The organism is Pseudomonas sp. RT4P38, assembly GCF_054897765.1.
The window spans coordinates 5,147,508-5,203,719 of record NZ_CM142703.1 but is presented as its reverse complement, the minus strand read 5'-3'; the positions used below and the strand labels follow the sequence as shown (position 1 = coordinate 5,203,719).

Here is a 56,212-nt window from a genome sequence, read left to right as displayed (position 1 = left end):
CTACATGCCGTTCATCAAGAACGGTGGCCTGTTTATCCCGACCAACAAGAGCTACAAGTTGGGCGATGAGGTATTCATGCTGCTGAACCTGATGGACGAGCCGGAGAAGATTCCGGTCGCCGGCAAGGTCACCTGGATCACTCCCAAAGGTGCGCAGGGCAACCGGGCCGCAGGAGTCGGCGTGCAATTCAACGACGGCGACAACACTGCGCGCAGTCGAATCGAAACCCATCTGGCCGGAGCCCTGAAGTCCGACCGTCCCACTCATACGATGTAAGTTGCAGCCCTTTTATGCTCGTAGATTCCCATTGCCACCTTGATCGACTCGACCTCACCGCCCACGACGGCTCGCTGGATGCTGCACTGGATGCGGCCCGTCAGCGCGGGGTAGGGCATTTTCTGTGTATCGGCGTCAGCGTCGAGAACGCCGCGGACGTCAAAGCCCTGGCTGAGCGTTATGACGACGTCGACTGTTCGGTCGGCGTGCATCCGCTGGATGTGCAGCCGAATGCCGCGCCGGCGCTGGATTGGCTGTTGCACGAACTCAACCACCCGCGTGTGGTGGCGATTGGTGAAACCGGTCTGGATTATCACTACGAGCCAGAAGCGGCAGAGTTGCAGCAGGCGTCATTTCGACTGCACCTGCAAGCGGCGCAGCAGACCGGCAAGCCGGTGATCATCCACACCCGTGGCGCCCGCGCCGATACGTTGAATCTGCTGCGCGAAGCCGCGCTGCCCCAAGCGGGCGTTCTGCATTGCTTCACCGAAGACTGGGAGATGGCCAAAGCTGCGCTCGACATGGGCTATTACATTTCCTTGTCCGGGATTGTCACTTTCCGCAATGCCGACGCTCTGCGTGACGTGGCCAGTAAAGTGCCGGCTGACCGACTGCTGGTGGAAACCGACTCGCCCTACCTCGCGCCGATTCCTCATCGCGGCAAACCGAACCTGCCACAGTACGTGCGCGACGTAGCGGAATTTCTGGCAATGTTGCGTGGTGAGCCCTACGAGCGTTTTGCCGAGCAAACCACCGAAAACTTCAAGCGGCTTTTTCCGCTGGCGCATGTGAAAGGTTAAATCGCAGGCAAAAAAAACCCGGGTTCTGGGGGGGGAATCCGGGTTAAGACCATTAGGAGTAAAACAAAGGCACGCGGTCCGTTGGTACCTATATCGGCGCGACACTTGGGGGAGATGCCCCGCCGACATTTGAAGTATTGATCAGTATTGCGCCGAGTCCAGTTTACCGGCCACGGTTTTTAAACAAATTTGGAATACGGGCGCTTCGGTTGAGTTCTCATCACTCTGCAAAGCTGCCGGAATTCATCAAGAAACACATATATGGTCGGATGATCCGTGCATTTTTGCGCAAGTTAGGCATAATACGCGGCTTCGAATTTTGACCCCTACAGACCTTTTCTTATGCATAAAGAACCTCGTAAGGTCCGTGAGTTTCGTCGCCGCGAGCAAGAAATTCTCGATACCGCGCTCAAGCTGTTCCTCGATCAAGGTGAAGACAGTGTCACCGTCGAGATGATTGCTGATGCCGTCGGTATCGGCAAAGGCACGATCTACAAGCACTTCAAATCCAAGGCTGAAATCTATCTGCGCCTGATGCTCGATTACGAGCGCGATTTGAACGAGCTGTTGCATTCGGCCGATGTCGACAAGGACAAGGAAGCCCTGTCCCGTGCCTACTTCGAATTCCGCATGCGCGACCCGCAACGCTATCGGTTGTTCGATCGCCTGGAAGAAAAGGTGGTCAAGGGCAATCAGGTTCCGGAGATGGTCGAGGAGCTGCACAAGATCCGCGCCTCGAACTTCGAACGCCTGACTCTGCTGATCAAGGGTCGGATCAGCGAAGGCAAGCTCGAAGACGTGCCGCCATACTTCCATTACTGCGCGTCCTGGGCGCTGGTGCACGGCGCTGTGGCGCTGTATCACTCGCCGTTCTGGAGCAATGTGCTGGAAGATCAGGAAGGCTTCTTCCAGTTCCTGATGGATATCGGCGTGCGCATGGGCAACAAGCGCAAGCGCGATACCGACACCCCGAGCAGCTGAGTCCATACAGTTCGCCTTATCGCGCCATGATATTCACACCATGGCGCAGTACCGCAGGAATATACTCAGGCTTAGGTATTGCCAAAACTTGATTTGTGAGTCAAGTTTTAGCGGTCCGAATATTCTTCCGCCGGAGTGATCCATGATCGTTGACCGTCAAGGCAGGCGTTTTCGCAATTTGCGAATCAGTCTGACTTCAGCCTGTAATTACGCTTGTACCTACTGCGTGCCCAACGGCAAGCGTTTGGTGGCTGCGCAGGATGAATTGTCGGCCGAGGCCATGGCACGTGGTGTGGCGTATCTGATCGAGGCCGCAGGCATCGAGCGTTTGCGCATCACCGGTGGCGAACCGCTGGTCAGCCCCAAACTCGAAACCTTCATGACCGCCGTCGGGCAGATGGGCCTGGCGGACATCAGCCTGACTACCAACGGTCAGCTGCTGGCGAAAAAACTGCCACTGCTGGTGGACGCCGGCATTCGTCGCATTAACGTTTCGCTCGATACCCTGGATGCCAGCGCTTTTCGCAGCATTGCCCGTGGCGGCGATCTGGCGACTGTGCTCGACGGTATGGACCAGGCCAGTGCAGCCGGCCTGAAGATCAAGGTCAATATGGTGCCACTGCGTGGGCAGAACCTCGATCAAGTGATGCCGCTACTCGATTATTGTCTGGAGCGCGGCTATGAGCTTCGCTTCATCGAGCTGATGCGCATGGGTCACCTGGCCAGCGACTCCAATGCTTTCCTGCAGCAGTTCGTGAGCCTTCAGCAGTTGCTGAGCCTAATCGGTGAGCGCCACGAGTATCTTCAGGCCGATGCGCCAGTCGACGCCACAGCCGTGCGCTACGAGATCCCGGGGCAAGGCCACTTCGGTGTGATCGCCAACGAAAGCGTGCCGTTCTGCCGCACTTGCTCGCGGCTGCGTCTGTCGTCCACGGGCTGGCTGCATGGCTGCCTGTCGTCGAGCAACCGCCACTATGTCGGCGATCTGCTGGACAAACCCCGTCATCAAGCGTTGCCCGCCTTGCAACGACTCTTGGTGAAAGCCTTGGGTGATAAACAGGAAGTGGCATTTTCTGGTGGCGCGACCGTGATGAAAATCATCGGCGGTTGATCCTCCCCCATCGCGAGGCGCTGATGTTCCCGAGCTGGCGCGGAAGCTGCATCCCATGGCCATTCGCCGGTTTTCCGTCACCGGCCTCTGGAGGGTAGGATGCGTAGCCTGGTTTTGCTGCTGGCCGTTTTGGCGCTTGGTGGCTGCATGAATGTCAGCGATCTGGCTGAAGGGACTCGCTACCACATGAGCGATGCGGGGCTGCTCGACCATAGCGACAGCCGTCGTGTGAATAACCTGCGCATTCAACCGGACTCTTTCGTCTATATCGCCCAAGGCGCCTTTGTGCCGCCAGGCAGTGCTGTCTACCCACGACCCAACGTGATAGCCGAAGTCGCCTTCGATGGCTTTGTCGAATACTTCCCTATGGTTCGCCGCGCCCGTGCCCCGGAAGGCCTTGATCAAGCCATGGGCGAGGCCCGTGCCGCCGGTGCCCATTACCTGCTCTATACCCGGTTCGCCAGGTCCGACGATCGTATCGGCAACTCGGACGAGTGGCTGGATCAGGAAGCCCTGGATCGCCTCGGTATCGACAGCGGCGTGATTCAGATCATGTTGATCGAGACCAGTACCCAGTATTTGATTGATACTGCACGCATCAAGAGTCGTGGCGGTTTACTGACGTTCCACGACAAAAAGCCAGAAGACCTGATGGGCCCGCCGCTGGAACAATACGCGCGCAGCCTGCTGGGGCTCAGCGACCAGTAATTCAAAAGGAGAACGCCATGAGTGGCCCGCAAAAAGCCAACGATCTGTTGGGGCAAATCCCCAAAACAAAAGGCTTGCCGCCAGTCCACCTGTGGAACCCCGACTTTTGCGGCGACATCGACATGCGTATCGCCCGTGACGGCACCTGGTATTACCTGGGCACGCCGATCGGGCGCAAGCCGATGGTCAAGCTGTTCTCCACCATCATTCGCCGCGATGGTGACGATTACTTCCTCATTACCCCGGTCGAGAAAGTCGGCATCAAGGTCGACGATGCGCCCTTCGTGGCGATTGCCGTGGACGTGGAGGGCGAGGGCGAAGCCCAAGTCTTGCGCTTCACCACCAATGTTGATGAGACCGCCGAGGCCGGCACCGAACACCCCATGCGCGTAGTTATCGACCCGGTAACGCAGGAGCCTGCGCCCTACGTGCATGTGCGCACCAACCTCGAAGCCCTGATCCACCGCAACGTGTTCTACCAACTGGTGGAGCTGGCCGTCACCCGCGAGATCGACGGGCAACGCTGGCTAGGCGTGTGGAGCGGTGGCGAGTTCTTCCCCATCGGGCTTGAGCCGTAACCGGATCAAAATGTGGGGCGGGCTTGCTCGCGAAGGGGTCATAACATTCAACATCTATGCTGACTGTTCTGCCGTCTTCGCGAGCAAGCCCGCTCCCACATTGGATCTCTGCATTATTCTGAAAATAAAATTGACACCCAATCGTATGATGATTAGCGTGGGCACCCATCGCGACCGGCTTTGTGCCGTCCTTGCCTCGAGGTATCCATGTCCAGCAGTTTTCATGCGTCGACGGTCGATTGGCTGGGTTGCTGGATCGCCGCGGGGCAGGTCAAACCGGGTGAGACGCTCAAGGTTGAAGCCGACTTGGGCGAGCAGCTCGGTGTCAGTCGCACCGTTATCCGCGAAGCCATAAAAACCCTGGTCGCCAAAGGCATGCTCGAAGTCGGGCCAAAGGTCGGCACGCGGGTGTTGCCGGTGCGGCGCTGGAACCTCTTCGATCCGCAAGTCGTAGGCTGGCTGTCGCGCAGCGGCTTGCCGGAAAACTTCGTCGACGACTTGCTCGACTTGCGCCGAACCATCGAACCAATGGCCGTGCGGTGGGCTTGCGAGCGCGCTACCGTCGAACAGGTTCAAGCCATCCTCCAGGCGTATAACGCACTGGAGAGGGCCGTGGACAGCGGCGTCGATTACAACCGTGCCGACCAGTTCTTCCACGAGTGCATCCTCGCCGCCAGCCACAATCAATTCATCGAACAAATGGTCCCGGCCCTCGGCGCGCTGCTGGCGGTGTCTTTCGAGGTGTCCGCCGCCGACCCGGACGAACTGCGCCGCACGCTGCCGATTCACAAAGACATGGCCGAGGCCATCGCCGCCCGGGACGCCGCGCGGGGCGTCTGGGCCTGCATGACCCTGATCGATAACGCCGACCTGGCCATCAAGCGCTTCTACCCGCAAGTCATGGCCGACAAGAAGGCTAGCTGACAACAATAAGAAAGCAGGAGGTTTCATGACGTGGACTGCCGTTACCGAACATCGCGCGCAGCTCGGCGAAGGCCCGTTCTGGGACGCGCCGACCCAGGCGCTGTACTGGGTTGATATCGCCGGTCAGCAGGCGCTGCGGCTGATTGGCGCCAACGTGCAGATCTGGCAGATGCCCGAGCACGTGTCTGCCTTCATTCCCTGCGAAAGCGGCGATGCGCTGGTGACGTTGAACAGCGGCGTGTATCGACTCGCTCTGAATTCCCCCGGCCTGGAGCCACGACTGACCTTGCTTTGCGTCGCCGATCCGCAACCCGGTAATCGCGCCAATGAAGCCCGCTGCGATGCTCAGGGCCGGCTCTGGCTCGGCACCATGCAGAACAACATCGGCGAGCAGGGCGAAGACTTGCCCATCGTGCGGCGTTCCGGTGGCCTGTTTCGCATCGATCGCGATGCTCGGGTCACGCCGTTGCTTAGAGGGCTGGGCATCCCTAACACGTTGCTGTGGAGCGAAGACGCAACCACCGTGTATTTTGCCGACAGCCTCGACAGCACGCTCTACCAGCACTTCATCCGCACCGACGGCAACCTCGACCCGGCCCAGGTCTGGTTCGGGCCCCATGAACGCGGCGGCCCTGATGGCTCGGCGATGGATGCCGAGGGTTATATCTGGAACGCGCGTTGGAACGGCAGTTGCCTGCTCAGACTGACCCCAGACGGGCAGGTTGATCGCGTGGTCGAACTGCCGGTCAGCCGCCCCACCAGCTGCGTGTTCGGTGGCGAAGACCTGAAAACCCTCTACATCACCAGTGCCGCGAGCCCGCTCAACCATCCGTTGGACGGCGCGTTGCTGTCGATTCGAGTCGATGTGCCCGGAAAAACCTGTACTCGTTTTGCTGGGTGAATCCCAACATACGGGATGTAAAATTATATATTGAGATTATCTCGCGGTCGGGTTTATAGTCGGCCCCATCAGTGACACGCACTCACACTTAAAAAAACAAAATAGGTGAAGTGATGCAGCGATTTTCTAGAAAGCCTTTTGACCGGACATCGACAGATGCCCGGTTTTTGTCGTGCCTTCGAAAAGGAGTCTTGATCCATGGCTGAACCTCTTTCTTTGCCACCGGTGCCCGAGCCGCCGAAGGGTGAGCGACTGAAAAACAAGGTCGTCCTGCTGACCGGTGCCGCTCAGGGTATCGGCGAAGCGATTGTTGCGACGTTCGCGTCTCAGCAGGCCAAGCTGATCATCAGCGATATCCAGGGTGAGAAAGTCGAAAAGGTCGCGGCCCACTGGTGGGACAAAGGTTTTGATATTCAGGCGATCAAGGCCGACGTATCGCGTCAGCAGGACCTGCACGCCATGGCTAAATTGGCGATCGAGCTTCACGGCCGGATCGACGTGCTGGTCAATTGCGCCGGGGTCAATGTGTTCCGCGATCCGCTGGAAATGACCGAAGAAGACTGGCATCGCTGCTTCGCCATCGACCTGGACGGCGCGTGGTACGGCTGCAAGGCTGTATTGCCGCAGATGATCGAACAGGGCATGGGCAGCATCATCAACATCGCCTCGACCCATTCCACTCACATCATTCCCGGCTGCTTCCCGTACCCGGTGGCCAAACATGGCTTGCTCGGCCTGACCCGAGCCCTGGGCATCGAATATGCGCCGAAGGGCATTCGCGTCAACGCCATCGCGCCGGGCTACATCGAGACCCAACTGAACGTTGATTACTGGAACGGTTTTGCCGACCCGCATGCCGAACGTCAGCGCGCCTTCGATCTGCATCCGCCACGGCGCATCGGGCAGCCGGTCGAAGTGGCCATGACGGCCGTTTTCCTGGCCAGCGATGAAGCGCCGTTCATCAATGCCTCGTGCATCACCATCGATGGTGGTCGCTCGGTCATGTATCACGACTGAAAAACCCGGGTTTGAGGCGCGGAACTACGCCTGAAATCCAATCATCATACGATATGACTATTTTCTGCACCGGCTTTCAAATAACGCTCAAAAAAAATAACAAGGAGTCAGCTTATGAATCGTCGTCGTGGGATCCGTTCCCTGTGCTGTGCCGCTTTGGCGGTCACCGCGGTCAGCCTGAGCAGTTCGTTGCTGGCGGCCGAGGAAGTGAAGATCGGTTTTCTGGTCAAGCAGGCGGAAGAGCCTTGGTTCCAGACCGAATGGGCATTCGCTGAAAAGGCCGGGAAAGAGAAGGGCTTCACCGTCATCAAGATCGCCGTGCCGGACGGTGAAAAAACCCTCTCGGCCATCGACAGCCTCGCCGCCAATGGTGCCAAGGGCTTTGTGATCTGCCCGCCAGACGTATCTCTGGGACCTGCGATCATGGCCAAGGCCAAGCTCAACGGTTTGAAAGTCATCGCCGTCGATGACCGCTTCGTCGATGCCAGCGGCAAGTTCATGGAAGACGTTCCGTACCTCGGCATGGCAGCGTACGAAGTCGGCCAGAAGCAGGGCAACGCCATGGCCACCGAAGCGAAGAAACGCGGCTGGGACTGGAAAGACACTTACGCGGTGATCAACACCTACAACGAACTCGACACCGGCAAGAAGCGCACCGACGGTTCGGTCCAAGCACTGGAAGAAGCCGGACTGCCAAAAGACCACATTCTGTTCTCGGCGCTGAAAACCCTCGACGTACCGGGCAGCATGGACGCCACCAACTCGGCGCTGGTGAAACTGCCAAGCGGCGCGAAAAACCTGATCATCGGCGGCATGAACGACAACACCGTACTGGGCGGCGTGCGCGCCACCGAAAGCGCCGGTTTTGCCGCGGCCAATGTGATCGGCATCGGCATCAACGGCACCGACGCCATCGGCGAATTGAAGAAGGCCAACAGCGGCTTCTTCGGCTCGATGCTGCCGAGCCCGCACATCGAGGGCTACAACACCGCGAGCATGATGTTCGAGTGGGTCACCACCGGCAAAGAACCACCGAAGTACACCGCGATGGACGACGTGACGCTGATCACGCGCGAGAACTTCAAGCAGGAACTGGAAAAAATCGGCCTCTGGAACTGAGGATCGGTTGATTTCATCGGCGGCCCTGGTGACGGGGCTTCCTGATCTGTGTGAAGAGGTGGGTTATGCACGCGCAATCAAAAACACAACAACACAATGCTGGCGGCAGCTTGCGCTTCAACGGGATCGGCAAGACCTTTCCCGGGGTGAAGGCGCTGGATGGCATCAGCTTCGTCGCCCACCCGGGGCAGGTTCACGCCTTGATGGGCGAGAACGGCGCCGGCAAATCCACGCTGCTGAAAATCCTCGGCGGTGCTTACACCCCGAGCAGCGGCGACCTGCAGATCGGCGAGCAGACGAGGGCCTTCAAATCCACCGCCGACAGCATCGGCAGTGGCGTCGCAGTGATCCATCAAGAGTTGCACCTGGTCCCGGAAATGACCGTGGCAGAGAACCTGTTCCTCGGTCATCTGCCGGCCAGTTTCGGCCTGATCAATCGCGGCGCGTTGCGGCAACAGGCATTGACCTGCCTCAAAGGCCTGGCCGATGAAATCGATCCGCAAGAGAAAGTAGGGCGCCTGTCCCTCGGTCAGCGGCAACTGGTGGAAATCGCCAAGGCCTTGTCCCGTGGGGCGCATGTGATCGCGTTTGACGAACCGACCAGTAGCCTGTCGGCACGGGAAATCGATCGTTTGATGGCGATCATCGGTCGCCTGCGGGACGAAGGCAAAGTGGTGCTTTACGTCTCCCATCGCATGGAAGAAGTGTTCCGCATCTGCAACGCGGTGACGGTGTTCAAGGACGGTCGCTACGTGCGCACTTTCGAGGACATGAGCGAACTGACTCACGACCAGCTGGTGACTTGCATGGTCGGTCGCGACATCCAGGACATCTACGATTACCGCCACCGTCAACGTGGCGCGGTGGCGCTCAAGGTCGACGGCCTGCTGGGGCCGGGTTTGCGTGAACCGGTGAGTTTCGAGGTGCACAAAGGCGAGATTCTCGGGTTGTTCGGTTTGGTCGGCGCCGGTCGCACCGAGCTGTTCCGCATGCTCAGTGGCCTTGAGCGCAACACCGCCGGGCGCCTGGAATTGCGCGGCCATGAACTGAAGTTGCGTTCACCCCGCGATGCGATTGCCGCCGGGATTCTGCTGTGCCCCGAGGACCGTAAGAAAGAGGGCATCCTGCCGCTCGCCAGCGTCGCCGAGAACATCAACATCAGCGCCCGCGGCGCCCACTCCACCTTCGGCTGCCTGTTGCGTGGCCTGTGGGAGAAGGACAACGCCGACAAGCAGATCAAAGCACTGAAAGTGAAGACGCCCAACGCGGCGCAGAAAATCATGTACTTGTCCGGCGGCAATCAGCAGAAGGCCATTCTCGGCCGGTGGCTGTCGATGCCGATGAAAGTCCTGTTGCTCGACGAACCGACGCGCGGCATCGACATCGGCGCCAAAGCCGAGATTTACCAGATCATCCACAACCTGGCTTCCAGCGGCATCGCGGTGATTGTGGTGTCCAGCGACCTGATGGAAGTGATGGGTATTTCCGACCGCATCCTGGTGCTCTGCGAAGGCGCAATGCGCGGCGAACTGTCCCGCGAACAGGCCAATGAATCCAACCTGCTGCAACTGGCTTTGCCGCGCCAACGCGCTGACGGCGTGGCGAACTGAGAGGTGACTATGACCATTCAAAACAACGCTTTGCCCACCCAGCGCAAACCTCTGGACCTGCGGCGCTTTCTCGATGACTGGGTGATGCTGTTGGCGGCCGTCGGGATCTTCGTGCTCTGCACCTTGCTGATCGACAACTTCCTTTCGCCGCTGAACATGCGCGGTCTGGGCCTGGCGATCTCCACGACGGGGATTGCCGCTTGCACCATGTTGTATTGCCTGGCGTCCGGGCACTTCGACTTGTCGGTAGGTTCGGTGATTGCTTGCGCCGGCGTGGTCGCCGCGGTGGTGATGCGCGACACCGACAGCGTGTTTCTCGGTGTGGTTGCGGCGCTGTTCATGGGGCTGATTGTCGGGTTGATCAACGGGATCGTGATCGCCAAGCTGCGGGTCAATGCGTTGATTACCACGCTGGCGACCATGCAGATCGTTCGCGGCCTGGCATACATCTTCGCCAACGGCAAAGCGGTAGGCGTGTCGCAAGAGCAGTTTTTCGTCTTCGGTAACGGCCAGTTATTGGGTGTGCCGGTGCCGATTCTGATCACCATTGTTTGCTTCCTGTTTTTCGGCTGGTTGCTGAACTACACCACCTACGGGCGCAACACCATGGCCATTGGCGGTAACCAGGAAGCGGCGCTGTTGGCCGGGGTGAACGTTGACCGGACCAAGATCATCATCTTCGCCGTGCACGGAGTGATTGGGGCGTTGGCCGGGGTGATTCTGGCGTCGCGCATGACCTCCGGTCAGCCGATGATTGGCCAGGGTTTTGAGCTGACGGTGATTTCTGCCTGCGTGTTGGGCGGGGTGTCGTTGAGTGGCGGGATCGGCATGATTCGGCATGTGATTGCCGGGGTGCTGATTCTGGCGATCATTGAGAACGCGATGAACCTGAAGAACATCGATACGTTTTACCAGTATGTGATTCGCGGTTCGATCTTGCTGTTGGCTGTTGTAATTGACCGCCTCAAACAACGCTGACACCCATTACCTGTGGGAGCGAGCTTGCTCGCGATGGCGGAGTGTCAGCCGACATTGATGTTGGATGAGGCGGCCTCATCGCGAGCAAGCTCGCTCCCACAGGGGATCTTTTGATCCGGCCCTTCCGTCATCAGCCATATATATTCCTTGCTCGTCCCAGTCCGTTTCGGTTATCACGTTGTACATGATTAGACAGGTACGATTTGACAAAAAACAACGGGTGGTCGACGAACTCATCCGGCGCATCGAAAGCGGCCTCATGGAGGACGGCCTTCTGTTGCCGGGTGAGCATCAATTGGCTCAAGAATTCAAAGTCAGCCGCGGCACGCTGCGCGAGGCCCTGGCTGAATTGAAACGGCGCAACTACATCGCAACCCAAAGCGGGGTGGGCTCCATCGTCACCTTCGACGGTGTGGTGCTTGATCAGCGTAGCGGCTGGGCCCAGGCCCTGGCCGACAGCGGGGCGCTGATCAATACCGAAGTACTGCGACTGGAGGCGGTCACCCGTCCTGACCTGTTGCCGCGTTTTGGCACCGACCAGTTCATCACCCTCGACCGGCGCCGCCGTTCCAACGAAGGCAAGCTGGTCTCCCTCGAACGCTCATTGATGCCCGCCACCGGAGGCCTGGAAAGCCTGCCGCGGGTCGGCTTGATCGATGATTCCCTGACCATCACCCTGGCCGCCTACGGCTACATCGGCGAACGCGGCGATCAATGGATCGGCGCCGAACCCTTGAACGCCGAAGACGCCGAACTGCTCGGTCGTCCGGTCGGCACGGTTTTCCTCAAAGCTTTGCGCACCACCTACGACCGGAAACACCGCTTCATGGAGCAGGTCGAAAGTTTGCTCGACCCGGTGCACTTTCGCCTGCACCTGCAATTTGGAACCTCGCAATGACCGCGCTCAACCGTGCCTTGGGCGCTTTCTACGGCCTGGCCCTGGGCGATGCGCTGGGCATGCCGACCCAATCCTTGAGCCGTGCCGAGATCAAGGTGCGCTTCGGCGAGATTACTGATCTGGAGGACGCCGGCCCGGATCAACCGATCGCCGCGAACATGCCCAAAGGCTCGATCACCGATGACACCGAACAGGCGATTCTGGTCGGACAATTGTTGGTTGAAGGCGAGGGCCGGATCGAACCGGCGATGCTCGCCCAACGTCTGATCGAATGGGAAGCCGCGATGCAGGCCAAGGGCTCCCAGGATTTGCTCGGCCCTTCGACCAAACGCGCGATCGAAATGATTCTCGCCGGCCATTCGCCGGAAGAGGCGGGGCGCTACGGCACTACCAACGGCGCGGCCATGCGCATCACGCCGGTGGGGCTCGCGGCGGACGTTGCCAACCCTGAGCGTTTCATCAACGCCGTCGTGCAGGCTTGCCAGGTCACCCACAACACCACGTTGGGCATTTCCAGCGCGGCAGCGGTGGCGGCGGTGGTCTCAGCCGGTATCAACGGCATGGACCTGGGCGAGGCTTTGAACCTCGGCCAGCAAATCGCTCAGCAAGCTGAAAGCCACGGTTACTGGGTGGCTGGCGGACGCATCGCCTCGCGCATCAGCTGGGCGCGGACCATCAGTGTCGACAGCGACAAGGCATTGCTGGCGGATTTGATGTACGACGTGATCGGCACTTCGGTGGCTTCGCAGGAATCGGTGGTGGTCTCGTTTGCCCTGGCCCAGCAAGTGGCCATTGGCGAAATGAACGCTTTCGAAGCGCTGTGCATGGCCGCAAGCCTTGGCGGCGACACTGACACCATCGCGGCGATTCTCGGCGCCATGCTCGGGGCCTGCCTGGGCCTTGAGAGTTGGCCGGTGGACATGATCGAAAAAATCAAAGCCGTTAACGATCTGGAGCTGGAGCCTTTGGTAAAAGGGCTTTTAGCTTTGCGTTGACTGGACTGGCGCCATCGCGAGCAAGCTCGCTCCCACAGGTACGGCGTGTACCTTAAGGTTTGCACAATTCCTGTGGGAGCGAGCTTACTCGCGATGGGCGCGCCGCCTATTTCATTTGATAACCCCGCAATGGATCGCACTGACCTGGCCAGGACAGCCAGGATGTCGTTTTGTCTTCCGTCATTGCCCACAACCACAACAAAGGCAACAGGAGCATTTTCACATGAGTTCATCAAACGCCGGGCAAAGCGCCGGGCAACTGGAAACCCGTGGCATCGAGCCCGTGCCGGAAGCGGAGTGCAACGGTCATCCGCTGCAACTGTTCTGGGTCTGGTTTGCCGCCAACATCTCCATCCTCGGCCTGCCGCTGGGCGCGACCCTTGTAGCCTTTCGCGGCTTGGCGATCTGGCAGGCGATCATTGTCGCGATCCTTGGTGCCGCCGGTTCCTTCGCGGTGGTCGGGATCATCTCCATTGCCGGTCGCCGTGGTCGCGCACCGAGCCTGACGTTGTCGCGAGCGATCTTCGGTGTACGCGGCAACATCGGGCCGACCCTGGTTTCGTTGATGTCGCGTCTGGGCTGGGAAACCGTCAACACCACAACCGCAGCCTTCGTGTTGCTGTCGCTGTGCTCGATTCTGTTCGGCTCGCCGGTAGAAGCCAAAAGCGCGCCGCTGCTGACCCTGGTGTTCATCGCGATTTTCGTGTTGCTGACGTTGTCGGTCTCTGGCCTCGGTCACGCCACGTTGCTGGTGATTCAGAAGTGGGCAACTTACGTGTTCGGAGCGCTGAACCTGCTGGTGGGCGGCTTCCTCTGCGCGACCATCGACTGGAGTGCGGTGTTCAACGCAACGCCCGCGCCGTTGAGCGCGATGATCATCGGCGTTGGCACCATGGCCGCTGGCACCGGAATCGGTTGGGCCAACGCGGGTGCCGACATGTCGCGCTATCAGCATCGCAGCGTCAAAGCCGCGCGCCTGGTGGCTTCGGCAGCGTTCGGTGCGGGGATTCCGCTGGTGCTGCTGATCACCCTCGGCGGCCTGCTGTCGGTGGGTAACAATGACTTGGCCTCGGCCACTGACCCGATCATTGCAATCCGCGACATGCTGCCGACCTGGATGGCCGTGCCGTACCTGATCACTGCGTTCGGTGGATTGCTGCTGTCGAACAACCTCTCGGTGTACTCCGCCGGTTTGACCACGTTGACCCTCGGTCTGAAGGTCAAACGCGTCTACGCGGTGGTGGTGGATATCGTCGCGATCTTCGCCGGTTCGATCTATTTCATGCTGATCGCCGACAGCTTCTACGGTCCGTTCATTACCTTCATTTCGCTGCTGGCGGTGCCGATCACGGCGTGGGTCGGGATCTTCGTCGTCGACCTGATTCACCGTCATTACTACAGCCCCCAAGACCTGCTGGACGTCAGCCCGAGCAGCGCTTACTGGTACAACGGCGGTATTGAGTGGCGCGCCTTCGGTGCGTGGGCGGTGGCGATCGTATTGGGCTTCAGCTTCACCACCATCGGCACGACCGAACAAACCCTCTGGTTCCGCGGCTTCCTGTCCGACTCCTGGCTGGGCCATAACGGCCTCGGCTGGATCGTGACGTTCCTGGTGGCCGGCGGGATTTATGGTGTACTCGGCGGGGCCAAGGATCGTCGTGCCGCGATAACCGAGAACGCTCATGCCTAGATTGCTGCACACCGGCCAGGTCATGATCGACCTGGTCATGGCCGTGGATAAACTGCCGCATTCGGGCGGCGATGTACTGGCGCAGTCCGCCAGTTTCGAGGCTGGCGGCGGCTTCAATGTGATGGCTGCCGCCCAGCGCAATGGCTTGCCGGTGGTTTACCTCGGCCGTCATGGCACCGGACGTTTCGGCGACCTGGCCCGCGAGGCGATGAAGGCTGAAGGCATTCGGATCGGCATCACTCACCGCGCCGAACGAGATACGGGATTGTGCGTCGCGTTAACCGAAGCCTCGGCCGAGCGCAGTTTCATTTCCTATATCGGTGCCGAAGGTGAGCTGACTGCCGAGGATCTGGCCAGCGTGCGGGCCGAGGCGGGTGACTATGTCTACGTCAGCGGCTACAGCCTGCTGCATGGCGGCAAAGCCCAGGCGCTGGTGGATTGGGTACTGGATTTGCCGCGAGGAATCAACGTGGTTTTCGATCCGGGTCCGCTGGTGGATTCGCCGGATGAGCCGTTGATGCAAGTCTTGCTGGCACGCATCGATCTGTGGACCAGCAACAGTGCCGAGGCGTTGAAGTTTACCGGTACGTCGGACATTGCCGAGGCCTTGAGCCGGTTGGCCGATCATCTGCCAGCCGACGTCTTGATGGTGGTTCGTGACGGCCCTCAAGGGTGCTGGATCAGCCAGCGTGGAGATCGCCAGCATGTGCCGGGTTTCAAGGTTGAGGCGGTAGATAGCAACGGTGCGGGGGATGCGCATGCCGGGGTATTTTTGGCCGGGTTGGCGCAAGGATTGTCGGCGGTTGAAGCGGCGCGGCGGGCTAATGCGGCGGCTGCGTTGGCGGTCACTCGATGGGGGCCGGCGACTTCGCCTGGGACGGCTGAGGTGGATGCGTTAATCAGCAAGACCTCCGGCGCCTGATCTACCTCCATCGTCGGAACGCCGCCCGGAGCAAGCTCGCTCCCACACTGAATCTGTGAACGACACAAATCCCCTGTGGGAGCGAGCTTGCTCGCGATGGGGCCATAAAATTCACGCTCAATCCTGACCTTACCCGGTCGCAGCCGCGCACGGCTGCGACCTGATTCGTCTTGTTAAACGTCCAGCTTGCGCGCCGCCTCAACCCCTGCGGCACTGAGTTTGATCGGCAGGTTCAACGAGTGCTCACCGGCCTCGTTGCAGATCACATGACCATGCTGGATCAATCCACGATCCTGCAGCGTGGCGAGGGTGCTGGCCACGACTTTCTCCCCCCGGTAATTGTCCAGGACCTCTTTGCCCAAACCACTTGGATGGGCATGCAGCAGTCGGGTCAGGACTTCTTTCTCAAGGTTTTTATCGACGTTCATGGTTACCTCTTCATGGATGTGGATAGGTCCATTTAATTAGAGTCCTTTACTAGAGGTTGGTCCGCCTCCGATTTGGATTGGTGCCTGATGAGCGACGAACGGTCTAGGCCCGCTGCAAGGCTCTGACGGTAACGGCCCGACGCCAGACCAGCCGGCCGACGCTGATCAGCCAGTTCAGCAGGGCCACTGCCAGCACCGTGAACAGCAGCGTCGACATCCCTTGTTCGACGATGATTTTCCCGGCCAGCAGCGGAAAGCCGAACACGCCGATGAAGTAGGACAGGCTGAACAGCAGCAAGGATTGCGCGGTGGTGCCGTTTGGCGCCTCGTTGGCCGCCAGGCCGTTGATCACCGAATAGGTCAACCCGTAACCGACCCCAAGCATCACTGCCGCCAGCACGTAGCTGAACCTGTCGTCGACGACGAAACCGAACATCAGGATCGAGCCCATCATCAAGCCCGACAGCAGGCAAGACGCCCAGAGTGGGTCGCGCTTGACCACGAAGCCGGCGATCAGCATTCGGCTGCTGATCGCTGCGCTCATGAAGCCGAGGAAGAACAGTGAATAGTCGAGTGAACGCGCCGCCGCGTAGCTGGTTTGAAAACTCGACAGACCGCCGAATACGCAACCACCGAGGCCAACCATGATGATCGGGAACGCCGCTCTGGACGACAGCACTTGCGCCGCTGCCCGCCAGGAAATTCGTGACACCGCTGCCGAGTGGGCCGGCGCTTTTTTCAGCTGCGAATCCAACCGCCAGAACAGCAACACGCCGATCAGGCTGGCCAGCGCCGCGAGGTAAAACGCCGCGGTGATCGGATAGCCGAGGGCACTGGCAGCGCGCCCTAACAAGGGATCGCTGCCGATCCCGGTCATCATGCTGCCCGACAGCAGCGCAAAGTATTTCGCACGTTGGGCGGGCGTTACCAGACTCGCCACGATGATCGGCCCCAAGGTGTAGAACACGCCCCAACCCAGCCCCAGCAAGAGTCCGAAAAACAACAGCAGATTGCCGAAACCTGGTGTCAGGGCGAAGCCCAGGCTGGCGGCCACCAGCAGAATGCCAAACAGCGCAATCGAGCGCGCCGCGCCGAGCAAATCGGACAAGTGCCCGGAGACGATCACCGCTGCAAACGTACTGAGCATCGCCGCCGAAATCACACTGCCGGCATCGTGCTCGTTGCCGCCGCGGGAACCGATCAACAACGACAGCAAAAAGGTCGAGCCATAGGACAGCGACAGCAAATAGCTGGCCAGGCAAAACAGGCCGAACAATCTGCTGGAGACTTGGGGTGTTGCACTAGGCATGACGCGGTTCCTTGACCCGATAGAAGAGAGCTTCATCTATCTATCATGCAAGGCGCTGATGTTAGGTCTGAGGTTATCGATTTCAGGGTTAGCGCTAGCCGGAGTAAAGCCTTCACCAGGCCCCACGGATGACGTTTTGATTTCATATGTGACGAGCGCTGCTCGCCGACTTAGTATGGCGTTTTCCACTTTTGACGAAGGCACGTCCATGACGATCGAGATCCGCCCGGCGACCCCGAGCGATGCACCGCAAATCCTCGGGTTCATCACCGAACTGGCCGACTACGAACGTGCCCGCCACGAAGTCATCGCCAGCGTCGCCGACATCGAGCGCAGCCTGTTCAGTGAAGGCGCCACCGCCCACGGCCTGATCTGCCTGCGCGACGGCTCGCCGATCGGCTTCGCGGTGTTCTTCTTCAGCTATTCCACGTGGCTGGGCAGCAACTGCCTGTACCTCGAAGACCTCTACATCACCCCCGAACAACGCGGCGGCGGTGCCGGCAAAACCTTGTTGCGCCATTTGGCAAAAGTCGCCTGCGCCAATGATTGCGGCCGATTTGAGTGGAGCGTGCTGGACTGGAACAAACCGGCGATCGAGTTCTACAAATCCCTGGGGGCTCAGCCGCAGGAAGAGTGGGTTCGGTATCGGATGGATGGGGCGGTGTTGAGGGAGTTTGCCGAGGGCAATTGATCGCACGCGACATCCTTTAAAGATCGCAGCCTTTGGCAGCTTCCACCTCGACGTGTAGAAGCCGCCGAAAGCTGCGATCTTTTTTGTCATAATCTCAATATATGGGACAGTTATTTATATATTGAGATTTTTATGCGTCAGGGTTTATAGTCCAGCTCACTCACTGCCAATAAACAAAACAGGTGAAGCGATGCTGGCGCAATTGATCGCGCTCGATTGGGGGACAACCTCATTACGTGCTTACAAACTCGCCGCAGGTGGCCAGGTGCTCGAACAGCGTTCGCTGTCGTCGGGCATCATGCAGCTGCCCAGGACGCCGCGAATGATTGCGGGTCAGGCATGTACCGACGGTTTTGAACTGGCCTTCGATGAGGCCTGCGGTGACTGGCTCGACGCGCAGCCCGACTTGCCGGTGATTGCTTGCGGCATGGTCGGCAGCGCACAAGGCTGGTGTGAAGCGGCTTACCGCGATACGCCGGCGAACGTTGCCAATCTCGGAACTTCCCTACAAACGGTTCGCAGTCTTCGTGGTGTCGATGTGCACATCGTGCCGGGCGTGATTCAGCGTTCGCGCCTGCCGAACGTGATGCGTGGCGAAGAAACCCAAGTGCTCGGCGTGCTGCAGAATTTACCGGTCGAGGCGGGCGGTGAACTGTTGATCGGCCTGCCGGGCAGTCATTCGAAGTGGGTGGAAGTGGCCGACGGCTGCATCGTGCATTTCGATACCTTCATGACCGGCGAAGTCTTCGCCGTGCTCAGCGAACACAGCATTCTGGGGCGCACCCAGCAAAAGGGCGCGTCCTTCGATGGCCAAGCCTTTGATCGTGGTGTGCAGGTGGCCCTGTCGGCGGATGGCGAGATCGGGCCGTTGTCGACATTGTTCAGTGCCCGCAGCCTCGGGTTGACCGGCGAACTCAGCGCCACCGCCCAACCGGATTACTTGTCCGGCTTGTTGATCGGCCATGAACTGTCAGCGTTGGCGAGTGTTCAGCGACGCCGACGCAACAGCGTTCATCTGCCTTCGATCATCCTCATCGGTAATTCCCAACTCTGTGCCCGCTACAGCCGGGCGCTCGACGCCTGTGGTTTTGCCCGGGTGACCCTGGCCGAACAGGCCACCGAACGCGGCTTGTGGCAGTTGGCGGTTGCCGCCGGACTGATCGTCGCACACCCACCTCGTTAAACCTGACTGGAGGTCTGACATGCTCAAGCAAGCACTGGCGCAAAACGGTCTGATCGCGATCCTGCGTGGCCTGCGCCCGCAAGAAGCGGCCGCCATCGGCGAAGTCCTTTACGCCGCCGGTTTTCGCGTCATCGAAGTGCCGCTCAATTCCCCTGAACCGTACGAAAGTATCCGCATCCTGCGCAGTACCTTGCCCGCCGACTGCCTGATCGGCGCAGGCACGGTGTTGACGCCGGAGCAGGTCGAGCAAGTGAAGGCGGCGGGCGGTCAAGTGATCGTCATGCCGCACAGCGATCCCAAAGTGTTGCGCGCGGCGAAGGCGGCGGGGCTGTTCCTGTCGCCGGGCGTTGCCACTCCGACCGAGGCCTTTGCGGCGCTGGCCGAAGGGGCGGACGTGCTGAAGATATTCCCAGCCGAGCAGATGGGGCCGGCAGTCGTCAAAGCCTGGCTCGCGGTGTTGCCAGCAGGGACGATTCTGGCGCCGGTCGGCGGGATTACGCCGGACAACATGCAGGTGTTTATCGACGCCGGCGTCAAGGGATTCGGACTGGGTTCCGGGTTGTTCAAACCGGGCATGACGCCTGAGGACGTGGCGGTAAACGCCAAGGCCTATGTCGCTGCCTGGAAAGCCCTTCGCTAAGACTTTTTTGGCGCTGCGAGCGCTACATCTATAAGAGCTGCACTTATAAAAAGAGAGCAAAAGATGAAAATCACCAAACTGACCACCTTCATCGTTCCGCCGCGCTGGTGCTTCCTCAAAGTCGAAACCGACGAGGGCGTGACCGGCTGGGGCGAACCCGTGGTCGAAGGCCGCGCGCACACGGTTGCCGCCGCCGTTGAAGAATTGTCCGACTACCTGATCGGCAAAGACCCACGCAACATCGAAGACATCTGGACCGTGCTCTACCGCGGCGGCTTCTACCGGGGTGGCGCGATCCACATGAGCGCGCTGGCCGGTATCGACCAGGCGTTGTGGGACATCAAGGGCAAGGCCCTGGGCGTTTCGGTCAGCGACCTGCTCGGTGGCCAAGTGCGCGACAAGATTCGCGTGTATTCGTGGATTGGCGGCGACCGCCCGGCGGACACCGCTCGTGCGGCGAAAGAAGCGGTCGAGCGTGGTTTCACTGCGGTGAAAATGAACGGCACCGAAGAGCTGCAATTCCTCGATTCCTTCGAGAAAGTCGACCTGGCCCTGGCCAACGTTGCCGCCGTGCGTGATGCGGTAGGCCCGAACGTCGGCATCGGCGTCGACTTCCATGGCCGGGTGCACAAGCCGATGGCCAAGGTGCTGATGAAGGAACTCGACCCGTACAAACTGATGTTCATCGAAGAGCCGGTGCTTAGCGAAAACTACGAAGCATTGAAGGAACTGGCGCCGCTGACCAGCACCCCGATTGCCCTCGGAGAGCGCTTGTTCTCGCGCTGGGATTTCAAGCGCGTGCTCAGCGAAGGTTACGTCGACATCATCCAGCCGGACGCGTCCCACGCTGGCGGCATCACTGAAACCCGCAAGATCGCCAACATGGCCGAAGCCTATGACGTGGCGCTGGCGCTGCATTGCCCGTTGGGCCCGATTGCCCTGGCGGCGTGCCTGCAACTGGACGCGGTTTGCTACAACGCGTTCATCCAGGAGCAGAGCCTGGGCATCCATTACAACGAGAGCAACGACCTGCTGGATTACGTGAAAGATCCGCGGGTGTTCGACTACGACAAAGGCTTCGTGAAAATCCCGAACGGCCCGGGTCTGGGCATCGAGATCAATGAGGAATACGTGATCGAACGCGCCGCCGTCGGCCACCGCTGGCGCAACCCGATCTGGCGCCATGCCGATGGCAGTTTTGCCGAGTGGTGAGTTCTCCCTGGCTGCATTCCCACGCGGAGCGTGGGAACGATCACGACCTCAATAAACATAAGAAGAGGCATTCCCCATGCAACCGCAAACCCTTACCGGGCAGGCGTCGTTGGTGACGCCCAGTCGCAAGCGTTTTTTCATCATGGTCCTGCTGTTCATCACCGTAGTGATCAACTACCTGGACCGCAGCAACCTGTCCATCGCCGCCCCGGCACTGACCAGCGAACTGGGCATCGACCCGATCCACGTCGGGCTAATTTTCTCGGCATTCGGCTGGACCTACGCCGCCATGCAAATCCCCGGCGGCTGGCTGGTGGATCGCGTCCCGCCGCGGATTCTCTATAGCGTCGCGCTGCTGTTATGGTCGATCGCCACCGTCATGCTCGGCTTCGCGGCCAGCTTCATCGCACTGTTCGTGTTGCGTATGGCGGTCGGCGCACTGGAAGCACCGGCGTACCCGATCAACAGCCGTGTGGTCACCACTTGGTTTCCCGAGCGCGAGCGCGCTACGGCGATTGGTTTCTACACGTCCGGGCAATTCGTCGGTCTGGCGTTCCTGACGCCGGTATTGGCCTGGCTGCAGCATCACTATGGTTGGCACATGGTGTTTGTCAGCACCGGTGCGGTGGGCATTCTCTGGGCTGTGATCTGGTACGCGGTGTATCGCGAGCCACGGGATTTCAAAGGCGCCAATGACGCCGAAATCGAGCTGATTCGCGAAGGTGGCGGGCTGGTGGATATCCAGGCTGAACAAGCCAAGGTCAAAGCCAAGTTCAGCTGGACCGATCTCGGCATCGTTCTGACCAAACGCAAGTTGTGGGGCATCTACCTCGGCCAGTTCTGCCTCAACTCGACGTTGTGGTTTTTTCTGACGTGGTTCCCGACCTACCTGGTGAAATATCGCGGCATGGACTTCATCAAGTCCGGCCTGTTGGCGTCGCTGCCGTTTCTCGCCGCCTTCGTCGGTGTGCTGTGTTCGGGGTTCTTCTCTGACTGGCTGATCCGCCGCGGCTACACCGTGGGTTTCGCCCGCAAGTTGCCGATCATTGGCGGCCTGCTGATTTCCACCTCGATCATCGGCGCCAACTTCGTCGAGTCGACACCGCTGGTGATTGCCTTCCTCGCGTTGGCGTTCTTCGGTAACGGGCTGGCCTCGATCACCTGGTCGCTGGTTTCAACGTTGGCCCCGGCGCGATTGCTCGGGTTGACCGGCGGGGTGTTCAACTTCATCGGCAACCTGTCGGCGATTACCACGCCGATCGTCATCGGTTTCCTCGCCACCGGTGATTCGTTTGCCCCGGCGATCACCTACATCTCGGTTCTGGCGTTGATCGGCGCGCTTTCCTACATCTTGCTGGTCGGCAAAGTCGAGCGTATCAAGTTGTAGTTGCGGCATGCGGGCGACCATAATGCCGCCCGTTCACTCGCTCAACGGTAAAGGCTGGATATGCAGGAAGACGCCCCAAAAATCGCCAAGGACGCCGCACCGACCGGCACCCAGACACTGCTTCGTGGTTTGGGTGTGGTTCAGGCCGTGGCCAGTGGTGCCCGCGATCTGAAGGAAATCGCCCGACTGATCGGCACGACACGCAGCACCACCCATCGTCTGGCCAGTTGCCTGGTGGACGAGCGTTACCTGCGCGTGGTGCCGCAAGTCGGTTATCTGTTGGGGCCGAAGCTGATCGAACTGGGTTTCCAGGCGCGCGAAGAGCTGCCGCTGGTGACCCTGGCCGGGCCGTATCTGGATGAGTTGTCGGCGTTGACCGGCGACACCATTCATTTGGCGATTCGTGAAGGCGACGAGGTGCTGTACCTGCACAAGAATCCGGGGCGCAATGGCCCGGAAATGCGTTCGCGGGTCGGCCATCGCATGCCGTTGGCGCGGACCGGGATCGGCAAGGCGCTGATGCTCGATGACACGCAGGAAGAATGGCAGCGGCTGTACGAAGTCAGCTTGCCGGCGGGTGGGAAAAATCAATTCTGGCCGCAGCACCCGGAGCAGTCCTGGGAGCAATTTCAGCAGCGCATGGTCGAGTATGTGGCAGGCGGTTATGCCTTCGACCTGGAAGACAACGAACCGTCGATCCGCTGTGTAGCGGCGCCGATCCGCGATGCCAGCAAACGTATCGTTGCCGGCATCAGCATCGCCAGCACCGTGCCGTATATGCCGCTGGAGAAAATGGCCGAGCTGATTCCCCTGATCAAAGGAGTCACAGCCCGGCTGTCGGCGGAGCTTGGCGCTAAGGTCTGATCAGACCTTCAGTGTCGCCATATCGATCACGAAACGGTACTTCACATCACCTGCAATCATGCGGGCGTAAGCCTCGTTGATCCGGCGGATGTCGAGCATTTCAATGTCGCAGGTGATGTTGTGCTCGGCGCAGAAATCCAGCACCTCCTGGGTTTCGGCGATGCCACCGATCAGCGAGCCGGCCAATACGCGACGGCTCATCACCAGTTTGCCAGCGTGGATCGGTGGATCTACCGGCTCGATCAGCCCGACCAGAATGTGCACGCCGTCGAAACGCAGCGTATCGAGGTAGGGATTGAGGTCGTGCTGCACCGGAATGGTGTCCAGCAGGAAGTCGAAATGGCCGGCCGCAGCCTTCATCTGATCGGCATCGGTGGACACGATCACGTGGTCAGCACCTTGACGACGACCTTCTTCAGCCTTGCTTGCAGAGCGGGTGAACAACGTCACTTCAGCACCCATCGCCTTGGCAAATTTGATGCCCATGTGACCCAGGCCGCCCATGCCGAGAATTCCGACCTTATCGCCCGCTTTAACGCCGTAGTGCTTGAGCGGCGAATAGGTGGTGATGCCGGCACACAGGATCGGCGCGGCGCTGGCCGGGTCGAGTTTTTCCGGGATGCGCACGACAAAGTGCTCGCTGACCACGATGCTGTCGGAATAGCCGCCCATGGTGTTGCTGCCATCGACGCGGTCCGGGGTGGCGTAGGTCATGGTCGGACCTTCGAGGCAGTATTGCTCGAGGTTCGACTGGCAGGCTTCGCAGCTGCGGCAGGAATCAACCATGCACCCGACGCCAACCAGATCGCCGACTTTGTGCTTGGTGACGTTCGCACCGACGGCGGTAACTTTGCCTACGATCTCGTGGCCGGGCATCAGTGGGTAAACGGCAATGCCCCACTCGTTGCGTGCCTGATGGATGTCGGAATGGCAGACGCCGCAGTAGAGAATATCGATCGCAACGTCGTCGGCCCGAGGGCTGCGGCGCTCGAATTTCACGGGGGCGAGGGGAGTGGTGGCCGACTGGGCGGCATATCCGATGGCGGTGTACATGATGAACCTCGCAAAAGCTGTGACGGGTGAGCTGACGCATTCTGGGCGCCGCACCGGCCACCGGCCATGGCGATTCCTCCGGGTGTCATGCCTAATCCTCCGGCTTGTTTCTTCGATTGGTCAAATGGGCGATCAGACCTGCGATGATGCTTTCATCCCTTTTTCCGTGACTTTTTCTGTGAAGAGCTCCCCATGTTGTTGACCCGTCATCTCGATGCCAATGCCACCCTGGTTTCGCTGATTCAGCCTTTGACTAATCGCGACGGTTTCGCGCCCACGGCGTTGCCGGGTGTGCAGGTTTTGCGGGCCAGTTGTGATGTGGCTCGCGGCCCGCAGATTTACGAGCCGAGTCTGGTCATCATCGCCCAGGGCAGCAAACTGGCGTATCTGGGGCCGCGTACGCTGGAATACGGCGCCGGGCATTATTTGATTCAGGCATTGCCGGTGCCGTTCGAATGCGAGACGTTTTCAGCACCCGATGGCCCGATGCTGGGCGTTTCCATCGCGATTGACCGGGTGTTGCTCGGTGAATTGGTCTTGGCCATGGGGCTGGCGCCGGGGCGCAATATTCCTGCGCAGACACCCGAGTCGATGACCTCGGCAGTGCTCGACGATGGGATGCGTGGTTGCGTGGAGCGGCTGTTGCGTTGCCTGCACGATCCGCTGGAATGCCAGATCATGGGGCCGGCGCGGTTGAGGGAATTGTTGTTCGTTGCTTTGCGTGGTCCGCAAGCTGATGTGTTGCGTGCGTTGGTGGAACAGCAGGGGCAGTTCGCCCGGATCGCGGCGTCGCTCAGCCATCTGCATGCGCATTACACCGAACCCTTGAACGTCGAGACCTTGGCCAGTTGCGCGAACATGAGTGCGTCGACGTTTCACGAGCATTTCAAACGCAGCACCTTGTTGTCGCCGGTGCAGTATTTGAAGCGTTTGCGTTTGCTCAGGGCCCAGCAGTTATTGCTGGGCGAGGGATTGGGCGTGGCGCAGGTGGCGCATCGGGTGGGGTATCAAAGTACGTCGCAGTTCAGTCGCGAGTACAAGCGCTACTTCGAGCGTAATCCCGGTGACGAACGCGCTGCTTGACAGGAATCGCCGGCAACAAAAAGGCCCCCGTTCGGGAGCCTTAATGTTCAGCCGTTCGACTTACATGTTCGGATAAGTCGGGCCGCCAGAGCCTTCCGGCGCCACCCAGGTGATGTTCTGTGCAGGGTCCTTGATGTCGCAGGTCTTGCAGTGAACGCAGTTCTGGGCGTTGATCTGGAAGCGCTTCTCGCCGTCTTCCTTGGTCACCACTTCGTACACGCCGGCCGGGCAGTAACGCTGGGCAGGTTCATCGTACATCGGCAGGTTCTTGGCGATCGGAATGCTCGGATCGGTCAGCTTCAAGTGGCAAGGCTGTTCTTCTTCGTGGTTGGTACCCGAGATGAACACCGAGCTGAGTTTGTCGAAGCTGATCTTGCCGTCGGGTTTCGGGTAGTCGATCTTCTTGCAGTCTGCCGCAAGCTTGAGGCAAGCGTAATCCGGCTTGGTGTCGTGCAAGGTGAACGGCAGTTTGCCGCCGAAGATGTTCTGGTCGAGCCAGTTGAAACCGCCGCCGACGATGGCGCCGAACTTGTGGATCGCCGGGCCGAAGTTGCGGCTGGCGAACAGTTCGTCGTAGAGCCAGCTCTTCTTGAACGCGTCGACGTAAGTGGTCAGCTCTTCGGTGCCGTCCTTTTCAGCGAACAGCGCTTCGGCCACGGATTCAGCGGCGAGCATGCCGGACTTCATCGCGGTGTGGCTGCCTTTGATCTTGGCGAAGTTCAGGGTGCCGAGATCGCAACCGATCAGCGCGCCGCCCTTGAAGACCATTTTCGGCAGCGAGTTCAGGCCGCCTTTGGAGATAGCGCGAGCGCCGTAGCTGATGCGCTTGCCGCCTTCCAGGTACTGCTTGAGTACCGGGTGATGCTTGAGGCGCTGGAACTCGTCGAATGGCGACAGGTAAGTGTTGCTGTAGGACAAGTCGACGATCAGACCGACGACCACCTGGTTGTTTTCCAAGTGATAGAGGAACGAGCCGCCGGTGTTCTCGGTGCCCATGATGTCCAGCGGCCAGCCGGCGGTGTGGACGACCAAGCCTGGCTGGTGCTTGGCTGGGTCGATTTCCCAGATTTCTTTCAGGCCGATGCCGTAGTGCTGGGCGTCGGCATCGCTGTCGAGGTTGAAGCGCTTGATCAGCTGCTTGCCGATATGGCCGCGGCAACCTTCGGCGAACAGCGTGTACTTGCCTCGCAGCTCCATGCCTGGGGTGTACAGGCCTTCTTTCGGATGGCCTTCGCGGTCAACGCCCAGATCGCCAGTGATGATCCCGCGAACCACGCCGTTCTCGTCGAACAGCGCTTCCTGAGCGGCGAAGCCTGGGTAGATTTCCACGCCCAGGTTCTCGGCCTGCTGGGCCAGCCAGCGGCACAGGTTGCCCAGGGAGATGATGTAGTTGCCTTCGTTGTGCATGGTCTTGGGCACAAAGAGGTCGGGAATCTTTTGCGCGCTGTCGGCGTTCTTGAGAACGAAGATGTCATCGCGGGTGACTGGCGTATTCAGCGGGGCGCCGAGTTCTTTCCAGTCCGGGAACAATTCGTTCAGGGCGCGTGGTTCGAACACGGCACCGGACAGGATGTGAGCACCCACTTCGGAGCCTTTTTCGACCACGCAGACGCTGATTTCCTTACCGGCTTCGGCGGCCTTCTGCTTCAATCGGCAGGCGGCGGAAAGACCAGCGGGGCCGGCACCGACGATGACCACGTCGAATTCCATGTATTCGCGTTCCACAGGTTATCTCCTACTCAAGGCTCAACAGTTTTTTTCTAATTGGAGGTTTGGTGTCGCATCCATGAATTCTTGCTCAATGCAGGAAGAGGACAATCGATGAGCCACCTTTCTCTCTAAGGTGGCGCATTATATCTACACCACTCCTAGCGTCCAATACAAACGTTTGTTTGAATCGGCTCAAAGCCAGAGAAATCAAAGTCACGCGGCTTATGACTGGCCATTTTGCCGTATTGACCGGAATAGGCGTTCCGGTCAATATACGGTCGGTTTTGCGCTCGCCGTAGGCTGACTGTTGGTTTCAAGAGCACCTCTAAAGACAGGGCGATGGCAGTACAGGGTGATGCGCCGTGCAAGTTTGCTGCGCAGTTTACACGCCGCGATATTGAATGACTTGTCGGTCATCACTGACGAACGGTCATCTGCATCGTGAGCGCTTGTCACTTGACACCTTTGCCAGCGTTTTTAGAGGTGCCCTTGCGCCGATGAGCATCAAACCGCCAGGTTCGCCTAGGCGACTTTCTTTTCACCGGAGAGTAACGAGGAATCCATGAAGGTTCTTGTAGCTGTCAAACGCGTTGTGGATTACAACGTCAAGGTTCGCGTCAAGGCGGACAATTCCGGCGTCGACCTCGCCAACGTCAAGATGTCGATGAACCCGTTCTGCGAAATCGCAGTGGAAGAAGCCGTACGCCTGAAAGAGAAAGGTGTTGCGACTGAAATCGTCGTCGTCTCCATCGGCCCGTCTACCGCTCAAGAGCAACTGCGCACCGCGCTGGCTCTGGGTGCCGACCGCGCCATCCTCGTCGAATCCGCCGAAGATCTGACCTCCCTGGCCGTTGCCAAACTGTTGAAAGCGGTTGTCGACAAGGAACAGCCTCAGCTGGTGATCCTTGGCAAACAAGCCATCGACAGCGACAACAACCAGACTGGCCAGATGCTCGCAGCATTGAGCGGCTACGGTCAGGGCACGTTCGCGTCCAAAGTCGAAATCAGCGGCGACACCGTTGCCGTGACTCGCGAAGTCGACGGCGGCGCGCAGACGGTTTCCCTGAAACTGCCGGCCATCGTCACCACCGACCTGCGTTTGAACGAGCCGCGCTATGCGTCCCTGCCAAACATCATGAAAGCCAAGAAGAAGCCTCTCGAAGTGCTGACTCCGGACGCTTTGGGCGTTTCCACCGCCTCCACCAACAAGACCGTGAAAGTCGAAGCGCCAGCTGCACGCAGCGCAGGTATCAAGGTCAAGTCGGTGGCTGAACTGGTCGAGAAACTGAAAAACGAAGCGAAGGTAATCTAATCATGACTATCTTGGTAATCGCTGAACACGACAACAAGGTCGTGGCCCCGGCCACGCTGAACACCGTGGCGGCCGCCGCCAAAATCGGTGGTGATATCCACGTTCTGGTTGCAGGCCAGAACGTTGGCGCCGTGGCTGAAGCCGCTGCGAAAATCGCTGGCGTGGCGAAAGTGCTGGTGGCCGACAACGCCGCCTATGCTCACCAACTGCCGGAAAACGTTGCGCCGCTGGTAGCAGAGTTGGGCAAGGGCTACAGCCACATCCTGGCTGCCGCGACTTCCAACGGCAAAAACATCCTGCCGCGCGTTGCCGCTCAGCTGGACGTTGACCAGATATCCGAGATCATCACGGTCGAAAGCGCTGACACTTTCAAGCGCCCGATCTACGCCGGTAACGCCATCGCCACCGTTCAGTCGAACGCTGCGGTCAAAGTGATCACCGTACGTGCTACCGGTTTCGACCCGGTTTCTGCTGAAGGTGGTTCGGCGGCTGTTGAAGCCGTTGCGGCTGCTCACGACGCGGGCACTTCGAGCTTCGTCGGCGAAGAATTGGCCAAGTCCGATCGTCCGGAACTGACCGCTGCCAAGATCGTCGTTTCCGGCGGTCGCGGCATGCAGAACGGCGACAACTTCAAACACCTGTACGCCCTGGCCGACAAGCTGGGCGCTGCTGTCGGTGCTTCCCGCGCCGCGGTCGACGCAGGTTTTGTACCCAACGACATGCAGGTCGGTCAGACCGGCAAGATCGTTGCTCCACAGCTGTACATCGCCGTCGGTATCTCCGGCGCGATCCAGCACCTGGCCGGCATGAAAGACTCCAAAGTGATCGTTGCGATCAACAAGGACGAAGAAGCGCCGATCTTCCAGGTGGCCGATTACGGCCTGGTGGCGGACCTTTTCGAAGCCATCCCTGAGTTTGAGAAGCTGGTCTAATCCAGCGGCCTGACTTATAAAGAGCCCGACCTTTTGGTCGGGCTTTTTTTTTGTTCCGGATTTGAGTGGGAGAGTGTCGCCATGGATCTGCGCCGCGTGGGTGGCTGGTCATTACTGCTGGGTCTGACAATGTTGCCGATGTTGTCCAATGCTGCCGGCAAGTGCGAACACCTGGTGGTGACCGGCAGCCCGGATGCGCCACCGTACCTGTGGCAAGACCCGCAAAACCCCAAGCACCTGATCGGCGCCAGTGCTGACCTGTTGCAGCAAGTGGCGGGGGAGCTGGGGATCAAGGTCGAACTGCTTTACGCCGGCAAACGCTCTCAGGCTCTGGACGAAGTGCGCAGTGGGCGAATGGACATGTTGGCGGATGCGTCATTGACGGTCAGTGAACTGCAATCCCTGGATTACATTCATCCTCCGTTACTGGAAAACGATTACCTGGTCTGGACCCGCAAAGACTCGACGCTGGTCTACAACGAAGCGCAGGACCTTCACGGTCATCCCGGTGCGTTGTCGGAAAAGTCTCGTATGACCCCGGCATTTGGCGTGTTCGCCGAGCAGCAATTGACCCTCGCACGTACGCCTAACCTGACCCAGGCCTTTCAGAAATTGCTGCTGGGCGAGGTGGAATTTGTCCTTGCCGGACGCTACTCGGGCATGGCGGCTGCGCAGACACTTAACCTGGCCAACGACCTGATCGCCCGACCACAACCGATCGACAAACCCGGCCTGTTCCTTGCGGTTTCCCACAACTCAGCCTGCAACGATCCGTGGTTGCGCGGACAGCTGGCCAAAAAGATGACAGAATTGCCCGCCTCCGGACTGACGGAAGCCGTGCTGCAACGCAATATCGAGCGCTGGAAGGCGCAACAGCAGCAATCGCCGCAACAACCCGTCAGTACCCCAAAACAGTAGGGATTTTTAGTGAGTATTCGACCTCTTTTCGCTGCCCTGGCCGTTCTGGCTCTGGCGGGTTGTGCAGCCGATCCGGCGCCGAATGAACAAATTCGCCTGACCGAACAGGCACTCGTACAAGCCAAAGCCGTGGGCGCCACCGCCACCGATGTGCCGGAACTGAAGCTGGCCGAAGACAAGTTCGCCCGTGCCCAAGGCGACATGATCGATCAGTCCTACAAACATGCGCGCATGCGGGCAGAGCAGGCCGAGCTGGACGCGCGTCTGGCCGAAGCCCGGGTTCTGACCCTCAAGAGCGAGGAGCAGTTGAACGTGCTCAATACCCGCATCACTCGCCTGCGCAAGCAACTGGGAGATGCCCAATGAGCCTCAAGACCAAAGCGCTCGGCGGTCTGATCCTGGCAGGCTGCGTAAGTCTCTATGGATGTGCCGGCCAGCACAGCGAGGCCGTGTTGCAGCAAGCCAGTACTGACTTCCAGAAGGTCAAGGAAGACTCTAACGTGCTGCGTATTGCACCCAAGGACGTGATTCGCGCGGGGGAGTCGCTGGCCCGCGCCGATCGTCTGACCAGCTACTGGGGCAGTGGATCGGACGTCCGGCATTACGCTTACCTGAGTGAGCGCTACAGCGAAATCGCGCGTGAACACACCAATCAGGTGCTCAACGAAGAACGTGCAGCGAAGCTCGAACTGGAGCGTCAGCGCCTGCAACTGGCCCTGCGCGAATCCAAATTGCTCAGCGTGCAGCACCAGGGCAAATGGCTCGAAGAACAGATCGTCGCGCTGGCGACCACCCAGACCGACCGCGGCCTGGTGATGACCTTGGGCGATGTGCTGTTCGACACGGGCGAAGCGGAGTTGAAAAACTCGGCGAACCGCGTGGTGTTGAAGATCGTGCAGTTCCTGCAGCTCAACCCCAAGCGTGTGGTGCGCATCGAAGGCTACGCCGACAGTACCGGCGGCAAGCAGGAAAACCTCAAGCTGTCTCGCAACCGTGCGCAATCGGTAGCGAACGTGCTGATGGATCTGGGCATCGACGACAAACGCATCCAGGTCGAAGGGTATGGCGATGAATACCCGGTGGACGTGAACGCCTCCGAACGGGGCCGGGCACAGAACCGTCGGGTAGAAATTGTGTTCTCCGACGAAAAAGGCCAGCTCGGCGCCGCCCGCTAAGGGCTGCGTCACTGGAAAACCCGGCCTGCCAGTCAGCGCCGGGTTTTTTTATGCCTGCCAATTGGTTCGCAAAGCAGTACAGTTTTTGCTGACAATGCACTGTACGGTCGACTATTGTGGCAACTGTCCCAGTACACTTCTAAACTGTTCCGGTATTGTTTCACACAAGAATAAAATGCCCGTGAAATCGAGTGCTGCGTCATGACCAATCTTTTGCTCTACCAACGTATTGCTCAGCAACTGGCCGAAGACATCCGCCGTGGCGTCTATCAACCGGGGGAGCGCGTGCCTTCGGTGCGCAAGATGAGCTCGCAGCTCAACGTCAGCCATGCGACGGTGTTGCAGGCTTACGCCAACCTCGAGGATCAGGGGCTGATCCGCGCCCGGCCGCAGTCGGGTTACTACGTGCACCAGACCCCGGCCCTGACCGCGCCGACACCGGACATCGCCCGGGTCGAGCGCCCAGGTCTGGTCACTCGCAGCAGCATCATCCAACAAGTACTGGTCGAATCCCGCCGCGAGGGTGTGTTTCCCTTGGGTGCAGCCGTGCCGAGCGTCGATTACCTGCCGGTCCGCGCCTTGCATCAGCAATTGGCCAAGGTCACCCGTTTCCATAGCCCGCGTGCCTTCAGCTACATGTTCAGCCCCGGCTTCGAGCCATTGCGCCGTCAGGTTGCGATTCGCATGCGCGATGCCGGCGTGGTGGTCGATCCGTCGGAAGTGGTGATTACCCACGGCTGCGTTGATGCCTTGCAGATGTCCCTGCGGGTGCTGACCCGGCCGGGCGACCTGATCGCCGCCGAGTCACCGACTTATTACGGTTTGCTGCAACTGGCCGACCTGCTGGGCCTCAAAGTCATCGAGATCCCGAGCGACCCGGCGACCGGTATGAGCCTCGAAGCCCTGCAATTGGCAGCCAACCAGTGGTCGATCAAGGCGCTTGTGCTCACCACTCGTTTGAGCAATCCGCTGGGCGGCACCATGCCCGAAGAGCGACAGAAACAGCTGCTGCGCCTGGCCTCGGATTTCGACATCCAGATCGTCGAGGACGATATCTACGGCGAGTTGATGTTCGAGCAGGGGCGCACCAAGTCGCTTAAAGCCTACGATCGGCTGGACCGGGTGATCTACTGCTCAAGTTTCTCCAAAACCCTGTCCCCGGGCGTGCGGATCGGCTGGATGATTGCCGGCAAGTACCAGCAGGAAATCCAGCGTTTGCAGACGTTCAGTACTCATTCGGCTTGCAGCGTCACACAAATGGGCATTGCGGCCTATCTGGAGAATGGTGGTTACGACCGGCATTTGCGCTACATCCGTCAGGAGTACCGCAAGAACCTCAGCGCTTTCCAGCTGGCCGTGCAGCAATACTTCCCGGAAGGCACGCAGATGACCCGGCCTACCGGCGGCTTCATTCTTTGGGTCAGTCTGCCGGGGCGGGTCAACACTCAGGAGCTGCACGTTCGTGCGTTGCAGCAGGGCATCAGTATCGCGCCGGGGCTGATTTTCAGTAACACCGAGCAGTTCAATCACTGCATTCGGCTGAACTGCGGCACACCCTGGAACCGTGAAGCCGAGCGTGCATTGATGACCCTGGGCATGCTGGCCACCCAGCTCTGCCAGGAGATGACCGGCGGCCTGTGACGGGGCTGGCAGGTTATTCCTGTCCGTGCTTGTCATGTTGCCTGCAACAGGCGAGCATATGGCCTCCTGCCGTTGCGCCGTTGGGTCTATGAAATCGATTTTCCCCGCCGTCTGGCTTTCGATCTGCCTGCTGATGACCTTCCAGGCCGAAGGCGTCATGGCGGCCTCCGTTCAGGAAAAGCCGGCAGCCAGCGCCACATCGAAAAAACCGGCTCCCGGCAAAAAAGCCGCGCCGGCCAAAAAGAAAGCGGCCCCGGTGAAAAAACGACCGCCGATTGCCTCCAAGTCCAAACCCGCCAGTGAGGTCGTGAAAACCAAGCTTCCTTCGGCTGATCTGGATTTGAGCCTGCCCGAGGACATGGCCGAGGAGCTGAAACCGATCGGTACGGTAGCGTTGCCACGGCACGATGCAGTATTGCCACAAATGTTCGGTGACAAGTCCGGCAGCACTCCGTTTCAGCTCAATGGAAGGCTGATCAGCAACGAAATGCAGTTGCAACTGCGCAACGAAGAGCGCCATGAAGTCGAAGGCGCAGCCCTGGAATTCGAGTTCAAACGATAATTTCTTCCCATCGGTGACCCGCTGGCCAGGCGCTTTGTCGGAGACTGGTCAGTCACGCTCGTTTAAGCGAAAAAACCCGGGCCCAGGCAATTTTAAACAAGCGTTTTAGCGGTTACTCTGTGCCACGTCCTTTAACACATCGCCCGTCGCGAGGAGCTCGTCGTCATGAAATGCCGTGAAGGCTGTGGCGCCTGTTGCATTGCCCCTTCCATCAGTTCACCGATCCCCGGCATGCCCAAGGGCAAAGCCACCGGAGAACGTTGCGTACAACTCTCTACCGAAAACCTCTGCGGTGTTTTCGGCAAACCGGAACGTCCTGCAGTGTGTTCGGCGTTCGAAGCCGACATCGAAGTCTGCGGAAGCAGCAGTGACGAAGCGATCAAATTGCTGGGATGGTGGGAGCAAATGACGGCTGCGTGATGTGTACAACGAACGGAACTTCAACAATAAGGAATGAGATTATGGGTTCGCTGCATCGTATGGCTGTGCTGTGTGGTTTGACGGTAATGCTCGCCACCACGGCTGCTCAGGCCGAAGACTGGAAAGTCGCCAAGGAACAGGACGGCATCAAGATCTCCTTGAGCGAGGTGGCCGGCTCCGATTACAAGGCCTACCGTGGCGTCACACTGATGAAGACCACCCTGGCCAAACTGCGTGCATTGCAGGAAGACGTGCCAGGCGCCTGCGTCTGGATTCACGAATGCAAAACCCAGAAATTGCTCAAACACGAAGGTGATCAGAGCTGGACCTACACTCAGTTCAATACTCCTTGGCCGGTTACCGAGCGTGATTCGGTGCTGCATGTCACCACCGTCGAGGGTGCCGATGGCAGTCTGACCCGTAAGCTCGAAGGTGTGCCGAAGTACATTCCTGAGGAAAAAGGCTTTGTGCGGGTGACCAAGGTCGACGGTTTCTGGAAGTTCGTGCCCAAGGGTGACCAGATCGAAGTGACCTATCAGGTGCACACCGAGCCGGGCGGTAGCATACCGTCGATGGTTGCCAACAAGTTTGTGGTTGATGCGCCGTTCAATACCTTGAAAGCCCTGAAAGAACGCGCCGAGAAGTAATCGATTCGCTCTTTTGATAAAGCGCCCTGACTGGTTCGGGGCGTTTTCTATTGGGTATGGCGGGTTATTTGATCGGGGGCATATCCGTTTCTTCGGTCATGGCGACTAGCGGTTTCGCTTTTACAGCCATCCCTTTCAAGGTCTTTTGACCTTGGCGGCCTTGAGCACCCTATCTGTCGACACGTGAGCATTCACTGCCTTGCCTTCCAGCCATTCCTTGGGTTTAGGCACCTTCGGACCTCGTTTGCTTTTGGCGACGGATTTGGGCGGGATGTTTTTAGCCAGCGCCAGCAAGTGCTGAGCCAGCCCTCCTGAGCGGATCGGGATGGCTAAGTGCTCTGGCGGCAAGGCGATCTGCAGGCCCTCGTAACCGCTGCGCACTTGCACTGCCAAATGGAAAATCGATGCCTCCCATCCCTCTGGTTGCGTCTGGCGATGAGCCTGTTCAACGCTGCGCTTAAGCACTGACAAAACGTTGTAAGCCAACACGGCCGCGGCAAATCCCAGCAGAGCCGCCTTGGGGTTGCCCAGGCTTTCGATTTCACTGTCCAGCACCGATTCCAGGCGCTGGAACATCCCTTCGATACTCCAGCGACGACGATACAAATCGGCGATTTGCTCAGCGGTGATGGTGTCGGGCAAGTTGCTCCAGAACAACAGCATGGTGTCGCCTGATTCGGTAGCTTTTTGCAGGTTCAGTTCAACACGCCGCCACTGACGTCCGCCTTTCACTTCGATGGTTTGCTCGCGCACGCTTCCCGCCTCGACCGCGACAGGTTCTTGCCAGTCGCTTTCCTGAAGCAGGCGCGGATGCTTACTCGGCTCACGAATAATGAAAGAAGCGCCAGCGTCTTCGCAGGCCTCCATGACCGGGAGCGTGCAATAGAGCCGATCAGCCATCCACAACTGGCCCCTACTGGCGTTTTCCAGCAACGGCAGCACGCCGACGCGCTCACTGGCATAAGCATCTTCACAGGGCTGAAGATCGACGACCTGGTCCAGATCAGGGTCGTAAACCACGACCGAAAAACCAGGCCGGGCGGCGCCTCGTTCACGGCGCAACGCGCCCAGACGTTTTTCGCTGGAAGGCAGGTGGTTGCCGTCAACCACCCGCAGTTGCCAGCCAGGCAAAATGGCCGAGCAGCCCAATTCTTCAATCGTCGGTGCCAAACGTTGTGCACTGCCGGCTACCAAGGCGCGCAGCAGCGCAGGCTCTGTGCGGCTGACCTTGTCATAGAGCGCCGCCAAGCTGACAGGAAGATCCATCTGCCGTGCGGCGGCATGTAGCGACGGCCGCAAACCCAGTGAAACAAGGGACATAAGCTCAACGATGGTCGAAAATAAAAGCTCACGCGGGTACTGTCGTTGACGATGCTCTTCGAACACCTGATCGACCCACTCAGCTGTAACAGCCTGCTCCAAAACCAATTTGGCCATGACACTGGCCGGCGCTTTTTTCTCGAACCGCGCTAAAACTTCTGCCCACATCGTCTCGCCGTCCTGACTGGAGTTTTGAGGATTTTATCAAAGACCTTGAAAGGGATGGCTTTTACAGCGAGTCACTTGGAAATACGGAATGCCGCCCAACCCCAAGTAACCAAGGGCTCTTGCCCGGCTCTTGCCCCTTTCGTTCGGTGCCTCGCCCAGGCTCGGCATGCCCTCGCTCCGGTCCTGCTCCGTGGGCCCACTGCGTAGAACCTCCACTCGGCCTCTCGAGGGGGCGGTGCATCAAGATCAAAAGCTGCAGGCGAGCTAACGCTCGACCTGTTGAGTGGTGAGGAGCGTGCGTACACCCCCTCCCCCCGGTAGGAGCCGTCGAGTGAAACGAGGCTGCGATCTTTTGATCTTGCTGTGGCTGTGGCTTTTGATTTTGATCTACTGCCCCTTTCCCAGAGGCCGAACGCAGGTATTGCGCAGGGGGCACTGCGGCAAGGATGCCGCGGTAGCCGCCCCCGGCCATGGATGGCCGATGGCGGCGGGCCCCCGGAGCAGGACCGGAGTGAGGGCATGCCGAGCCAAGGCGAGGCACCGAATGGCGGGGCAGGAGCCCTTGGTTACTTGGGGTTGGGCGGCATTCCGTATTTCCAAGTGACTCGCTGTAAGAGCGAAACTACCAGTCGCCGTTACCGAAGAAACGGATATGCCCCCAAACTAACGGGCATCAGGAGCTAGGGGCTTTATTTTGTTTCCGGACATGCGTTGCACGAAATTTTCACAAAGTCTCCAAGACAATTCGCCCGCGCCAAACATGCCGGGCAGTAATCAATGGCAATGCCGCGGATGATCGTGCAACATTTGCGCACCGCGCAAGCCCCGGGGCCGAGTACTGGCCAACAGAGGGCAGGGCGCAGCTGTATTTTTGAAACTTCCACTTCCAATGGGTCCTAAAACGACATGGCAAACCCGGACGCCCTGAGTCAGCAGCGAGCTTCTAGTCGCCTGCTGCAACCGACCGTCAAATCGCATCTGGCCTACACGCTGCTGTGTGCCCTGGTCATGATGGTCATGTTCAGCCTGCTGCGCGTTGCGCTGCTGGTTTACAACAGCGAGATGATCCTCGACACCCCGGCCTTGACCTTTTTCGAAGCGTTCGCCAACGGTCTGCGTTTCGACCTGCGCCTGGTGGTCTACCTCAGCATTCCATTGCTGCTGGCGCTGTTCAGCGCCCGGGCGATGGCCGCACGCGGATTCTTCCGTTTCTGGCTGACCATTGCCTCGAGCATCGCGCTGTTCCTCGGCCTGATGGAGATGGACTTCTACCGCGAGTTCCACCAGCGCCTCAACGGCCTGGTCTTCCAATATGTAAAGGAAGACCCGAAAACCGTGATGAGCATGCTCTGGTACGGTTTCCCGGTGGTTCGCTACCTGCTGGCCTGGGCCGTGGGCACGTTGATCCTGACCCTGGCATTCAAGGGCGCCGACCGCGCCACCCGTCCTCGTGGTCCATTCAGCGGCGGCAGCATCGGCACGCGCCAGATCGCCCCGTGGTATGCGCGCATCGCGGTGTTCGTCGTCTGCCTGCTGGTCTGCGTGGTGGCCGCTCGTGGCACGTTGCGTCAAGGCCCACCAATGCGTTGGGGAGACGTTTACACCACCGACTCGAACTTCGCCAACCAGTTGGGCCTCAACGGCACATTGTCTTTGGTCGCCGCGGCCAAGAGCCGGATGTCCGAAAATCGCGACAACATCTGGAAGGCCACCCTGCCACAGCCTGAAGCGCAGAAAGTGGTGCGTGACATGCTGGTGATGGCGGACGACAAGCTGGTCGATACCGAAACCGCAGCAGTGCGTCGCGATTACACGCCGCCGGCCGACAAGACCCTGCCGATCAAGAACGTTGTCGTGATCCTGATGGAAAGCATGGCCGGTCACTCGGTGGGTGCCTTGGGCGCACCGGGCAACATCACACCGTACCTCGACAAACTGTCGAAGGAAGGCCTGATGTTCGACCGCTTCTTCTCCAACGGGACCCATACCCACCAGGGTATGTTCGCCACCATGGCGTGCTTCCCGAATCTGCCGGGTTTCGAATACCTGATGCAGACGCCGGAAGGCAGCCACAAGTTGTCCGGCCTGCCGCAATTGCTCAGTGCCCGTGACTATGACGACGTGTATGTTTATAACGGCGACTTCGCCTGGGATAACCAGTCGGGTTTCTTCAGCAGTCAGGGCATGACCAACTTCATTGGTCGTAACGACTTTGTTAACCCGGTGTTCTCCGATCCGACCTGGGGCGTGTCCGACCAGGACATGTTCGACCGCGGTCTGGTCGAGCTCAAGGCGCGGGAAAACGGCAAGCCGTTCTATGCGTTGCTGCAAACCCTGTCCAACCACACGCCATACGCCTTGCCGACGCCACTGCCGGTCGAGCCTGTCACCGATCGCGGTAGCCTGAACGAGCATTTGACCGCCATGCGTTACGCGGACTGGGCGCTGGGTCAGTTCTTTGAAAAGGCCCGCAAGGAGCCGTATTTCAAGGAAACCCTGTTTGTGATCGTCGGAGACCACGGTTTTGGCAACGAGCGTCAGATCACCGAAATGGACCTGGGCCGCTTCAACGTGCCGATGCTGATGATCGCACCGGGCATCCAGGAGAAGTTCGGCCAGCGTGACCATACTGTGGGCACTCAGATCGACATCGTGCCGACCATCATGGGTCGTATTGGTGGTGAAGTGCGTCATCAGTGCTGGGGGCGTGACCTGCTTAACCTGCCTGAAGGTGACCCCGGTTTTGGCGTGATCAAGCCGTCGGGTAGCGAGCAGACCACCGCCATCATCACGGCCGATCAGATCCTGGTGCTGCCGAAAGAAAAGGAAATGGCGCCGAAGTTGTACCAGTACGAACTGGGCGCGACACCTCACGCCGAGATCGTTGCGGATGCGCCGCGTACCGCTGAGCTGAAGCTCAAGCTCGAAGCGTTCCTGCAAACGGCGACCAAGAGCCTGATCGACAACACCGCCGGTGTGGTTGACGGCAAGCCGGACTAAGTCTTGACGCAATAAAAAAGAGGCCCTTGAAAAGGGCCTCTTTTTTTGCCGGTTAAACCTTTATATCTTGCCGAGCAACAGCAGGATCAACAGCACCACCAACACGACGCCGATGATCCCCGACGGGCCATAACCCCAACTTCTGGAGTGCGGGAACACTGGCAAACCACCGACCAGCAACAGGATCAGAATTACGATAAGAATTGTGCCCATGTCTATTTCCTTGTTGGAAGTGTTCTGGAATTACCTGGCGTTTAAGTGTCAGCCGGGATGCTATAAAACCAGGCTGCTTACAAAATCCGACTGTCGCTCATGAAAGAAAATTCCAAGTTTTTTTAATGTTTTTCGAAGAAAGGCTTATTTCGTTTTTTATTACTCTAGTTGGTTCAGACGCTTCCGCGGTTTGCTCGGGCCATTCAGCAATCTGATGGAGCGTGGGTCGGGCATTGTCCTTCGCTACACTCGATGCATCTTCCCCGGAACTACAAGGCTGTTTGCTATGCAAAATCGCATGATGATCACTGGCGCGGGCTCGGGCTTAGGTCGCGAAATCGCGCTGCGATGGGCGCGTGAAGGCTGGCAGCTGGCCTTGTCGGATGTCAGCGAACCCGGTCTGCAGGAAACCCTGAAGCTTGTTCGCGAAGCCGGAGGCGATGGTTTTATCCAGCGTTGCGACGTGCGCGATTACAGCCAGCTGACCGCCTTCGCTCAGGCTTGCGAAGAGAAACTCGGTGGCATCGATGTCATCGTCAACAACGCCGGCGTTGCCTCGGGCGGGTTCTTCAGTGAGCTGTCCCTGGAGGACTGGGACTGGCAAATCGCGATCAACCTGATGGGCGTGGTCAAGGGTTGCAAGGCCTTCCTGCCGCTGCTGGAAAAAAGCAAAGGCAAGATCATCAACATCGCGTCGATGGCAGCCCTGATGCAAGGCCCGGCCATGAGCAACTACAACGTGGCCAAGGCTGGCGTGGTGGCGTTGTCCGAAAGCCTGCTGATCGAATTGGCGCAGCAGGAAGTCGGCGTGCATGTGGTGTGCCCGTCGTTCTTCCAGACCAACCTGCTGGACTCCTTCCGTGGCCCGACGCCGGCGATGAAAGCCCAGGTCGGCAAGTTGCTGGAAAGCTCGCCGATCACCGCTGCCGACATTGCCGACTACATCTATCAGCACGTTGCCGCTGGCGAGTTCATGATTCTGCCGCACGAACAGGGCCGTATGGCCTGGGCACTCAAGCAAAAGAACCCGCAATTGCTCTACGACGAAATGACCGTCATGGCCGACAAAATGCGCGCCAAGGCCAAACAAACCGCAGGCTGAGCTTGCCCGTGCACAACACCGCCGTTAGGGTGGCCGCAATCGGTCATCCTTGCGAGACGTTTGCATGCTCAATTACCTGTGGTTTTTCCTTGCCGCGCTGTTTGAAATCGCCGGATGCTTTGCCTTCTGGATGTGGCTGCGCCAGGGCAAAAGCGCCTGGTGGGTCGTGCCGGCTCTGCTCAGCCTGACCTTGTTCGCGCTGCTGCTGACCCGCATCGAAGCGACCTACGCCGGTCGCGCCTATGCCGCTTACGGTGGCATCTACATCATCGCGTCGATCGGCTGGCTGGCGGTGGTCGAGCGGATTCGTCCGCTGGGCTCGGACTGGATCGGCGTGGCGTTGTGTGTGATCGGGGCGAGCGTCATCCTTTTCGGGCCGCGTTTCTCCGCCTCCTGAAGGATCGGTCCTTCAATCAATCGATTTGTCAGACGTTTCCTTAGGACGCGTTCGTCCTGCGCTGTAGGGCGGGACTGATTGTCTGTCAGCGCATTGAAGAGCTGCTGCACGCGAGGCATCTTCAGGGTCCGATAACCCTGAAGGATGAATGTCATGCTTGTACTCAGTCGCGTTGTGGGCGAATTGATTTCCATCGGTGACGACATTTCCGTGCGCATTGTCGCGGTCAACGGAAACACTGTGCGCTTCGGTGTCGAAGCGCCGCAAAACGTCAGTGTGCACCGGGCGGAGGTCTACGACCGCATCCAGGCCAAACGGGCAAAAAACAAAGGGCGCTGAAGGCCTCAGTCGAACAGGTGCTTGGGCACATCATGCTTGAGCATCAACTGGCATTGCTCGCTGTCCGGATCGAAGACAATCAGCGCCTGGCCCTTGGTCAATGCCTGGCGAACCCGCAGAACTCGGGTTTCCAGCGGTGTGTCATCACCGTTGTCCGTACCGTCACGGGTTACAAAATCCTCGATCAGGCGGGTGAGGGTGTCGACTTCAAGTTGGTCGTGGGGAATCAGCATGGGCACCTCGGCTAAACAATGGCGCGATGCTACGGCGGTTGAACGTACAGGACCAGCGTTCGCTTAGTTATCGTTGCGCTGCCCCACCAGACTATCCACCGACGGCACCCGCGTATCGCTCTCCATCTGCGTGTCATGTTCGATCTGATGGCTGAACCGGTCCAGCGACCCTTTCGCAGGCTGAGCATCGCTGGCGAATACTGGCGGGCTGAGGATGTAGGCGCCGAGCAATCGACTGAGCGCAGCAAGGCTGTCGATGTGGGTGCGTTCGTAGCCGTGAGTGGCGTCGCAGCCGAAGGCGAGCAGGGCGGTGCGAATGTCGTGCCCGGCAGTGACCGCCGAATGGGCATCGCTGAAGTAGTAGCGGAACAGGTCGCGGCGCACCGGCAACTCGTTGTCACTGGCCAGGCGCAGCAGATGCCGTGACAGGTGATAGTCATAAGGTCCGCCGGAATCCTGCATTGCCACGCTCACCGCGTGTTCGCTGGAATGCTGACCCGGCGCGACCGGGGCAATGTCGATGCCGACGAATTCGCTGACGTCCCACGGTAACGCCGCCGCCGCGCCACTGCCGGTTTCCTCGGTGATGGTGAACAGCGGATGACAGTCAATCATCAGCTGTTCGCCGCTGTCGACGATCGCTTTCAGCGCCGCCAGCAATGCCGCCACACCGGCCTTGTCGTCGAGATGACGGGCGCTGATGTGGCCGCTTTCGGTGAACTCCGGCAAAGGGTCGAAGGCGACAAAATCACCGACGCTGATCCCCAGAGAGTCGCAATCGGCACGGGTGGCGCAATAAGCATCCAGGCGCAGTTCGATGTGATCCCAACTGATCGGCATTTCATCCACCGCGGTATTGAACGCATGCCCGGAAGCCATCAGCGGCAGCACGCTGCCACGGATCACGCCATTGTCGGTAAACAGGCTGACCCGGCTGCCCTCGGCAAAACGGCTGGACCAGCAACCGACAGGCGCCAGGGTCAGACGGCCGTTGTCCTTGATCGCGCGAACCGCCGCGCCGATGGTGTCGAGGTGAGCGGAGACCGCACGGTCGGGGCTGTTTTTCTTGCCCTTGAGGGTGGCGCGGATGGTGCCGCGGCGGGTCATCTCAAAGGGAATGCCCAGCTCTTCAAGCCGTTCGGCGACGTAACGCACGATGGTGTCGGTGAACCCGGTCGGGCTGGGAATGGCGAGCATTTCCAGCAGGACTTTTTGCAGGTAGTTCAAATCCGGTTCGGGAATTTTGCTGATCATGGAAACTCCTGATGAGTTGAGGCCATCGATGGTTTCGATGAAGGAACATAATCGTTGTTGTCTGTCAGGGCCCCATCGCGAGCAAGCTCGCTCCCACATTTGACCGCATTCCCCTGTGGGAGCGAGCTTGCTCGCGATGGCGTCAGTTCAAACGACACAAATCTACGAGGCCGCCGGCTGACTGTGCGGAAACAACAAATCCACAAACCGCTCGGCCGTCGGCTGCGGTTCATGGTTGGCCAGGCCGGCGCGCTCATTGGCTTCGATAAACACATGTTCCGGTTGATCGGCAGCGGGCACCATCAGGTCGAGCCCGACCATCGGAATGTCCAGCGCCCGCGCCGCTCGCACCGCCGCATCCACCAAGGTCGGATGCAGGATCGCCGTCACATCCTCAAGAATCCCGCCGGTATGAAGATTCGCCGTCTTGCGTACGAACAGATGCTCACCGGCCGGCAGAATGCTGCTGTAGTCATAACCCGCCGCGTGCAAGGTGCGCTCGGTCTCATGGTCCAGCGGGATTTTGCTTTCACCGCTGGTCGCCGCCTGACGACGCCGGCTCTGGGCTTCGATCAGCGCACCGATGGAATGCTGACCATCACCGACCACTTCAGCCGGTCGGCGAATGGCCGCGGCGACCACCTCAAAACCGATCACCACAATTCGCAAATCGAGACCTTCGTGGAAACTCTCCAGCAGCACGCGACTGTCGAACTGACGGGCGGATTCAATGGCTTGCTGGACCTCTTCGATGGTCCGTAGATCCACCGCGACGCCCTGGCCTTGTTCGCCATCCAGCGGTTTGACCACCACGCGTTCGTGCTCGTCGAGAAAGGCCAGATTGTCATCGGCGTTGCCGGCCAGTTGCTGCGCCGGCAGGTTCAGCCCGGCATTTTTCAAGACCTTGTGGGTCAGGCTCTTGTCCTGACACAACGTCATGCTGATGGCACTGGTCAGATCGCTTAGTGACTCACGGCAACGAACACGCCGACTGCCATGCACCAAGGTGAACAGACCGGCTTCGGCGTCATCGACCTGTACTTCGATGCCGCGCCGATGGGCTTCATCTACGATGATCCGCGCATACGGGTTGAATTCGGCTTCGGGACCGGGGCCCAGAAACAGCGACTGATTGATCCCGTTCTTGCGCTTGATGGCGAAGGTCGACAGGTTGCGAAACCCCAACTTGGCGTAAAGACTTTTCGCCTGGCGGTTGTCATGCAGCACTGACAAGTCCAGGTAACTCAGCCCACGGCTCATGAAGTGCTCGATCAAATGCCGCACCAGTACTTCGCCGACACCCGGTCGCGAACAGTGCGGATCGACCGCCAGGCACCACAAGCTACTGCCGTTCTCTGGATCGTTGAACGCCTTGTGATGATTGAGGCCCATGACACTGCCGATGATCGCGCCGCTGTCTTCGTCTTCGGCCAGCCAATAGACGGGCCCACCCTGATGGCGCGGGGTCAGCAAACTCGCGTCAACTGGCAGCATGCCGCGCAACTGATACAGCTGATTAATCGCCTGCCAGTCTGCGTCGCCCTGGGCCCTGCGGATGCGAAAGCCGCGAAACACCCGAGTGGACTGCCGGTAATCGCTGAACCACAGACGCAAGGTGTCGGACGGGTCGAGAAACAACTGGGCCGGCTCCAGCCCCAGCACTTGCTGGGGCGCAGCCACGTACAAGGCGATGTCGCGTTCGCCGGCCTGCTCGTTGAGCAGCTCTTGGGCCAGGCTCGCCGCATCGGGGAAGGTGTGGCCGATCAGCAACCGGCCCCAGCCGCAATGCACGGCTATCGGTGCGGCGCCCAGTTCGCTGCCGTCTTCGGCCAGACGCGCCTGCAAGCGTTCGTACGAGGGCGCCTGACCGCGCAACAAGCGTTGGCTGTAGGCCGTGGCGTGGGGTTTCATCGATCAGATTCCTTGTTCACTGAGCCACAGATTCAGCGCCGCCAATTGCCACAGCTTGGAGCCGCGCAATGGGGTCAACTGGCCTTGCGGATCGGTCAGCAGGCGGTCGAGCATCTCTGGCTGGAACAGGCCGCGATCCTGGCTCGGATCAAGCAGCAGTTCGCGCACCCAGTTCAGCGTATCGCCCTGCAAATGCTTCAGGCCAGGGACCGGGAAGTAACCTTTCTTGCGATCGATCACTTCACTCGGGATCACCAGCCGCGCCGCTTCTTTCAAGACTTGCTTGCCACCGTCCGGCAGTTTGAATTTGCCCGGCACGCGAGCCGACAATTCCACCAGGCGATAGTCGAGAAACGGTGTACGCGCTTCCAGGCCCCAGGCCATGGTCATGTTGTCGACGCGTTTGACCGGGTCGTCGACCAGCATGATCGTGCTGTCCAGACGCAGGGCTTTGTCCACCGCCGCATCGGCGCCGGGCTGTGCGAAATGTTCTTTGACGAAGTCACCGGCGGCGTCATTAGCCGTCAGCCATTTCGGTTGCACGGTGGCGGCGTAGTCGTCGTAGCTGCGGTCGAAAAACGCATCGCGATAGGCGGCGTACGGATCTTCGGCACCGTCGACTTGTGGGTACCAGTGATAACCGGCGAACAGTTCGTCTGCACCCTGGCCGCTTTGCACCACTTTGCAATGCTTGGCCACTTCGCGGGACAACAGATAGAAGGCGATGCAGTCATGGCTGACCATCGGCTCGCTCATGGCGCGGAACGCTGCGGGCAGTTGCTCGATGATCTCTTTTTCGTCGATGCGTAATTGGTGATGCTGGGTGCCGTAGTGCTTGGCGATCAGGTCCGAATACTGGAACTCGTCGCCGCGTTCGCCGCCGGCATCCTGGAAGCCGATGGAGAAAGTCGAGAGGTTTTCAACACCGACTTCACGCAACAGGCCGACCAGCAGGCTCGAATCGACACCGCCCGAAAGCAGAACACCGACGTCGACCGCCGCACGTTGACGGATCGCCACCGCGTCACGGGTGCTGTCGAGCACACGGTCGCGCCAGTCTTCGAGTGTCAGATTCATCTCGTCGGCGTGTGGGCCGTAGGGCAGGGTCCACCAGGTTTTCTGCTCGGTGGTGCCGTCCGCTTCGATGCGCATCCAGGTGGCTGGCGGCAGTTTTTCGATGCCGGCCAGCAAGGTGCGCGGGGCCGGGACCACTGCGTGGAAATTCAGATAATGATTCAGCGCCACCGGATCGAGGATCGGGTTGATGTCGCCGCCCTTGAGCAACGCCGGCAGTGCCGAGGCAAAGCGCAGGCGTTGACCGGTGCGCGACAGGTACAGCGGCTTCACGCCGAGACGGTCGCGGGCGATGAACAGGCGTTGGGCGTCACGCTCCCAAATGGCGAAGGCGAACATGCCGTTGAGCTTGGGCAGCAATGCTTCGCCCCAGGCGTGATAACCCTTGAGCAGCACTTCGGTGTCCCCACCGGAATAGAACGCGTAACCAAGGCTTTCAAGCTCGGTGCGCAGTTCCGGGAAGTTGTAGATCGCGCCGTTGAAGGCCAGGGACAAGCCCAGTTGGTTGTCGACCATCGGCTGCGCCGAGCCGTCCGACAGGTCCATGATTTTCAGGCGACGATGGCCCAGGGCAATCGGCCCTTGGGCATGAAAGCCCCATGCGTCAGGGCCACGCGGGGCCAGGTGATGGGTGATTCGTTCAATGGCTGCAAGGTCTGCAGGTTGATGATCAAAACGTAACTCGCCAGCTAATCCGCACATAAATTCCTTACCGGTTTTTCCGTTGGGGAGGGTCAATCGATACCGCGCCAAAAACGGCGGGTACTCAGAAACTGACCCGGCTGAATCCCCGGAGTTTTAGACCGATAAGTTATAAGGCGCGCCGTCAGACTTTTCCGCGGATCAACTGGCGCACGGCGAAACGGTTGGGATGGCAGGCCTCGGCAACCGTTCTGGGCAGGGGCAGCGGTTCGTTTTCGATCCATGCCGCGAGCAATTCACCCGACAGTGGCGCGGTGATCAAGCCGCGAGAACCGTGGCCGCTGTTGACGTAAAAACCCTCAAGCCAGGGGCAGGGAATGTCCGGTACTTGCCGGGCGTCCTTGCTCAGTACGGCGTAGGCGTCGACGAAGGCTGCTGGTTCGGCCAACGGGCCAACGATCGGCAGGTAGTCCGGGCTGGTGCAGCGGAACGCGGCGCGTCCTTCAAGCTGCTGCGGGTCCAGTGCCTGAGCATGCAGTCGCGTGGCCAGGTCAGGGGAGATTTCCTCGAGCAAGGCCAGGTTGCCGAGGTGTTCGGCGAGGGTTGGGGTCAGGTCATCGCTCTTGAAGTCGAAGCTGGCGCCGAGGGTGTGTTCGCCCAGTCGCGCCGGCGCCACGTAGCCTTCGGCGCAGACGACGGTGGCCAGGCTCTGGCTTTCAGGGGTTTGCGCCAGTCGGGTGATCTGGCCACGAATGCGTTTGAGGGGCAGCTCGGCGCTGTGTGGAAAACGCTTGATCTCGGCGGCGCCGGCGAGGATCACCACGGGGGCACTGGCCAGCAAATCATCACCGTCCCAGGCCTGCCACTGATCATCAACCTTGCGCAGTTCCAGTACGTCGCGATGGGGCAGCCACTGGATGTTCGCTGAGGACGCCTGCCAGTGGCACAACGCTGGCGGATGAACCCAGCCGCCTTCCGGGAAAAATAATCCGCCGTGGTCAAGGGCGATGCCGGCCCGAGTCTGGGCTTGCGGTTGATCGAGCAAGTGCACCAGGTCTGGCGAAAAGGCGGCGGCCAATTGCGCCTGACGCTCGGCTTCCTTGGCGTTGAAGGCCAGTTGCAAGACCCCGCAATCGTCCCAGTCGACGCCCCGTTGCAAATGTTCAAGCACGCGCCGGGTGTGACCGAAACCACTGACAATCAATTGCGACAACGCCGTGCCGTGGGCCGAAAGCTTGAGGTACAGCACGCCCTGAGGATTACCCGAGGCTTCCTGCGCCAGCGCATCGTGACGCTCCAGCAGACTCACTTGCCAGCCCCGCGCAGCCAGGCTGGCGGCGCTGGCGCAACCGGCCAGGCCAGCACCGATCACCAAGGCTCGACGTTCGCCAGTCAGCGGCGTCGGCCGCGCAAACCACGGTTTTGCCACGGTTGGCGGCGCGGCCTCTTGCGGCCAGCCGAGGAACACGCCCCGCAGGATCTCCCACTTGTGGCCGATGCCAGGCGTGCGCTTCATCTTGAAACCCGCCGCGTTCAGCAGACGGCGCACCCAGCCGGTGCTGGTAAACGTACTGATGGTCGAACCGGGCGCCGCCAGCCGGGCGAGTTCGGCAAACAGTTCGGCGGTCCACATGTCGGGGTTTTTCGCCGGGGCGAAGCCGTCGAGAAACCAGGCATCGATCTGCGCGTCCAGTTGCGGCAATTGTTCCAATGCATCACCGATCAAAAGGGTCAACGTCACGCGACCGTTATCCAGCACCAGGCGCTGGAAGCCTTGATGGATCGCCACGTACTGCGCAAGTAACTGATCGGCAAACGGCTTGAGCTCCGGCCATAGCGCAAGCGCCCGTTGCAGGTCCGGTGCACTCAGCGGGTACTTTTCTACACTGACAAAATGCAGCCGCGCACCGGCCACCGCGTGCTGTTCGAACAGCTGCCAGGCGCAAAGGAAGTTCAGCCCGGTGCCGAAACCGGTCTCGCCAATCACCAGTCGACCGCCGGCCGGTAATGCGGCGAAGCGTTCACGCAAAGCGTTCTGTTCGAGGAATACGTAGCGGGTTTCGTCCAGCCCCGACAGATCGGAAAAATACACATCGTTGAACACCCGCGAGCGCGGGAGCCCTTGGTCGTCCCAGTCGAGCTGGGCGTGGGGCAATACAGATTTCATGGCAGGCTCGGCAACGGCAAGGCGGCCATTCTAGCCGATCGCCGGGGCGGTGCTTGATCCATGGCAAGTGCCAGGCTGGGTGTGTCAGGGACAATCCCCACAAAAGCCTAAACCACAGGGAATTTTCTCTGCTGACTATCGGCCCAATCCGCTAGTCTTGCTCAATCCTGGAAGGAGCCGTCCCATGTTCGAATCTGCCGAAATCGGTCACGCCATCGACAAAGAAACCTACGACGCCGAAGAACCGGCCCTGCGTGAAGCCTTGCTCGAAGCGCAGTTCGAACTTCACCAGCAACGCCGCTTTCCGGTGATCGTTTTGATTAATGGCATCGAAGGCGCCGGCAAGGGCGAGACGGTCAAGTTGCTTAACGAATGGATGGACCCACGCCTGATCGAGGTCCGCACCTTCGATCAACAGACCGACGAAGAGCTGGCGCGACCACCGGCATGGCGCTACTGGCGGATGCTCCCGGCCACGGGTCGCATGGGGATTTTCTTCGGTAATTGGTACAGCCAGATGCTGCAAGGCCGGGTTCATGGCTTGTTCAACGATCCCAGACTCGATCAAAGCATCAACGCAGCCGAGCGGCTGGAGAAGATGCTGTGCGACGAAGGCGCGCTGATCTTCAAGTTCTGGTTCCATCTTTCCAAGAAACAAATGAAGGCACGCCTCAAGGCGCTGGCCGATGACCCGCTGCACAGCTGGCGCATCAGTCCGCTGGACTGGCAACAATCCGAAACGTACGACACATTCGTGAAATATGGCGAACGCATACTGCGCCGCACCAGCCGTGACTATGCGCCGTGGCATGTCATCGCCGGGATGGACCCGCGTTATCGGAGTCTGGTCGTGGGCAAAATTTTGCTCGAGGGTCTGCAAAGCGCTCTGAAACGGCCGAAAATTCACCCGGAAAAAGTCAGCGCCGCGCCAGTGTCCCCCAGCGTCGATCAGGTAAACCTGCTCGACAGCCTCGACTTGACCCTGCGCCTGGACAAGGACGATTACGAAGAACAGTTGATCACCGAGCAGGCGCGGTTTTCCGGGCTGATGCGCGACAAACGCATGCGTCGGCACGCCTTGATCGCGGTGTTTGAAGGCAACGATGCGGCGGGCAAAGGCGGGGCGATTCGCCGGGTTGCCGCTGCGCTGGACCCGCGTCAGTACAGCATCGTGCCGATCGCCGCGCCCACCGAAGAGGAACGGGCGCACCCGTATCTCTGGCGCTTCTGGCGACATTTACCGGCGCGCGGCAAATTCACTGTGTTCGACCGCTCCTGGTATGGCCGGGTGCTGGTAGAGCGCATCGAAGGCTTTTGCAGCTCGGCCGACTGGTTGCGCGCCTACAGCGAAATCAACGATTTCGAAGAGCAGATCGCCGATGCCGGGGTAATCGTGGTCAAGTTCTGGCTGGCTATCGACAAACAGACGCAACTGGAACGATTTGAAGAGCGCGAACAGATCCCCTTCAAACGCTTCAAAATCACCGAAGACGACTGGCGCAACCGCGATAAGTGGGAGGCCTACAGGGCTGCAGTCGGTGACATGGTCGACCGTACCAGCACCGAGATCTCGCCCTGGACCCTGGTGGAAGCCAATGACAAGCGCTGGGCGCGGGTCAAAGTCCTGCGCACCATCAACCATGCGCTGGAAGAAGCGTTCGAAAAGTCCGACAAACACGCCAGGAAAGCCAAAAAGAACAAGTAGCGAGCCGATGGTTACGCATACGCGGGGTGAATGATTGTCGCAGTCGGTAATTGGGTGGGCTTATGCTCAATCCACTCTCAACTGACAACAACAATGAGGTATGCCATGCGTGAAGTGGTGATCGTCGACAGCGTGCGGACCGGCCTGGCCAAATCCTTTCGCGGCAAGTTCAACCAGACCCGTCCGGACGACATGGCGGCTCACTGCATCAATGCGCTGCTCGAGCGCACTGGCATTGACCCGGCCAGCGTCGAGGATTGCATCGTCGGCGCCGGCTCCAACGAAGGCGGCCAGGGCTTCAACATCGGTCGCAACGTTGCGGTGCTGTCGCGCCTGGGGACTGGCACTGCCGGCATGACACTCAACCGTTTTTGCTCGTCGGGCTTGCAGGCGATTGCCATCGCCGCCAACCAGATCGCTTCGGGTTGCAGCGACATCATCGTCGCCGGTGGCGTCGAGTCCATCAGCCTGACCATGAAAAGTATCAACACTGACAACCTGATCAATCCGCTGCTTAAAGAGCAGGTGCCAGGCATTTATTTCCCGATGGGGCAGACGGCCGAAATCGTTGCACGTCGTTATAACGTCAGCCGCGAAGAACAGGACCTGTACGCCCTGCAAAGTCAGCAACGTACTGCTCAGGCTCAGGCCGCTGGATTGTTTGACGATGAGATCGTGCCGATGGCGGTGAAGTATCGCGTTGAAGACAAGGCCACCGGTCAGGTGCAGATCCTTGACGGCATCGTCGATCGCGACGACTGCAATCGCCCAGGCACCACCCTGGAAAGCTTGGCGGGATTGAAGCCGGTGTTTGCCGAAGACGGTTCGGTGACGGCGGGTAATTCTTCTCAGCTGTCCGATGGCGCGTCGATGACGCTGGTCATGAGCCTGGAAAAAGCCTTGGAATTGGGGTTGAAGCCGAAGGCATTTTTCCGTGGTTTCACCGTGGCCGGGTGCGAGCCGGATGAAATGGGCATCGGCCCGGTGTTCTCGGTTCCGAAGTTGCTCAAGGCCAAGGGTTTGCAGATTGCCGACATTGATCTGTGGGAACTCAACGAAGCCTTCGCGTCCCAGTGCCTGTACAGCCGCAATCGGCTGGAGATCGATAACGACAAGTACAACGTCAACGGCGGTTCGATTTCCATCGGTCATCCGTTCGGCATGACCGGTTCGCGTCAGGTCGGGCACCTTGTGCGTGAATTGCAGCGGCGTAATCTGCGTTACGGCATCGTCACCATGTGCGTGGGTGGCGGGATGGGGGCGACCGGGTTGTTTGAGGCGGTGCGTTAAATCCCCCAGTTTTTTGTTGTCTGATTAGCCGCTATCGCGAGCAAGCTCGCACCCACAGGGATCTTGTGTGTGACAGAGATCGAGTGTGGGAGCGAGCCTGCTCGCGAATGGAGGCTCCGCGGCCTATAGGCTCATACGCAAAAGCAGCATCCGCTCGATGTAAGCTTGTACCTCACGCGCCAATTTCTCCGGGTTTTCAAACGGCCCCTCCAGGGTGTTTTCCCGGGTGCTGAAATATAACTCCCCATTCACACGACACACCCGGTCACAGCGAAAGTGCGTGGCGGGGGCATTGTCCTGGGCGCGCATGCCGTACATGGCGATCTCCTGAGTGATGTTCCTGCGAGCGAATTCAATGAGCTTATGCATGAACCATTTGCAACGCCTGGCCAGCCGATCGACGGCATAGCGCCAATTTAATGGTGCGACCCGCACAGTTTCATTCGCGGCCAGCGGCGAACTGTCCCTGTGTGCCGAACAACGCTAAGCCTAGAATGACCTTTCTCGCCACTTGGCTTCGGGGTTCGCCATGCACATTTCATCGGGTCGCTGGGTTTACGGTCTGTTCCTGGCCTTGGTGACCGCGTTACTGTGGGGAATCCTGCCGATCAAACTCAAGCAAGTACTGCTGGTGATGGACCCGGTGACGGTGACCTGGTTTCGCTTGATCGTGTCCGGCGGGTGCCTGTTCATTTACTTGGCGGCGACCAGGCGCCTGCCGAGTCGCAAAGTGCTCGGCCCGCGCGGAGGCTGGTTGGTGTTGATGGCGGTGCTCGGCCTGGTGGGCAACTACGTGCTGTACCTGATGGGCCTGAACCTGCTCAGCCCCGGCACCGCGCAACTGGTGGTGCAGATGGGGCCGATCATGTTGCTGATCGCCAGTCTGTTTGTGTTCAAGGAACGATTCAGCGTGGGGCAGGGGATTGGCCTGCTGGTGCTGCTGATCGGCTTCGCGCTGTTTTTCAATCAGCGCTTGGCCGAGTTGCTCACCTCGCTGACCGATTACACCGCCGGTGTGCTGCTGGTGCTGTTGGCGTCCACGGTCTGGACCTTCTACGCCTTGGGACAGAAGCAATTGCTCACGGTGTGGAATTCGCTCCAGGTAATGATGGTGATCTACCTGTTCTGCGCGTTGTTGCTGACGCCGTGGGTGCATCCGCTGGAAGCGCTGCAACTGAGTCCGCTGCAAGGCTGGCTACTGCTGGCGTGCTGCATGAATACTTTGATCGCCTATGGCGCGTTTGCCGAGGCACTGGCCCATTGGGAGGCGTCGCGGGTCAGTGCGACGCTGGCGATTACGCCGTTGGTGACGTTCGCTGCGGTGGCCGTGGCGGCGTGGTTGTGGCCGGAGTATGTGCATGCCGAGACAATCAATGGTCTGGGTTATGGCGGGGCGGTGCTGGTGGTGCTTGGGTCGGCGTTGGTGGCGTTAGGGCCGTCGCTCATCGCCGGTCTCAAGGCACGGCGGGTTCGGATGGCCGCAGGTTAAACCGCGTCATCGTTCTTCGCGGGCAAGCCACGCTCCTACGGGTTTTGTGTCGATACCGGATATTGTGATCGACACAAAACCTGTAGATACTCTGTTCACGGTCAAGCTTTCGCGAGATGTTTTTCGCTAAAAAGCTTGGCCGTATCAAATTCTTCGCCGGAGCGCATGCAAGCCCATAAACCCGTCAGGTACTTGCGCATCACTGCTCCGATGGCTTGCATTTTCTTCTTGCCCCGAGCCACCAGAGCTTCGTAGAAGGCTTTCACGTTCTCATCGCAACGGATTGCCGTCATTGCCGGCATGAACATCGCTGCGCGTAAGTAGGCGTTGCCACATTTCGACATTCGGCCAGGGCGGTTCACACTTGTTCCTGACTGGGTCAATCTCACGTCCAGCCCCGCATAACGGCTCACCTGTGCCGATTTGAGCGTTACAGGTAGCGTCGTCAACTCAGCCAGTGCAGCAATCGCTGAAGCCTCTCCCACGCCGGGTGCCGCCATCATGCAGCGAAACTGCAAGGTCAGGTTCGGGCACTTGGCGATGGCGTCGCGCGCAGCCTTTTTCAAACGGTCAACGCGTATATCCAATGCAGCAATCGCGTCTTTCTCATCTGCGATTAGCAACTCAATACTCGTATCTGTCGCTTGTAGCGCATGCAGCTCATTCTTGGCTCTGGTCCGATGGCCAATCAGTCGATTGATATGACGGCCAATCGCACGCAGCATCATTTGATCCGCCGTAGGCGGGACCCAAAGCCTGGGTGCCATGCGCTCGCCATATTCAGCCAGCAACTGCGCATCGATCTGGTCAGTCTTGCTGTTTTGCAACATCAACTTGGCAAAGTTGTGGAAGCTTTTTGGGTTGATCACCGAGACCGGTAAGCCGGCGGCATGCAACTCCAACGCAAGATCCAGGTAGTAAATACCGGTGGCCTCCATGACCACGCTCAGCGGTTTGAGGCCCATCATCTTATTCACCGCGGCCTTACGACCCTTGGGCGTGTGCTGAATGTCCCACTGGCCGACTGTTTTGCCGTTCTGCCGCCATCCCATGGCAGACGTTTTGGCACCAATGTCTATGCCGACATGAGTATTCATGCTTTTCACTTCCCTGACTTTAGGTAAGATTGCTTCCGGTTCCCCCGACCTCGAACTTCATGCCACTGCAACCTTGTAATGCGAAGTCCGACTTGTCGGCTTCTCGATACTCTTCGTGGTGGGCAATGAGGCGGGGGGGCCTCTCTACAGACAAGGTCAGGAGCAAATCCTGCCTTCAGGAGCGATCGGCCTCCCCCAGAAACGCACTTGCTGTTGAATGAATCCTTGAGCGTAACCTCTCTCGCTGGAGTCAGGGTCAACATACAAGGAGCGAGGCTTGCCCGCGAAGACTGACTGTCAGGCGCTACAAAACTCAGCCCTTGGCGCCAGCCTCCAGCATATTCTCCGGCCTTACCCAGGCATCAAACTCTTCATCTGTCAGGTACCCAAGTTGCAACGCCGCCTCACGCAAGGTCAGCCCTTCGGCGTAAGCCTTTTTGGCGATCTCCGCCGATTTGTCATAACCAATGTGCGGATTCAGCGCCGTCACCAGCATCAACCCACGCTCCAGGTGTTCAGCCATTTTCTCTGCATCCGGTTCCAGGCCAGCAATGCAATGCTGTTGGAAGTTGCTGCAGCCATCGCCCAACAGACGGATCGATTGCAGCAGGTTGTGGATGATCACCGGTTTGAACACGTTCAATTGCAAATGGCCCTGACTCGCTGCAAAACCAATGGCCACGTCGTTGCCCAAGACCTGACAAGCCAGCATCGATAGCGCTTCGCACTGAGTCGGATTGACCTTGCCCGGCATGATCGAACTGCCCGGTTCGTTGGCTGGCAGTTTCACTTCGGCAAAGCCTGCTCGCGGTCCGGAGCCCAGCAGGCGCAGGTCGTTGGCGATTTTCATCAGGGTCACGGCAAGGGTTTTCAACGCGCCGGACAGTGTCGTCAGCGGTTCATGGCCAGCCAGGGCGGCAAACTTATTTGGTGCGGTGACGAACGGCAGGCCGGAGAGGGCGGCCAACTCGGCCGCGATAGCTTCGCCGAAACCATGGGGCGAATTCAGCCCAGTGCCGACCGCGGTGCCACCCTGGGCCAGTTCACACACGGGCGGCAGTGCGCTGCGGATCGCCCGCTCGGCGTAATCCAGTTGCGCGATGAACGCGGAGAGTTCCTGACCGAAGGTCATCGGCGTTGCGTCCATCATGTGGGTCCGACCGGTCTTGACCAGTTTCATGTGCCGCGCAGACAACTCCGCCAACCCGCCCGACAGTTCTCCGATCGCTGGCAGCAATTGTTGCTGCACCGCCTGAACCGTGGCGATGTGCATGGCAGTCGGGAAGCAGTCGTTGGAGCTTTGAGAGCGATTGACGTGATCGTTAGGGTGAACCGGTGACTTGCCGCCGCGAGGGTTACCGGCCAGTTCATTGGCGCGTCCGGCGATCACTTCGTTGACGTTCATATTGCTCTGAGTGCCGCTGCCGGTCTGCCAGACCACCAGCGGGAACTGGTCGTCGTGGCTGCCGTCGAGCACTTCGTCGGCGGCCTGTTCAATCAGCCGGGCGATGTCGGCGGGCAGGTCACCGTTGCGGTCATTGACCCGCGCCGCGGCTTTCTTGATCAGTGCCAGGGCATGCAGCACCGCCAGCGGCATGCGTTCGTTGCCGATGGCGAAGTTAATCAGCGAGCGTTGCGTCTGAGCGCCCCAGTAGGCTTCATCCGGGACTTCAACCTGGCCAAGGCTGTCGGTTTCGATACGGCTCATCGTGCGCACTCCTGTAGGTCTGATCGCAGTTTAGGCCGTCATCGCCGGCCGTGGTTCCATCAGTCTGGAATTTGACCGTTCAACCCCTCTAAATCAGGCCCGACAAGGCTTGGGGTTGAGCGACACACTTTTTTAGGCGCAGAATGGTCGCCCTTGGGGTTTTACCTCGCCTGCTAGAAAAGGAAACTCGATGACTCGTCTTCGTGCCATCTGTACCGCGGTTGCACTGGTTTGCGCCAGCGGCCCTGTTTTTGCCGATACCGCCAGCCACAACGCCAGTGCCGAGGCTTTCCTGACCCTGGCGCACGCTGACAAATTGGGCACCCCGGTGTACATGCAAGTGCAGCAAATGTTCGCTCAGCGCTTTGAACAGACCAAAGCCCCCGAGTCAAAAAAAGCCCTGCTGGAAACTTACCAGGCCAAAGCC

54 protein-coding genes (2 of these 54 only partly in view) are annotated in these 56,212 nt (G+C 59.5%); 40 read left to right on the top strand and 14 right to left on the bottom strand.

The window, feature by feature from the left end:
* The 16 genes from ACYZT7_RS24085 to ACYZT7_RS24010 all read left to right on the top strand — a co-directional run.
* Positions 1-277, top strand: the 3' portion of a protein-coding gene (locus ACYZT7_RS24085; protein WP_033056958.1) for a PilZ domain-containing protein. Its footprint begins 80 nt before the window's first position; the window shows 277 of its 357 coding nt (coding positions 81-357); the start codon falls outside the window, past its left edge; the stop codon is at positions 275-277.
* 14 nt (positions 278-291) lie between these two features.
* Complete coding sequence (locus tag ACYZT7_RS24080) at positions 292-1,077, top strand: TatD family hydrolase (protein ID WP_462038498.1); 786 nt, start codon at positions 292-294, stop codon at positions 1,075-1,077.
* A 342-nt stretch (positions 1,078-1,419) separates the two neighbouring features.
* A complete protein-coding gene (locus ACYZT7_RS24075; RefSeq protein ID WP_008152317.1) occupies positions 1,420-2,058 on the top strand; it encodes a TetR/AcrR family transcriptional regulator in 639 nt (212 codons plus the stop codon).
* 142 nt (positions 2,059-2,200) lie between these two features.
* Positions 2,201-3,169, top strand: a complete 969-nt coding sequence (locus ACYZT7_RS24070; RefSeq protein ID WP_282375714.1) for a GTP 3',8-cyclase MoaA — start codon at positions 2,201-2,203, stop codon at positions 3,167-3,169.
* A 99-nt stretch (positions 3,170-3,268) separates the two neighbouring features.
* Positions 3,269-3,877 carry a DUF4823 domain-containing protein gene (locus ACYZT7_RS24065; RefSeq protein ID WP_461969529.1) on the top strand — a complete coding sequence of 203 codons (609 nt, stop codon included), beginning with the start codon at positions 3,269-3,271 and terminating at the stop codon, positions 3,875-3,877.
* A gap of 17 nt (positions 3,878-3,894) precedes the next feature.
* Entirely contained in the window at positions 3,895-4,455 is a 561-nt protein-coding gene (locus ACYZT7_RS24060; protein WP_462038497.1) for a DUF1285 domain-containing protein, read from the top strand.
* A 207-nt stretch (positions 4,456-4,662) separates the two neighbouring features.
* On the top strand, positions 4,663-5,379 hold the full coding sequence (locus ACYZT7_RS24055) for a FadR/GntR family transcriptional regulator (RefSeq protein WP_462038496.1): 717 nt from the start codon (positions 4,663-4,665) through the stop codon (positions 5,377-5,379).
* Positions 5,380-5,404: 25 nt separating this feature from the next.
* Positions 5,405-6,280, top strand: coding sequence for an SMP-30/gluconolactonase/LRE family protein (locus ACYZT7_RS24050; protein ID WP_462038495.1), 876 nt, complete (start codon positions 5,405-5,407; stop codon positions 6,278-6,280).
* A gap of 198 nt (positions 6,281-6,478) precedes the next feature.
* Positions 6,479-7,297 (top strand): SDR family oxidoreductase, encoded by an 819-nt coding sequence (locus ACYZT7_RS24045; protein WP_462038494.1) that lies wholly within the window; start codon positions 6,479-6,481, stop codon positions 7,295-7,297.
* 114 nt (positions 7,298-7,411) lie between these two features.
* Complete coding sequence (locus ACYZT7_RS24040) at positions 7,412-8,416, top strand: substrate-binding domain-containing protein (protein ID WP_462038493.1); 1,005 nt, start codon at positions 7,412-7,414, stop codon at positions 8,414-8,416.
* A gap of 65 nt (positions 8,417-8,481) precedes the next feature.
* Positions 8,482-10,026, top strand: coding sequence for an L-arabinose ABC transporter ATP-binding protein AraG (araG, locus tag ACYZT7_RS24035; protein WP_462038492.1), 1,545 nt, complete (start codon positions 8,482-8,484; stop codon positions 10,024-10,026).
* Positions 10,027-10,035: 9 nt separating this feature from the next.
* Positions 10,036-11,004 (top strand): L-arabinose ABC transporter permease AraH, encoded by a 969-nt coding sequence (gene araH / locus ACYZT7_RS24030; protein WP_111451791.1) that lies wholly within the window; start codon positions 10,036-10,038, stop codon positions 11,002-11,004.
* A 184-nt stretch (positions 11,005-11,188) separates the two neighbouring features.
* Positions 11,189-11,902 (top strand): GntR family transcriptional regulator, encoded by a 714-nt coding sequence (locus tag ACYZT7_RS24025; protein WP_462038491.1) that lies wholly within the window; start codon positions 11,189-11,191, stop codon positions 11,900-11,902.
* The gene (locus tag ACYZT7_RS24020; protein WP_462038490.1) at positions 11,899-12,897 is read left to right on the top strand and encodes an ADP-ribosylglycohydrolase family protein; all 999 of its coding nucleotides are present in this window, start codon (positions 11,899-11,901) and stop codon (positions 12,895-12,897) included. The genes ACYZT7_RS24025 and ACYZT7_RS24020 overlap by 4 nt, the downstream gene beginning before the upstream one ends.
* Positions 12,898-13,120: 223 nt before the next feature.
* Complete coding sequence (locus tag ACYZT7_RS24015) at positions 13,121-14,587, top strand: purine-cytosine permease family protein (RefSeq protein WP_462038489.1); 1,467 nt, start codon at positions 13,121-13,123, stop codon at positions 14,585-14,587.
* Positions 14,580-15,509 carry a PfkB family carbohydrate kinase gene (locus ACYZT7_RS24010; protein ID WP_462038488.1) on the top strand — a complete coding sequence of 310 codons (930 nt, stop codon included), beginning with the start codon at positions 14,580-14,582 and terminating at the stop codon, positions 15,507-15,509. The genes ACYZT7_RS24015 and ACYZT7_RS24010 overlap by 8 nt, the downstream gene beginning before the upstream one ends.
* A 173-nt stretch (positions 15,510-15,682) precedes the next feature.
* On the opposite strand, the gene ACYZT7_RS24005 is transcribed toward ACYZT7_RS24010, so the two are convergent.
* Positions 15,683-15,937 carry a hypothetical protein gene (locus tag ACYZT7_RS24005; RefSeq protein WP_462038487.1) on the bottom strand — a complete coding sequence of 85 codons (255 nt, stop codon included), beginning with the start codon at positions 15,935-15,937 and terminating at the stop codon, positions 15,683-15,685.
* A gap of 103 nt (positions 15,938-16,040) precedes the next feature.
* Entirely contained in the window at positions 16,041-17,246 is a 1,206-nt protein-coding gene (locus ACYZT7_RS24000; RefSeq protein WP_462038486.1) for an MFS transporter, read from the bottom strand.
* 208 nt (positions 17,247-17,454) lie between these two features.
* Between ACYZT7_RS24000 and ACYZT7_RS23995 the strand changes: the two genes are divergently transcribed.
* The 6 genes from ACYZT7_RS23995 (at position 17,455) to ACYZT7_RS23970 (ending at position 23,223) form a co-directional block, all read left to right on the top strand.
* A complete protein-coding gene (locus ACYZT7_RS23995) occupies positions 17,455-17,937 on the top strand; it encodes a GNAT family N-acetyltransferase (protein WP_462038485.1) in 483 nt (160 codons plus the stop codon).
* A gap of 190 nt (positions 17,938-18,127) precedes the next feature.
* A complete protein-coding gene (locus ACYZT7_RS23990) occupies positions 18,128-19,120 on the top strand; it encodes a 2-dehydro-3-deoxygalactonokinase (RefSeq protein WP_462038484.1) in 993 nt (330 codons plus the stop codon).
* A 19-nt stretch (positions 19,121-19,139) separates the two neighbouring features.
* Complete coding sequence (locus ACYZT7_RS23985; protein ID WP_462038483.1) at positions 19,140-19,760, top strand: 2-dehydro-3-deoxy-6-phosphogalactonate aldolase; 621 nt, start codon at positions 19,140-19,142, stop codon at positions 19,758-19,760.
* A gap of 63 nt (positions 19,761-19,823) precedes the next feature.
* Complete coding sequence (dgoD, locus tag ACYZT7_RS23980) at positions 19,824-20,972, top strand: galactonate dehydratase (RefSeq protein ID WP_008152275.1); 1,149 nt, start codon at positions 19,824-19,826, stop codon at positions 20,970-20,972.
* A gap of 76 nt (positions 20,973-21,048) precedes the next feature.
* The gene (locus ACYZT7_RS23975) at positions 21,049-22,359 is read left to right on the top strand and encodes an MFS transporter (protein WP_462038482.1); all 1,311 of its coding nucleotides are present in this window, start codon (positions 21,049-21,051) and stop codon (positions 22,357-22,359) included.
* Positions 22,360-22,419: 60 nt separating this feature from the next.
* Positions 22,420-23,223: an IclR family transcriptional regulator gene (locus ACYZT7_RS23970; protein ID WP_008152270.1), complete on the top strand. Its 804-nt coding sequence runs from the start codon at positions 22,420-22,422 to the stop codon at positions 23,221-23,223.
* Here ACYZT7_RS23970 and ACYZT7_RS23965 read toward each other — a convergent pair whose 3' ends face one another.
* Entirely contained in the window at positions 23,224-24,276 is a 1,053-nt protein-coding gene (locus ACYZT7_RS23965) for an NAD(P)-dependent alcohol dehydrogenase (protein ID WP_462038481.1), read from the bottom strand.
* 192 nt (positions 24,277-24,468) lie between these two features.
* Here ACYZT7_RS23965 and ACYZT7_RS23960 point away from each other — a divergent pair, with 192 nt between their 5' ends.
* Complete coding sequence (locus ACYZT7_RS23960; RefSeq protein ID WP_462038480.1) at positions 24,469-25,359, top strand: AraC family transcriptional regulator; 891 nt, start codon at positions 24,469-24,471, stop codon at positions 25,357-25,359.
* Positions 25,360-25,419: 60 nt separating this feature from the next.
* Here the strand turns inward: ACYZT7_RS23960 and ACYZT7_RS23955 are convergent, their stop codons facing one another.
* Positions 25,420-27,084, bottom strand: coding sequence for an electron transfer flavoprotein-ubiquinone oxidoreductase (locus ACYZT7_RS23955; RefSeq protein WP_462038479.1), 1,665 nt, complete (start codon positions 27,082-27,084; stop codon positions 25,420-25,422).
* A gap of 547 nt (positions 27,085-27,631) precedes the next feature.
* Between ACYZT7_RS23955 and ACYZT7_RS23950 the strand changes: the two genes are divergently transcribed.
* The 9 genes from ACYZT7_RS23950 to ACYZT7_RS23910 all read left to right on the top strand — a co-directional run bounded on the left by ACYZT7_RS23950 (position 27,632) and on the right by ACYZT7_RS23910 (position 34,676).
* Positions 27,632-28,381: an electron transfer flavoprotein subunit beta/FixA family protein gene (locus ACYZT7_RS23950; RefSeq protein ID WP_056745417.1), complete on the top strand. Its 750-nt coding sequence runs from the start codon at positions 27,632-27,634 to the stop codon at positions 28,379-28,381.
* Between the two features lie 2 nt (positions 28,382-28,383).
* Positions 28,384-29,313, top strand: coding sequence for an electron transfer flavoprotein subunit alpha/FixB family protein (locus ACYZT7_RS23945; protein ID WP_462038478.1), 930 nt, complete (start codon positions 28,384-28,386; stop codon positions 29,311-29,313).
* 81 nt (positions 29,314-29,394) lie between these two features.
* Positions 29,395-30,231 (top strand): substrate-binding periplasmic protein, encoded by an 837-nt coding sequence (locus ACYZT7_RS23940; RefSeq protein ID WP_462038477.1) that lies wholly within the window; start codon positions 29,395-29,397, stop codon positions 30,229-30,231.
* Between the two features lie 9 nt (positions 30,232-30,240).
* The gene (locus tag ACYZT7_RS23935; protein ID WP_462038476.1) at positions 30,241-30,597 is read left to right on the top strand and encodes a DUF4398 domain-containing protein; all 357 of its coding nucleotides are present in this window, start codon (positions 30,241-30,243) and stop codon (positions 30,595-30,597) included.
* On the top strand, positions 30,594-31,406 hold the full coding sequence (locus ACYZT7_RS23930; protein WP_462038475.1) for an OmpA family protein: 813 nt from the start codon (positions 30,594-30,596) through the stop codon (positions 31,404-31,406). Before ACYZT7_RS23935 ends, ACYZT7_RS23930 begins: the two co-directional genes overlap by 4 nt.
* 201 nt (positions 31,407-31,607) lie before the next feature.
* Positions 31,608-33,047: an aminotransferase-like domain-containing protein gene (locus ACYZT7_RS23925; protein WP_461969579.1), complete on the top strand. Its 1,440-nt coding sequence runs from the start codon at positions 31,608-31,610 to the stop codon at positions 33,045-33,047.
* Between the two features lie 88 nt (positions 33,048-33,135).
* The gene (locus tag ACYZT7_RS23920) at positions 33,136-33,609 is read left to right on the top strand and encodes a translation initiation factor 2 (protein WP_462038474.1); all 474 of its coding nucleotides are present in this window, start codon (positions 33,136-33,138) and stop codon (positions 33,607-33,609) included.
* 165 nt (positions 33,610-33,774) lie between these two features.
* A complete protein-coding gene (locus ACYZT7_RS23915; protein ID WP_462038473.1) occupies positions 33,775-34,029 on the top strand; it encodes a YkgJ family cysteine cluster protein in 255 nt (84 codons plus the stop codon).
* A 41-nt stretch (positions 34,030-34,070) separates the two neighbouring features.
* Complete coding sequence (locus ACYZT7_RS23910) at positions 34,071-34,676, top strand: START domain-containing protein (protein ID WP_462038472.1); 606 nt, start codon at positions 34,071-34,073, stop codon at positions 34,674-34,676.
* A 135-nt stretch (positions 34,677-34,811) separates the two neighbouring features.
* On the opposite strand, the gene ACYZT7_RS23905 is transcribed toward ACYZT7_RS23910, so the two are convergent.
* Complete coding sequence (locus tag ACYZT7_RS23905) at positions 34,812-36,113, bottom strand: IS4 family transposase (RefSeq protein ID WP_462038471.1); 1,302 nt, start codon at positions 36,111-36,113, stop codon at positions 34,812-34,814.
* Between the two features lie 957 nt (positions 36,114-37,070).
* Here ACYZT7_RS23905 and ACYZT7_RS23900 point away from each other — a divergent pair.
* Positions 37,071-39,164: an LTA synthase family protein gene (locus tag ACYZT7_RS23900; protein ID WP_462038470.1), complete on the top strand. Its 2,094-nt coding sequence runs from the start codon at positions 37,071-37,073 to the stop codon at positions 39,162-39,164.
* 60 nt (positions 39,165-39,224) lie between these two features.
* On the opposite strand, the gene ACYZT7_RS23895 is transcribed toward ACYZT7_RS23900, so the two are convergent.
* Positions 39,225-39,383, bottom strand: coding sequence for a DUF3309 family protein (locus ACYZT7_RS23895; RefSeq protein WP_169858239.1), 159 nt, complete (start codon positions 39,381-39,383; stop codon positions 39,225-39,227).
* Between the two features lie 280 nt (positions 39,384-39,663).
* Between ACYZT7_RS23895 and ACYZT7_RS23890 the strand changes: the two genes are divergently transcribed.
* The 3 genes from ACYZT7_RS23890 to csrA all read left to right on the top strand — a co-directional run bounded on the left by ACYZT7_RS23890 (position 39,664) and on the right by csrA (position 41,215).
* Positions 39,664-40,479, top strand: a complete 816-nt coding sequence (locus ACYZT7_RS23890; protein ID WP_462038469.1) for an SDR family oxidoreductase — start codon at positions 39,664-39,666, stop codon at positions 40,477-40,479.
* A 64-nt stretch (positions 40,480-40,543) separates the two neighbouring features.
* Positions 40,544-40,876 (top strand): YnfA family protein, encoded by a 333-nt coding sequence (locus ACYZT7_RS23885; protein WP_282380829.1) that lies wholly within the window; start codon positions 40,544-40,546, stop codon positions 40,874-40,876.
* Positions 40,877-41,029: 153 nt separating this feature from the next.
* A complete protein-coding gene (gene csrA, locus ACYZT7_RS23880) occupies positions 41,030-41,215 on the top strand; it encodes a carbon storage regulator CsrA (RefSeq protein ID WP_282481278.1) in 186 nt (61 codons plus the stop codon).
* A 5-nt stretch (positions 41,216-41,220) separates the two neighbouring features.
* Here csrA and ACYZT7_RS23875 read toward each other — a convergent pair whose 3' ends face one another.
* From ACYZT7_RS23875 to mnmC, 5 genes are all read right to left on the bottom strand, one after another.
* A complete protein-coding gene (locus ACYZT7_RS23875) occupies positions 41,221-41,448 on the bottom strand; it encodes a YheU family protein (protein ID WP_025212539.1) in 228 nt (75 codons plus the stop codon).
* A 63-nt stretch (positions 41,449-41,511) separates the two neighbouring features.
* On the bottom strand, positions 41,512-42,702 hold the full coding sequence (locus ACYZT7_RS23870; protein ID WP_462038468.1) for an osmoprotectant NAGGN system M42 family peptidase: 1,191 nt from the start codon (positions 42,700-42,702) through the stop codon (positions 41,512-41,514).
* A gap of 162 nt (positions 42,703-42,864) precedes the next feature.
* Positions 42,865-44,613, bottom strand: coding sequence for an N-acetylglutaminylglutamine synthetase (ngg, locus tag ACYZT7_RS23865; protein ID WP_462038467.1), 1,749 nt, complete (start codon positions 44,611-44,613; stop codon positions 42,865-42,867).
* Positions 44,614-44,616: 3 nt separating this feature from the next.
* Positions 44,617-46,389 carry an N-acetylglutaminylglutamine amidotransferase gene (locus tag ACYZT7_RS23860; RefSeq protein ID WP_462038466.1) on the bottom strand — a complete coding sequence of 591 codons (1,773 nt, stop codon included), beginning with the start codon at positions 46,387-46,389 and terminating at the stop codon, positions 44,617-44,619.
* A 124-nt stretch (positions 46,390-46,513) separates the two neighbouring features.
* Positions 46,514-48,496: a bifunctional tRNA (5-methylaminomethyl-2-thiouridine)(34)-methyltransferase MnmC2/FAD-dependent 5-carboxymethylaminomethyl-2-thiouridine(34) oxidoreductase MnmC1 gene (mnmC, locus tag ACYZT7_RS23855; protein ID WP_462038465.1), complete on the bottom strand. Its 1,983-nt coding sequence runs from the start codon at positions 48,494-48,496 to the stop codon at positions 46,514-46,516.
* Between the two features lie 184 nt (positions 48,497-48,680).
* On the opposite strand from mnmC, the gene pap reads away from it, so the two are divergent.
* Both pap and ACYZT7_RS23845 read left to right on the top strand, forming a co-directional pair.
* Complete coding sequence (gene pap, locus ACYZT7_RS23850; protein WP_462038464.1) at positions 48,681-50,201, top strand: polyphosphate:AMP phosphotransferase; 1,521 nt, start codon at positions 48,681-48,683, stop codon at positions 50,199-50,201.
* A 105-nt stretch (positions 50,202-50,306) separates the two neighbouring features.
* Complete coding sequence (locus ACYZT7_RS23845) at positions 50,307-51,491, top strand: thiolase family protein (protein WP_347803780.1); 1,185 nt, start codon at positions 50,307-50,309, stop codon at positions 51,489-51,491.
* Positions 51,492-51,614: 123 nt separating this feature from the next.
* Here the strand turns inward: ACYZT7_RS23845 and ACYZT7_RS23840 are convergent, their stop codons facing one another.
* Positions 51,615-51,809, bottom strand: coding sequence for a DUF6316 family protein (locus ACYZT7_RS23840; RefSeq protein WP_462038463.1), 195 nt, complete (start codon positions 51,807-51,809; stop codon positions 51,615-51,617).
* 211 nt (positions 51,810-52,020) lie between these two features.
* On the opposite strand from ACYZT7_RS23840, the gene ACYZT7_RS23835 reads away from it, so the two are divergent.
* Positions 52,021-52,980: a DMT family transporter gene (locus tag ACYZT7_RS23835; RefSeq protein ID WP_462038462.1), complete on the top strand. Its 960-nt coding sequence runs from the start codon at positions 52,021-52,023 to the stop codon at positions 52,978-52,980.
* A 101-nt stretch (positions 52,981-53,081) separates the two neighbouring features.
* Here ACYZT7_RS23835 and ACYZT7_RS23830 read toward each other — a convergent pair whose 3' ends face one another.
* Positions 53,082-54,077 (bottom strand): IS110 family RNA-guided transposase, encoded by a 996-nt coding sequence (locus tag ACYZT7_RS23830; protein ID WP_462030744.1) that lies wholly within the window; start codon positions 54,075-54,077, stop codon positions 53,082-53,084.
* Positions 54,078-54,390: 313 nt separating this feature from the next.
* Positions 54,391-55,785, bottom strand: a complete 1,395-nt coding sequence (locus ACYZT7_RS23825) for a class II fumarate hydratase (protein ID WP_462038461.1) — start codon at positions 55,783-55,785, stop codon at positions 54,391-54,393.
* 190 nt (positions 55,786-55,975) lie between these two features.
* On the opposite strand from ACYZT7_RS23825, the gene ACYZT7_RS23820 reads away from it, so the two are divergent.
* A protein-coding gene (locus tag ACYZT7_RS23820) for a DUF2059 domain-containing protein (protein WP_109633752.1) crosses the window boundary here: on the top strand, positions 55,976-56,212 show its 5' end (the start). Its footprint extends 288 nt past the window's final position; the window shows 237 of its 525 coding nt (coding positions 1-237); it begins with the start codon at positions 55,976-55,978; its stop codon lies beyond the right edge, outside the window.

What these genes read in the sequence shown, in the direction of transcription:
- ACYZT7_RS24080 (WP_462038498.1), top strand. Translation starts at nt 292, where the DNA reads ATGCTCGTAGATTCCCATTGCCACCTTGATCGACTCGACCTCACCGCC.
- ACYZT7_RS24075 (WP_008152317.1), top strand. Translation starts at nt 1,420, where the DNA reads ATGCATAAAGAACCTCGTAAGGTCCGTGAGTTTCGTCGCCGCGAGCAA.
- ACYZT7_RS24070 (WP_282375714.1), top strand. Translation starts at nt 2,201, where the DNA reads ATGATCGTTGACCGTCAAGGCAGGCGTTTTCGCAATTTGCGAATCAGT.
- ACYZT7_RS24065 (WP_461969529.1), top strand. Translation starts at nt 3,269, where the DNA reads ATGCGTAGCCTGGTTTTGCTGCTGGCCGTTTTGGCGCTTGGTGGCTGC.
- ACYZT7_RS24060 (WP_462038497.1), top strand. Translation starts at nt 3,895, where the DNA reads ATGAGTGGCCCGCAAAAAGCCAACGATCTGTTGGGGCAAATCCCCAAA.
- ACYZT7_RS24055 (WP_462038496.1), top strand. Translation starts at nt 4,663, where the DNA reads ATGTCCAGCAGTTTTCATGCGTCGACGGTCGATTGGCTGGGTTGCTGG.
- ACYZT7_RS24050 (WP_462038495.1), top strand. Translation starts at nt 5,405, where the DNA reads ATGACGTGGACTGCCGTTACCGAACATCGCGCGCAGCTCGGCGAAGGC.
- ACYZT7_RS24045 (WP_462038494.1), top strand. Translation starts at nt 6,479, where the DNA reads ATGGCTGAACCTCTTTCTTTGCCACCGGTGCCCGAGCCGCCGAAGGGT.
- ACYZT7_RS24040 (WP_462038493.1), top strand. Translation starts at nt 7,412, where the DNA reads ATGAATCGTCGTCGTGGGATCCGTTCCCTGTGCTGTGCCGCTTTGGCG.
- araG (WP_462038492.1), top strand. Translation starts at nt 8,482, where the DNA reads ATGCACGCGCAATCAAAAACACAACAACACAATGCTGGCGGCAGCTTG.
- araH (WP_111451791.1), top strand. Translation starts at nt 10,036, where the DNA reads ATGACCATTCAAAACAACGCTTTGCCCACCCAGCGCAAACCTCTGGAC.
- ACYZT7_RS24025 (WP_462038491.1), top strand. Translation starts at nt 11,189, where the DNA reads ATGATTAGACAGGTACGATTTGACAAAAAACAACGGGTGGTCGACGAA.
- ACYZT7_RS24020 (WP_462038490.1), top strand. Translation starts at nt 11,899, where the DNA reads ATGACCGCGCTCAACCGTGCCTTGGGCGCTTTCTACGGCCTGGCCCTG.
- ACYZT7_RS24015 (WP_462038489.1), top strand. Translation starts at nt 13,121, where the DNA reads ATGAGTTCATCAAACGCCGGGCAAAGCGCCGGGCAACTGGAAACCCGT.
- ACYZT7_RS24010 (WP_462038488.1), top strand. Translation starts at nt 14,580, where the DNA reads ATGCCTAGATTGCTGCACACCGGCCAGGTCATGATCGACCTGGTCATG.
- ACYZT7_RS24005 (WP_462038487.1), bottom strand. Translation starts at nt 15,937, where the DNA reads ATGAACGTCGATAAAAACCTTGAGAAAGAAGTCCTGACCCGACTGCTG.
- ACYZT7_RS24000 (WP_462038486.1), bottom strand. Translation starts at nt 17,246, where the DNA reads ATGCCTAGTGCAACACCCCAAGTCTCCAGCAGATTGTTCGGCCTGTTT.
- ACYZT7_RS23995 (WP_462038485.1), top strand. Translation starts at nt 17,455, where the DNA reads ATGACGATCGAGATCCGCCCGGCGACCCCGAGCGATGCACCGCAAATC.
- ACYZT7_RS23990 (WP_462038484.1), top strand. Translation starts at nt 18,128, where the DNA reads ATGCTGGCGCAATTGATCGCGCTCGATTGGGGGACAACCTCATTACGT.
- ACYZT7_RS23985 (WP_462038483.1), top strand. Translation starts at nt 19,140, where the DNA reads ATGCTCAAGCAAGCACTGGCGCAAAACGGTCTGATCGCGATCCTGCGT.
- dgoD (WP_008152275.1), top strand. Translation starts at nt 19,824, where the DNA reads ATGAAAATCACCAAACTGACCACCTTCATCGTTCCGCCGCGCTGGTGC.
- ACYZT7_RS23975 (WP_462038482.1), top strand. Translation starts at nt 21,049, where the DNA reads ATGCAACCGCAAACCCTTACCGGGCAGGCGTCGTTGGTGACGCCCAGT.
- ACYZT7_RS23970 (WP_008152270.1), top strand. Translation starts at nt 22,420, where the DNA reads ATGCAGGAAGACGCCCCAAAAATCGCCAAGGACGCCGCACCGACCGGC.
- ACYZT7_RS23965 (WP_462038481.1), bottom strand. Translation starts at nt 24,276, where the DNA reads ATGTACACCGCCATCGGATATGCCGCCCAGTCGGCCACCACTCCCCTC.
- ACYZT7_RS23960 (WP_462038480.1), top strand. Translation starts at nt 24,469, where the DNA reads ATGTTGTTGACCCGTCATCTCGATGCCAATGCCACCCTGGTTTCGCTG.
- ACYZT7_RS23950 (WP_056745417.1), top strand. Translation starts at nt 27,632, where the DNA reads ATGAAGGTTCTTGTAGCTGTCAAACGCGTTGTGGATTACAACGTCAAG.
- ACYZT7_RS23945 (WP_462038478.1), top strand. Translation starts at nt 28,384, where the DNA reads ATGACTATCTTGGTAATCGCTGAACACGACAACAAGGTCGTGGCCCCG.
- ACYZT7_RS23940 (WP_462038477.1), top strand. Translation starts at nt 29,395, where the DNA reads ATGGATCTGCGCCGCGTGGGTGGCTGGTCATTACTGCTGGGTCTGACA.
- ACYZT7_RS23930 (WP_462038475.1), top strand. Translation starts at nt 30,594, where the DNA reads ATGAGCCTCAAGACCAAAGCGCTCGGCGGTCTGATCCTGGCAGGCTGC.
- ACYZT7_RS23925 (WP_461969579.1), top strand. Translation starts at nt 31,608, where the DNA reads ATGACCAATCTTTTGCTCTACCAACGTATTGCTCAGCAACTGGCCGAA.
- ACYZT7_RS23920 (WP_462038474.1), top strand. Translation starts at nt 33,136, where the DNA reads ATGAAATCGATTTTCCCCGCCGTCTGGCTTTCGATCTGCCTGCTGATG.
- ACYZT7_RS23915 (WP_462038473.1), top strand. Translation starts at nt 33,775, where the DNA reads ATGAAATGCCGTGAAGGCTGTGGCGCCTGTTGCATTGCCCCTTCCATC.
- ACYZT7_RS23910 (WP_462038472.1), top strand. Translation starts at nt 34,071, where the DNA reads ATGGGTTCGCTGCATCGTATGGCTGTGCTGTGTGGTTTGACGGTAATG.
- ACYZT7_RS23905 (WP_462038471.1), bottom strand. Translation starts at nt 36,113, where the DNA reads ATGGCCAAATTGGTTTTGGAGCAGGCTGTTACAGCTGAGTGGGTCGAT.
- ACYZT7_RS23900 (WP_462038470.1), top strand. Translation starts at nt 37,071, where the DNA reads ATGGCAAACCCGGACGCCCTGAGTCAGCAGCGAGCTTCTAGTCGCCTG.
- ACYZT7_RS23890 (WP_462038469.1), top strand. Translation starts at nt 39,664, where the DNA reads ATGCAAAATCGCATGATGATCACTGGCGCGGGCTCGGGCTTAGGTCGC.
- ACYZT7_RS23885 (WP_282380829.1), top strand. Translation starts at nt 40,544, where the DNA reads ATGCTCAATTACCTGTGGTTTTTCCTTGCCGCGCTGTTTGAAATCGCC.
- csrA (WP_282481278.1), top strand. Translation starts at nt 41,030, where the DNA reads ATGCTTGTACTCAGTCGCGTTGTGGGCGAATTGATTTCCATCGGTGAC.
- ACYZT7_RS23875 (WP_025212539.1), bottom strand. Translation starts at nt 41,448, where the DNA reads ATGCTGATTCCCCACGACCAACTTGAAGTCGACACCCTCACCCGCCTG.
- ACYZT7_RS23870 (WP_462038468.1), bottom strand. Translation starts at nt 42,702, where the DNA reads ATGATCAGCAAAATTCCCGAACCGGATTTGAACTACCTGCAAAAAGTC.
- ngg (WP_462038467.1), bottom strand. Translation starts at nt 44,613, where the DNA reads ATGAAACCCCACGCCACGGCCTACAGCCAACGCTTGTTGCGCGGTCAG.
- ACYZT7_RS23860 (WP_462038466.1), bottom strand. Translation starts at nt 46,389, where the DNA reads ATGTGCGGATTAGCTGGCGAGTTACGTTTTGATCATCAACCTGCAGAC.
- mnmC (WP_462038465.1), bottom strand. Translation starts at nt 48,496, where the DNA reads ATGAAATCTGTATTGCCCCACGCCCAGCTCGACTGGGACGACCAAGGG.
- pap (WP_462038464.1), top strand. Translation starts at nt 48,681, where the DNA reads ATGTTCGAATCTGCCGAAATCGGTCACGCCATCGACAAAGAAACCTAC.
- ACYZT7_RS23845 (WP_347803780.1), top strand. Translation starts at nt 50,307, where the DNA reads ATGCGTGAAGTGGTGATCGTCGACAGCGTGCGGACCGGCCTGGCCAAA.
- ACYZT7_RS23840 (WP_462038463.1), bottom strand. Translation starts at nt 51,809, where the DNA reads ATGTACGGCATGCGCGCCCAGGACAATGCCCCCGCCACGCACTTTCGC.
- ACYZT7_RS23835 (WP_462038462.1), top strand. Translation starts at nt 52,021, where the DNA reads ATGCACATTTCATCGGGTCGCTGGGTTTACGGTCTGTTCCTGGCCTTG.
- ACYZT7_RS23830 (WP_462030744.1), bottom strand. Translation starts at nt 54,077, where the DNA reads ATGAATACTCATGTCGGCATAGACATTGGTGCCAAAACGTCTGCCATG.
- ACYZT7_RS23825 (WP_462038461.1), bottom strand. Translation starts at nt 55,785, where the DNA reads ATGAGCCGTATCGAAACCGACAGCCTTGGCCAGGTTGAAGTCCCGGAT.